The organism is Paenibacillus sp. 2TAB26 (assembly GCF_052115145.1).
In the GTDB taxonomy this organism is placed as follows: Bacteria; Bacillota; Bacilli; order Paenibacillales; family Paenibacillaceae; genus Pristimantibacillus.
The window spans coordinates 115,344-173,014 of the sequence record NZ_JBFRGC010000016.1 but is presented as its reverse complement, the minus strand read 5'-3'; the positions used below and the strand labels follow the sequence as shown (position 1 = coordinate 173,014).

General features: G+C 43.9%; 42 protein-coding genes and 1 pseudogene (1 of these 43 only partly in view). 32 read left to right on the top strand and 11 right to left on the bottom strand.

Annotated features, from left to right (window positions below):
- The first annotated feature begins 7 nt into the window (after window positions 1-7).
- The 8 genes from AB4Z50_RS19550 to AB4Z50_RS19515 all read left to right on the top strand — a co-directional run bounded on the left by AB4Z50_RS19550 (window position 8) and on the right by AB4Z50_RS19515 (window position 8,871).
- Window positions 8-1,381: a hypothetical protein gene (locus AB4Z50_RS19550; RefSeq protein ID WP_441881192.1), complete on the top strand. Its 1,374-nt coding sequence runs from the start codon at window positions 8-10 to the stop codon at window positions 1,379-1,381.
- Between the two features lie 208 nt (window positions 1,382-1,589).
- Window positions 1,590-2,027 carry a WapI family immunity protein gene (locus tag AB4Z50_RS19545; protein ID WP_441881191.1) on the top strand — a complete coding sequence of 146 codons (438 nt, stop codon included), beginning with the start codon at window positions 1,590-1,592 and terminating at the stop codon, window positions 2,025-2,027.
- A 140-nt stretch (window positions 2,028-2,167) separates the two neighbouring features.
- Window positions 2,168-2,542, top strand: coding sequence for a DUF3221 domain-containing protein (locus AB4Z50_RS19540; RefSeq protein ID WP_441881190.1), 375 nt, complete (start codon window positions 2,168-2,170; stop codon window positions 2,540-2,542).
- Between the two features lie 489 nt (window positions 2,543-3,031).
- On the top strand, window positions 3,032-3,970 hold the full coding sequence (locus tag AB4Z50_RS19535; RefSeq protein WP_441881189.1) for a GNAT family N-acetyltransferase: 939 nt from the start codon (window positions 3,032-3,034) through the stop codon (window positions 3,968-3,970).
- Between the two features lie 109 nt (window positions 3,971-4,079).
- The gene (locus tag AB4Z50_RS19530; protein ID WP_339206093.1) at window positions 4,080-4,727 is read left to right on the top strand and encodes a 2OG-Fe(II) oxygenase; all 648 of its coding nucleotides are present in this window, start codon (window positions 4,080-4,082) and stop codon (window positions 4,725-4,727) included.
- Between the two features lie 533 nt (window positions 4,728-5,260).
- Entirely contained in the window at window positions 5,261-6,028 is a 768-nt protein-coding gene (locus AB4Z50_RS19525; RefSeq protein WP_441881188.1) for a hypothetical protein, read from the top strand.
- Entirely contained in the window at window positions 6,018-7,706 is a 1,689-nt protein-coding gene (locus tag AB4Z50_RS19520; RefSeq protein ID WP_441881187.1) for a VWA domain-containing protein, read from the top strand. The genes AB4Z50_RS19525 and AB4Z50_RS19520 overlap by 11 nt, the downstream gene beginning before the upstream one ends.
- A gap of 25 nt (window positions 7,707-7,731) precedes the next feature.
- Window positions 7,732-8,871, top strand: a complete 1,140-nt coding sequence (locus AB4Z50_RS19515) for a toxic anion resistance protein (protein WP_441881186.1) — start codon at window positions 7,732-7,734, stop codon at window positions 8,869-8,871.
- A 132-nt stretch (window positions 8,872-9,003) separates the two neighbouring features.
- Here the strand turns inward: AB4Z50_RS19515 and AB4Z50_RS19510 are convergent, their stop codons facing one another.
- The 5 genes from AB4Z50_RS19510 to AB4Z50_RS19490 all read right to left on the bottom strand — a co-directional run bounded on the left by AB4Z50_RS19510 (window position 9,004) and on the right by AB4Z50_RS19490 (window position 13,778).
- The gene (locus AB4Z50_RS19510) at window positions 9,004-9,702 is read right to left on the bottom strand and encodes an MgtC/SapB family protein (RefSeq protein ID WP_076270708.1); all 699 of its coding nucleotides are present in this window, start codon (window positions 9,700-9,702) and stop codon (window positions 9,004-9,006) included.
- Window positions 9,703-9,707: 5 nt separating this feature from the next.
- Window positions 9,708-10,505 (bottom strand): histidinol-phosphatase, encoded by a 798-nt coding sequence (locus AB4Z50_RS19505; RefSeq protein WP_441881185.1) that lies wholly within the window; start codon window positions 10,503-10,505, stop codon window positions 9,708-9,710.
- 40 nt (window positions 10,506-10,545) lie between these two features.
- Entirely contained in the window at window positions 10,546-11,403 is an 858-nt protein-coding gene (locus tag AB4Z50_RS19500) for a carbohydrate ABC transporter permease (RefSeq protein WP_441881184.1), read from the bottom strand.
- Window positions 11,404-11,419: 16 nt separating this feature from the next.
- A complete protein-coding gene (locus AB4Z50_RS19495) occupies window positions 11,420-12,319 on the bottom strand; it encodes a carbohydrate ABC transporter permease (protein ID WP_076270705.1) in 900 nt (299 codons plus the stop codon).
- A 79-nt stretch (window positions 12,320-12,398) separates the two neighbouring features.
- Window positions 12,399-13,778 (bottom strand): ABC transporter substrate-binding protein, encoded by a 1,380-nt coding sequence (locus tag AB4Z50_RS19490; RefSeq protein ID WP_441881183.1) that lies wholly within the window; start codon window positions 13,776-13,778, stop codon window positions 12,399-12,401.
- Between the two features lie 247 nt (window positions 13,779-14,025).
- Between AB4Z50_RS19490 and AB4Z50_RS19485 the strand changes: the two genes are divergently transcribed.
- The gene (locus tag AB4Z50_RS19485; protein ID WP_339206102.1) at window positions 14,026-14,874 is read left to right on the top strand and encodes a helix-turn-helix transcriptional regulator; all 849 of its coding nucleotides are present in this window, start codon (window positions 14,026-14,028) and stop codon (window positions 14,872-14,874) included.
- An 80-nt stretch (window positions 14,875-14,954) separates the two neighbouring features.
- On the opposite strand, the gene AB4Z50_RS19480 is transcribed toward AB4Z50_RS19485, so the two are convergent.
- The gene (locus tag AB4Z50_RS19480; RefSeq protein WP_441881182.1) at window positions 14,955-16,883 is read right to left on the bottom strand and encodes an ABC transporter substrate-binding protein; all 1,929 of its coding nucleotides are present in this window, start codon (window positions 16,881-16,883) and stop codon (window positions 14,955-14,957) included.
- A gap of 118 nt (window positions 16,884-17,001) precedes the next feature.
- Between AB4Z50_RS19480 and AB4Z50_RS19475 the strand changes: the two genes are divergently transcribed.
- From AB4Z50_RS19475 to AB4Z50_RS19460, 4 genes are all read left to right on the top strand, one after another.
- Window positions 17,002-18,135, top strand: a complete 1,134-nt coding sequence (locus AB4Z50_RS19475) for a helix-turn-helix domain-containing protein (protein ID WP_441881181.1) — start codon at window positions 17,002-17,004, stop codon at window positions 18,133-18,135.
- On the top strand, window positions 18,063-18,920 hold the full coding sequence (locus AB4Z50_RS19470; RefSeq protein ID WP_441881211.1) for an ABC transporter substrate-binding protein: 858 nt from the start codon (window positions 18,063-18,065) through the stop codon (window positions 18,918-18,920). Before AB4Z50_RS19475 ends, AB4Z50_RS19470 begins: the two co-directional genes overlap by 73 nt.
- 242 nt (window positions 18,921-19,162) lie before the next feature.
- A complete protein-coding gene (locus AB4Z50_RS19465; RefSeq protein WP_441881180.1) occupies window positions 19,163-19,681 on the top strand; it encodes a TetR/AcrR family transcriptional regulator in 519 nt (172 codons plus the stop codon).
- A gap of 238 nt (window positions 19,682-19,919) precedes the next feature.
- A complete protein-coding gene (locus AB4Z50_RS19460; protein WP_441881179.1) occupies window positions 19,920-20,906 on the top strand; it encodes an NAD(P)H-binding protein in 987 nt (328 codons plus the stop codon).
- Window positions 20,907-21,127: 221 nt separating this feature from the next.
- On the opposite strand, the gene AB4Z50_RS19455 is transcribed toward AB4Z50_RS19460, so the two are convergent.
- A complete protein-coding gene (locus AB4Z50_RS19455; RefSeq protein ID WP_339206107.1) occupies window positions 21,128-21,757 on the bottom strand; it encodes a YfbR-like 5'-deoxynucleotidase in 630 nt (209 codons plus the stop codon).
- 257 nt (window positions 21,758-22,014) lie between these two features.
- Between AB4Z50_RS19455 and AB4Z50_RS19450 the strand changes: the two genes are divergently transcribed.
- The 6 genes from AB4Z50_RS19450 to AB4Z50_RS19425 all read left to right on the top strand — a co-directional run bounded on the left by AB4Z50_RS19450 (window position 22,015) and on the right by AB4Z50_RS19425 (window position 30,500).
- Window positions 22,015-23,229 carry an MFS transporter gene (locus tag AB4Z50_RS19450; RefSeq protein WP_441881178.1) on the top strand — a complete coding sequence of 405 codons (1,215 nt, stop codon included), beginning with the start codon at window positions 22,015-22,017 and terminating at the stop codon, window positions 23,227-23,229.
- A gap of 261 nt (window positions 23,230-23,490) precedes the next feature.
- Complete coding sequence (locus AB4Z50_RS19445; RefSeq protein WP_441881177.1) at window positions 23,491-25,230, top strand: sensor histidine kinase; 1,740 nt, start codon at window positions 23,491-23,493, stop codon at window positions 25,228-25,230.
- A 28-nt stretch (window positions 25,231-25,258) separates the two neighbouring features.
- The gene (locus AB4Z50_RS19440; protein WP_441881176.1) at window positions 25,259-26,833 is read left to right on the top strand and encodes a response regulator; all 1,575 of its coding nucleotides are present in this window, start codon (window positions 25,259-25,261) and stop codon (window positions 26,831-26,833) included.
- A 165-nt stretch (window positions 26,834-26,998) separates the two neighbouring features.
- Window positions 26,999-27,919 (top strand): ABC transporter permease, encoded by a 921-nt coding sequence (locus AB4Z50_RS19435; protein WP_339206112.1) that lies wholly within the window; start codon window positions 26,999-27,001, stop codon window positions 27,917-27,919.
- 14 nt (window positions 27,920-27,933) lie between these two features.
- Window positions 27,934-28,866: a carbohydrate ABC transporter permease gene (locus AB4Z50_RS19430; protein ID WP_076270694.1), complete on the top strand. Its 933-nt coding sequence runs from the start codon at window positions 27,934-27,936 to the stop codon at window positions 28,864-28,866.
- A 47-nt stretch (window positions 28,867-28,913) separates the two neighbouring features.
- Window positions 28,914-30,500: an ABC transporter substrate-binding protein gene (locus tag AB4Z50_RS19425; RefSeq protein WP_441881175.1), complete on the top strand. Its 1,587-nt coding sequence runs from the start codon at window positions 28,914-28,916 to the stop codon at window positions 30,498-30,500.
- 120 nt (window positions 30,501-30,620) lie between these two features.
- On the opposite strand, the gene AB4Z50_RS19420 is transcribed toward AB4Z50_RS19425, so the two are convergent.
- Window positions 30,621-31,901 (bottom strand): MFS transporter, encoded by a 1,281-nt coding sequence (locus tag AB4Z50_RS19420; protein WP_441881174.1) that lies wholly within the window; start codon window positions 31,899-31,901, stop codon window positions 30,621-30,623.
- A 193-nt stretch (window positions 31,902-32,094) separates the two neighbouring features.
- On the opposite strand from AB4Z50_RS19420, the gene AB4Z50_RS19415 reads away from it, so the two are divergent.
- Entirely contained in the window at window positions 32,095-32,457 is a 363-nt protein-coding gene (locus AB4Z50_RS19415) for a DUF423 domain-containing protein (protein ID WP_441881173.1), read from the top strand.
- Window positions 32,458-32,529: 72 nt separating this feature from the next.
- Here the strand turns inward: AB4Z50_RS19415 and AB4Z50_RS19410 are convergent, their stop codons facing one another.
- Window positions 32,530-33,210: a GDSL-type esterase/lipase family protein gene (locus AB4Z50_RS19410; RefSeq protein ID WP_441881172.1), complete on the bottom strand. Its 681-nt coding sequence runs from the start codon at window positions 33,208-33,210 to the stop codon at window positions 32,530-32,532.
- A gap of 234 nt (window positions 33,211-33,444) precedes the next feature.
- Here AB4Z50_RS19410 and AB4Z50_RS19405 point away from each other — a divergent pair, with 234 nt between their 5' ends.
- From AB4Z50_RS19405 to AB4Z50_RS19360, 10 genes and pseudogenes are all read left to right on the top strand, one after another.
- Window positions 33,445-35,754, top strand: a complete 2,310-nt coding sequence (locus tag AB4Z50_RS19405) for a helix-turn-helix domain-containing protein (protein ID WP_441881171.1) — start codon at window positions 33,445-33,447, stop codon at window positions 35,752-35,754.
- 319 nt (window positions 35,755-36,073) lie between these two features.
- Complete coding sequence (locus AB4Z50_RS19400) at window positions 36,074-37,063, top strand: ABC transporter permease (RefSeq protein WP_441881170.1); 990 nt, start codon at window positions 36,074-36,076, stop codon at window positions 37,061-37,063.
- Window positions 37,063-37,944, top strand: a complete 882-nt coding sequence (locus AB4Z50_RS19395) for a carbohydrate ABC transporter permease (RefSeq protein WP_076270687.1) — start codon at window positions 37,063-37,065, stop codon at window positions 37,942-37,944. The genes AB4Z50_RS19400 and AB4Z50_RS19395 overlap by 1 nt, the downstream gene beginning before the upstream one ends.
- A gap of 54 nt (window positions 37,945-37,998) precedes the next feature.
- A complete protein-coding gene (locus AB4Z50_RS19390; RefSeq protein WP_441881169.1) occupies window positions 37,999-39,513 on the top strand; it encodes an extracellular solute-binding protein in 1,515 nt (504 codons plus the stop codon).
- A gap of 84 nt (window positions 39,514-39,597) precedes the next feature.
- Complete coding sequence (locus AB4Z50_RS19385; protein ID WP_441881168.1) at window positions 39,598-41,268, top strand: DUF4091 domain-containing protein; 1,671 nt, start codon at window positions 39,598-39,600, stop codon at window positions 41,266-41,268.
- Window positions 41,269-41,316: 48 nt separating this feature from the next.
- Window positions 41,317-43,080, top strand: coding sequence for a glycoside hydrolase family 35 protein (locus tag AB4Z50_RS19380; RefSeq protein ID WP_441881167.1), 1,764 nt, complete (start codon window positions 41,317-41,319; stop codon window positions 43,078-43,080).
- Window positions 43,081-43,136: 56 nt separating this feature from the next.
- A complete protein-coding gene (locus tag AB4Z50_RS19375; protein ID WP_441881166.1) occupies window positions 43,137-48,425 on the top strand; it encodes a polysaccharide lyase family 8 super-sandwich domain-containing protein in 5,289 nt (1,762 codons plus the stop codon).
- Between the two features lie 18 nt (window positions 48,426-48,443).
- The gene (locus AB4Z50_RS19370; protein WP_441881165.1) at window positions 48,444-49,562 is read left to right on the top strand and encodes a glycoside hydrolase family 88 protein; all 1,119 of its coding nucleotides are present in this window, start codon (window positions 48,444-48,446) and stop codon (window positions 49,560-49,562) included.
- A gap of 16 nt (window positions 49,563-49,578) precedes the next feature.
- Window positions 49,579-49,770, top strand: a pseudogene (locus AB4Z50_RS19365) (DMT family transporter); the annotation flags it as partial.
- A 34-nt stretch (window positions 49,771-49,804) separates the two neighbouring features.
- A complete protein-coding gene (locus AB4Z50_RS19360) occupies window positions 49,805-51,319 on the top strand; it encodes a CehA/McbA family metallohydrolase (protein WP_441881164.1) in 1,515 nt (504 codons plus the stop codon).
- A 119-nt stretch (window positions 51,320-51,438) separates the two neighbouring features.
- Here AB4Z50_RS19360 and AB4Z50_RS19355 read toward each other — a convergent pair whose 3' ends face one another.
- Entirely contained in the window at window positions 51,439-53,349 is a 1,911-nt protein-coding gene (locus tag AB4Z50_RS19355; RefSeq protein WP_441881163.1) for a beta-N-acetylhexosaminidase, read from the bottom strand.
- A 129-nt stretch (window positions 53,350-53,478) separates the two neighbouring features.
- The gene (locus tag AB4Z50_RS19350; protein WP_441881209.1) at window positions 53,479-54,078 is read right to left on the bottom strand and encodes a TetR/AcrR family transcriptional regulator; all 600 of its coding nucleotides are present in this window, start codon (window positions 54,076-54,078) and stop codon (window positions 53,479-53,481) included.
- A gap of 196 nt (window positions 54,079-54,274) precedes the next feature.
- Here AB4Z50_RS19350 and AB4Z50_RS19345 point away from each other — a divergent pair, with 196 nt between their 5' ends.
- Both AB4Z50_RS19345 and AB4Z50_RS19340 read left to right on the top strand, forming a co-directional pair.
- Window positions 54,275-55,483, top strand: coding sequence for an MFS transporter (locus AB4Z50_RS19345; RefSeq protein ID WP_441881162.1), 1,209 nt, complete (start codon window positions 54,275-54,277; stop codon window positions 55,481-55,483).
- A gap of 178 nt (window positions 55,484-55,661) precedes the next feature.
- A protein-coding gene (locus tag AB4Z50_RS19340) for an ABC transporter ATP-binding protein (protein WP_441881161.1) crosses the window boundary here: on the top strand, window positions 55,662-57,671 show its 5' portion. The gene runs 183 nt beyond the window's last position; 2,010 of the gene's 2,193 nt are visible here — the first part of the coding sequence; its start codon is at window positions 55,662-55,664; its stop codon lies off the right edge, out of view.

The window sequence follows — 57,671 nt, the reverse complement described above, 5'->3', positions numbered from 1 at the left end:
TTAGTATGTGCGAACAGAAGAAATGACGGTCAAGAAACTAGTATTAGTGGTAGTTGTCCTTAACATAATCGTGGGCATACTGAGTGGATGTGGCGATAGACCCAATCCCCCTGAGAAAATACAGAAGGCAGGAAAGCAAGTGGATATTTACGTTGATGGGAATGAAATTCTTATTACTAACAAACCTTTTATAGAGGGACGAAGATTGTATCTTCCTCTTGATTCGGTACTTACTGCCATGGGTTGGACTTATAATCACGAAAAAGATGGATCATTAGCTATCTCTTACAAAACATTAAATGGAAGTGGTACGACCTATATGCATGATGAGTGGGAAGATACGCTTCGACTAGTTGATGGGCATATTTATATTCACTCGAAACGATTAAGTGGTTTAACAGATTCAGAAATCGTTTTTAATGCTGGGATAGGTAAAGTTATGATTACAACATCTCCAAACCCTGGCGAGGTCACAGATGAAGACAGGGAGGAATTGCTCGCATGGCAAGCGAAGCAAGAAACTGTAGCAGAGAATACAATGAGTGCAGAAGAAAGTGAGCAGATCAATTACGGAAAATATTCTGATCTGGATATATTCAGCGACCTGTACTCCTTAGATAAGGAACTTGAAGAAGAAGGACTGTCGTTATGGGACGAGCTCGGCTTTTACGGCGGTTATTACCAAAGCGAGTATGGGAATACTCCTTGGGATATCATTTCGTTTGGCTGGACGGGTGGAGATGGCGAACACTACGGCTTCTTAACGGAATTCGGATCTGTCCCGGATTTAAATAATGCCCCTATCGTAAGAGTTTCCCCAATGGATGGGGATGAAGCTGGGGAAGTCATCGCAAACAATATCAGGGAGTTTTTGAGCGTAATTGCTATTGACAGTACTTTTATATATATGTCGTTTGAAAGTGATGAGGCCTACCAAAACTACTTACAAGAGGAAGAGGAAGCGCAATATGAATGGGCACCAACCGAGGAAGATCAAGCAAATCGCCGTAAGGTCATGTCCAGACTGGTAGATGCGCTAAACCTACCAAAAATCGATCATCCATATACATACCTTGATCGAGTGAAAGCAGCGAGGGAAAAACGAATCGTTGTCGCTACTCCTGATGGACTAGGGGTAACCAATGTACATCCTGGGGATGAAGGTCGGCAACACGAAACACTTCTGGTGGATGATGATTTGGAAGCTGAAGAATTGCAGGGTTATTTAAAGCGGGCTACCTATGCTGGCAAACTAGCATTGATACGTACATTTAACGCAAAGGGCTTTCATAGCGAGGAAGTCGAAAAAGTAATGGTAGAAGAAATGACCAGACTGGGACTAACCGATGAGATTGCCAGAATGAACGCATCAGCTTGGTAGATGTTAAAGATAAAATGTTAAGAGAAAGAACTTAGCCTTTAAATGATTTTTTTATTACGAGGATGGGTAAAGTTAGTTGAATAGAACATATTAATGAGCAGGCGCTGCGGAACCTGCTCTCATTTTATATGAAGCTTACTAGCAGGCTAATTGAAATAACTGAAATAAGTTACTACGAAATGGGTTGATTCTGATATACCAATTTGTAATGAGAGGTAAACAGGGTTGTTTCATACAAATCTCTTTAGATGAAGTATTCGGGTTTCCGAATATGACAAGCCCTTTTGGTGGTTATGATGTAAGGGGAATCGCAGAAATTAAGAGCGGAAACTATTACGTAAAGGGTGAGTTATGGTTTACAACTGGTGAAACATATGAGTTCTACAATCAGTTGGTTAAATGTTGGGCGGAGTTAAAGGGATTGGCAACATTTTGTTCTACTGAAGCAAACCTAGAGCTCAAAGTTAAATTTATTAATAGAAGGCAAATCTCAATAGTAGGTTATTTCAAGGAATTTGCACATCAAGATAATGAGATGAAATTTGAAATCGAAAGCGAGCAAAGTTTTTTCGGAGAGACGGTCGAAGGACTAGAAGAAATAGTGAATCATCATGGTGGTTTAAAAGGGATACAACATGAATGTTGAACCGAGTGGCAATAGTGATTAAGTATGAAATATGATGACGTATTGATAAATCAGCGGAAACAAAAGCTTGAAATTGTATTCGTTCGTAACATTTCACTTGCATTTTCGTCTAAAGGTTATACTGAATAGGGGTGAAAATGTTGAAAAAGTTAGTATTAGGAGTAGCCTTAGCAATTTTCGTATGTGTATTTGCTGGTTGCAGTTCCTCGTCAGACGACAAAAAGGGGAATTACATTATTGCAAAGGAAGAGCAAAAAATCTTAGTAGCGAAGGACATCTCTTGGAAAGATGCAGAAAGTATGGACTTTGAAACATTTAAAAAGAATGATATTGAATTAATAAATTATATTGTTGAGGATACTCTGCTCTACAACGAGCTGGCGATAGGTGAATCAGTTAATGTAACTCCCAAAACGAATGATAATGGTGAATATGTTGTAATGCAATCTTATCCCCCACAAATTATAGCTGGTAAAATAGAAAGGCAGAACACTAGGCAGATTATAGGTCATTAAGTTTTTGCTATCTGTAGGATAAAATACAGGTAGAAATCTTTTATAATTATTTAGTAAATTGAAAATAGGCATTCTCGTTGGTAATATAGGCAAATAAGCATGCGATAGGAGTGAATGGTGTCGTGATTATTGTTGTTCTTAATCAGTTGAAAAAATAACTGAATATATGAGGTTTGGCTTAATTGGAGGTGATCGCAGTTATGATCTGCATACCTGCTATTTGGCTGAACTCGTACATTAAGAACAATAGCAATATCATACGCCCTTACTCTAACGCGACTTATGTGCGCGGTAATTGTATTCTTATATCAGGTATAATGAAATTCATTCCTGTGAATAGGGATCGCTTAGGAGATTAGAGGCTGCAGATGAAGCTATGTTCATCTGTGGTCTTTTTGTCGTTCTCGGATGTCTTGTGGAGAGGTATCAAACGGCAGTAATTCGTGTTTTCATTCTATTATTTTGAGAATTTACAAGGAGGTATGGAGTATGCAATTAAACAATTGGTCTATGGATACCATTAGTTATGATTTATCGAAGGAATATTCTATTCGGAAGGCGGAGCCAGAAGAATGGGGATTGTATTGTTCTGTATATTATAATATGCAATATAATGGTTTTTTTAGAGAAGAAAGCTATGCAGCATCGCGAAGAAATTCATTTTGGATTTATAAGGGAGAGAATAAAATCGGTGGTGTAAGAATGGCGCCCAACGTAATCTACCATTTGTTTTTTATTCCTCCTTTTAATGATGCATTCAAGATATTGAAGCTGCTTAAAAAAATAGTAATGCATTGGTCTGACAGAACGCAGCCAATTAAGACTTTTGAGGTTCTTCCAGATCAAGTTCAATTATTTGCGAGGGCAGGCTTCTGGGCGGATGAATTCAGATGCCGTTGGATGCAGCGTCCTACAGATCATTTCGAAGTGATCTGGGATGATAATCTAATTATTAAAAGTCCCCAAATTGAAGAAAACGAGATGGGAGCTAAGCGATTCATCAATGAAGATGACATTGCTCATTGTGACTATGAAAGCTTTAAAGGCGGATTTGAAGCAGTAAGGAGAAAAAAGTTTTCTTTAGAAGATTTTATTCCAAATGAAGATCCTAATTATTCGAATGACATATTAGTTCAGGCTTCAACACTAATCTATGATAAGAACTCTGGTCAGCTCATTGCCAATTGTCGTCTTTGTCTACAAGATAACATGGCAGCAGTATATAGTATCGGTGTAATACCTGCTCATAGAGGAAGAGGGCTGGCTACACTTATGCTGCAAAGAGCGCTGAGTATGCTGAAAAATAAATATTCAATTCTACGATTGTATGTGATGGAAGGTAATGATGCAGAATCTGTTTATTTTAATCTCGGGTTCGTGCCCGGAGTACAGGAGATACAAAATATGTATATACCTGCGCAACCATAGCGGGGTGACCGTTTGATTGTTTCGATTTTTCTGATTTTTTAAAGTAAATACTTGAAATGTATGGTATGGTATTTTGTGGTGAATGTCATACCATAGGGGCTGTGTAAGAATGATAGGGGATACGACGGAAAAAGAGCGGACAATATTTGATCATGCTGGAAATACAATTAAGACAGAAGATCGAGAGATTCGTATTCTTGCCAAGTATGAGGAGCCATTGGTTGTCGTACTAGGAAATGTGCTTAGCGATGAGGAATGCGATGAGCTAATTAGACATTCTAGGGAACAATTGCAGCGTTCAAAAATAAGTGGAGATCGTGCAGAGAACCAAATTAGAACGAGCAGTGGAGTATTTTGTGAGGAGAATGAGACGATTACAAAAATCGAAAAAAGATTCTCTCAAATTATGAATATTCCCATTGAGCATGGCGACGGCTTGCAAGTTTTGCTATATACCCCTGGCCAAGAGTATCAGCCACATTATGATTTTTTCGCAGAAACAAATCGAGCAAGTGCTAACAATCGAATTAGTACGCTTATAATGTATTTGAATGATGTGGAGGAAGGCGGAGAAACGGCGTTCCCTCTGCTTAATATTTCAGTTTTTCCTAACAAAGGCATGGCTGTTTACTTTGAATATTTTTATAACAATAATGAAATAAATGATTTCACCTTGCATGCAGGTACACCGGTGATTAAAGGTGAAAAGTGGGTCGCGACGATGTGGATGAGAAGACAGGCGCTGCGCATTTCATAAAGAGTGATTTGGAAGCAATGAATATAAGGAATCATACTACTCACAGCAATCAAATCATTGCGCTGAGGCGAATTGTCGTTGTACTTTGGCGCAGTTCGCTTCCACAATGTGAAACCCCGACCATAAGAGGTCGGGGTTTTTGCTTTTTCACTTATTAAGCAGCCATTTTAATTTTTAATGAATAGGTTGATTACATCACTTAATACCCTCGTAAGTCACTTTAAACAGGTATTACAGCTTCAGCTTTCTAATGCCTCTAGGCAGCAGATCATTGTGGGTTCGGGCAAAAAGAATTTAACTTTTCCCTACTTATAAATCCAATAAAAAAGAGACCCTCAGGGGTCTCTTTTTTCCATTTATAAATTCAAACGGATAAATTAGTAAGATTTAGGAGCTTGTTCGGTTATTCTCTGATAAAATTAAGCATAAGGAGTGTAATATCTACATTTTAACGATATAGCTGTGTTGATAATAATGCTTCTTAAAAAGTTGAATTGGAGTAAGTTACTGTAATAGCAGGGGAAGTGTGAACGTTGGATAACGGGAGATTTTTGAAGCTGTTTGGGCTTATTGGCGGTGTTGCGATCCTGAATATTGTCGTGTTGTCACCTGGGCTTCTAGGTGTGGAAATAGGAGGTGAAAGTGTACTTGAAACGGCTTCAGGCGTAACGTTATTGGTTGTAAGCCTTCTTGTTATGTTATATGGGAGTTATAGTTTTCTTTTTAAACCGCCAGTTGCGCTGCCTGTAAAAAACATTTCAACGCGTGAGGATTATATCGCAGCGCTTCAACCGTATCGACATGCAAAAGATCTTAAAAATGATATGGCACTTGCTTTGGATCAGCTGGAACGCATAGATAAGAAGAAGAACGCCTTGACCGAGGTTCTTAGTCAGCGATTTGATCAGACGGAATTAAGCTATAAGAAGTTCGATTCAGTTATTTATGAGGTTGAGAAGCTGTTCTATCTTAATATTAGAGGTATTCTCAATAAGCTTAGTGTATTCAATGCCTCTGGATACGCCAACTTTACAGGCCAACAACAACCCGCGGGGCTATCTAACAAGCTAGTACAGGAAAAAACAAATTTATACAAGGAGTACTTATCCTACGTGACGGGTTATCTTCGTGCAAATGAGGAAATTTTGCTTAAGCTAGATAAATTATTATTGGAAATATCGCTGTTAAACAGTACCGACTATAGAGATGTTGAGGAAATGTCATGTATGAAGGAAATCGATATATTAATCAAGCAGACTAAATTATATAAGCATGGAGAGGGAGACGGATATGGCAGGTAAGGGGAAAGCTTTTGTAGTGATAGGAGCTATTGCAGTGTCTGTTTTTTTGCTTGTTTATTTGGGCATTAGCTTAACTTCAAATTTAGGTAAAACAAAGACGCAGATCACGACGGAAGATGCAGCAAAGAAGCTTGATAAATTATATAAAGATGTGTCTGTGAAAACGATAGAGCCAATCAAGGGTCAAATCGATCTAGATCCCGCATCAATTGGTGATTCCTTACCTGATATTTCGAAGTTTCCGGTTTCAGTAACGAATACTACCGACAGCTTTGTAGAGATTTTCTCTTCCACAGAGAAATCAGGAACGGGTGTTGATGGCTGGTTAAACGAGGTGGCTGAGGAATTCAATAAATCCAATACGACGCTAAATGGAAAGCCGGTTTCGGTCATGATCCGTAATATTGCTTCGGGAACTGCTACCGATTATATCAGGTCAGGCAAATATATACCGGATGCATTTACTCCTTCCAACGAGCTGTGGGGAGAAATGGTGAAAGCAGATGGCATCCAAGCTGAGCTGGTCTCTAAGCGTCTTGTTGGCAATGTTACTGGCATTGTAGCAACGAAGGCGAAATATGATGAGCTGGTCGATAAATACGGTTCTCTGAATTTAAAAACAGTAACCGACGCTATCGCGGATAATGAGCTGGCTATGGGGTATACAGATCCATTTGCCAGTTCTACAGGGCTAAACTTTCTGGTGACTGCCCTCGGAACCTTTGACAGCTCCAATCTGCTTGGGGAGAAAGCAGTTCAAGGCTTTGAGAAGTTCCAGGCAAATGTACCTTTTATTGCTTCTACCACGCTGCAAATGCGTGAGGCAGCCAAGACAGGTATGCTTGATGCTTTTGTTCTTGAGTATCAAACCTTTGTGAACGCAACAGATTTCAAAGCGGGTTATGTGTTCACCCCTTTCGGTGTCAGGCATGACAGCCCGCTTTATGCTTTAGGTGATTTGCCAAAGGATAAGCTCGACATTATTCAGAAGTTTGCCGATTTTGTGGAACAAGAAAAATATCAGAAATTAGCAGAGCAAAAGGGTTTTAATGGCCTCAATGACTATAAGTCTGAGCTTGAAGCGGTGGATGGCAGTATTCTGTCTGCTGCCCAGAAGCTGTGGAAGGAAAAGAAGAACGGGAGTAAACCGATTGCAGCTGTGTTTGTAGCAGACGTATCAGGGAGTATGGCCGGTGAGCCATTAAACCGATTGAAGGAATCGCTGCTGAAAGGACAAAAGTTTTTGGGACGGGACAACAGTATTGGATTCGTTTCTTACTCCAGTGATGTGGCCATTAATCTTCCTATAGGGAAGTATGACACGAATCAGCAGTCGATGTTCGTTGGGGCCATAGACAGCCTTCAAGCCAGTGGAGGAACAGCTACTTTTGACGGTATTGTGGTGGCAATGAAAATGCTTCAGGATGAGATGGCCTTAAATCCGGATGTGAAGCCGCTAATCTTTGTGCTCAGCGACGGGGAAACGAATGAAGGGCATTCGCTTAAAGATATTAGAGGACTGATTGAGACGTACAAAATCCCGATCTACACGATAGGTTACAATGCGAACATCAAGGCGCTTCAAAGTATTTCGAGCATCAATGAGGCGGCCAGCATTAACGCAGATACAGAGGATGTTGTTTATAAAATCAGCAATTTGCTCAACGTTCAAATGTAAGGATTATCAATGAGGAGGGGCTTCAATGTCATTTTCTATGGAAGTGATTAGTGAGGAAAAACTGAAATCAGCAATGGAGGAGCAGGTTAAGCCCGAGCCAGAGGAATTAACGCAGCTGAAGGAGCTGGCTTTAAATAATGTTTCTACGATTTTGGCATTGGATATCGAGTCATTGGAGAAACGGAGGGCGGTCTTGCAATCCATCGATAGCTTCGGGATGAGCTCCATGCGGTCATCCTCGGAGAAAAATGCTCTTTTGCAGGTTTCTGTAGGGAACTTATCAAAAACAGGGGATGAAGGCGGGCAAGTAGCCAAGGGCTTGGCGGAGCTGCATCTTCAGTTAAAAGATCTAGATCCCAGCGTCATAGATTTTGCCAAAAGCGGCGTTTTAGGCATGTTGTTTAACCCTTTGCGTCGTTATTTTGTAAAGTACCAGAAAGCAGATGCTGTCATTTCGGACATTATAATATCTTTGGATAAGGGAAAAACGGTATTGAAAAATGACAATACAACCTTGGAAATTGAGCAGCATGCTCTCAGAGAGCTCACTAAAAAGCTTCAAAAGGAAATCCAACTGGGTGTGTTAATGGACTCGGAAATTGAATCGCAGATCGAAGCAGCTAAACTGCGTCAAGAATCTGAAGACAAAATCCTGTTCATCACAGAGGAAGTTTTGTTTCCTTTGCGCCAGCGTCTCATGGATTTGCAGCAAATGATGGTCGTTAATCAACAGGGGATTATGGCAATTGAAGTTGTGATGAGAAATAATAAGGAGCTCATGAGAGGGGTAGACAGAGCGAGGAACGTTACCGTTTCTGCCCTGAAAATTTCAGTCACAGTAGCCAGCGCACTCTACAATCAAAGGATTGTACTAAAAAAGATTGAGCTTCTCAATCAAACCACGGACACTCTCATCAGCGGCACTTCAAAAATGCTGAAAGATCAAGGTGCAGCGATCCATAAGCAATCACTTGAAACAAATATTTCAGTCGACACAATGAAACAGGCTTTTGTTGATGTGCTGTCGGCGTTAGATTCAATTAGCACTTATAAGCAGGAGGCGCTTCCTCGTATGCGTGAAACCATTAGTCAGTTCAGAGAACTGGCGAATGAGGGAGAGAGCAGAATTTTGCGGCTGGAGAAGGGGCAAAAGTTAGGCTTGTAGATTGCTCGATGGGAAGGGGCGACGCCCCTCTAATTAAAAAAGTTGATATACTAGTAAATGCATCAATTAATTTGCAAATACGTACAAACACCCCCGGCGATAACCGCCGGGGGTGTTTAGCTGCTTATTATTCTATTCAAAACTGACAGCAACGACTCCGCCGATTTGTTTCATTTCGGCTACGATTTCCTTCGGCTCCATGGTTCTTGGAACGACGATATCAAGCTTTACTTCCCAGCATAGCGGCATATCAAGTGATGGACGTATCCGCTGCAGCATCATTTTTTGCGTCATAATCGAGCGGCTGGCAAGCCTCTGGGTGACGATGTCCAGCAGTTCCTCTTCTGTCTCCGCCTGAATGGTAAGCTTTCTAACCTTCTTGCTCTTCAGAAAACGGTGCTCCACTTTATTGAAAACCCATAATGTGATGAACACAAGAATCGTTCCTGCCGCTGCGCTGAAATAAAAGCCCGCACCGATCTGCAGCCCAATGGCTGCGACGACCCATAAGGAAGCGGCTGTTGTCAGTCCCGTAATAGACTTGCCTGTGAATAGAATCGTGCCGGCTCCGAGAAAGCCGACGCCGGTAATGACAGCCGTTGCTAGCCGCGCCGGGTCAATCCGTACGTTGGGCTCTCCCGCAAATTCAGCGAAGCCGTAAATGGACAGCAGCATGATCATCGAAGAGCCGAGGCAAACCAGAATATGCGTGCGGAGCCCAGCCGGATGATTTTGCTGCTCCCGTTCGAAGCCGATGAGACCGCCAAGAAATACGGCTAGAGACAACCGGATTAGGATGGTGGCATGGTCAATAACCCACGGGTTATCCAAGGCGATCACCGACTAATTGGAACCATCAACCGTTCGCGTTTGCGGAATATGGCCCATTCTCGATACCCAATTTCATATAAATGGCTGCCGATGGCCGAGAAATGCTCGCCTACACGTTCGGGCTGGTGCGCATCGGAGCCGAAGGTCACCTTAACCCCATAATGGAGCGCGCGTTCTAGGAAATAGCCATCCGGCACCCAATTGTTGTCGGAAGAATTGATTTCGATGACGACGTCGCTAGCAGCGATTGCTTTCAACGTGACGTCGGCAGCTTCTGTGCGGAGCTCTGGATAACCGTAGAAGTAGCGGTTCAATGAATCGACATGACCTAAAATATCATATAATCCACACTTGGCGGACTGAGCGATATAATCATAAAATAAATTTTTCACTTCCAATTTACGTGCTGCAGTCAAGCCTTCCCAATACTCTGAATCGTATATGCCGATACCGGCGAATTCATGCACAGAGCCAATAACATAATCAAAAGGATAAGAAGCGATAACCGAGCGGTATAAATCCAGATGTTCCGGTAAAAAATCAGCTTCGATGCCGAGCAGCACCTCTATTTTTTCTTCATAGTCTTTCTTTAGCTCCAAGACCTCTTTAATATAAGCTGGAAACTCGCTTTTTGCCATGCTGCCAGTTAAGGAAGGACGATCTTCAGCAATTGCGAAAAATGGCGTATGATCCGAGATGCCGATAATATCTAATCCCTGTGTTATTGCTGCTTCGATATATTCCTTGACCGAACCAACTGCGTGTCCGCAGCGTTCATGATGCGTATGATAGTCAAACTTCATGTAGTACCTCCGATGAATGCGTGATGAATACTAGATACATTTAGCCTTTAGAGCCGGATACAACGATTCCTTGAATGAAATACTTTTGAGCAAAAAAGAAAATGAACAGCAGCGGCAAAATCGCGACCAGCGAAGCTGCCATCAACAGATGCCACGGTGTTGCCCCGTATGCAGCTGTAAAGTTAGCGAGCCCGAGTGAAATCGGGTATTTCGTCATATCGTTCAAGTAAATGAGCGGTCCGAATAGATCATTCCATCTCGATATCAGCTCCAAAATAGCCGCAGTTGCAAACGCAGGCATGGAGAGGGGAATCAGGATGCGGAAATACATCGTGAAATGGCTTCCTCCGTCGATTTTGACGGCTTCATCCAATTCTTTGGTAATGCCCAAATAAAATTGGCGCATTAGAAAAATGGTGAAAGAGCTTGCTGTAAAAGCTGGAATCACGAGCGGCAGATACGTGCCTGTCCAGTGCAGCTTTGTAAACAGTAAATATTGCGGAATCAAGGTGACTTGGGACGGAATCATCATCGTACTGAGGACAAGCCCGAATAAAAGCATACTTCCGCGCGCCCGCAATCTCGCAAAAGCGAATGCGGCCATCGACGAGGAGAATACGACTGCACCTACCGTCACGGCTGAGTACCACACCGAGTTCCATAGGAAACGAGCCATAGGGGCATCGATGAAAATCTGCTTAAAGTTGATCCACTGCAAATGGGCTGGAAACCACGTCATCGGAACGCGATGAATTTCGCCGATGGTCTTAAGCGAAGTGGAGAGCATCCAAAACAGCGGAAATGCGAACAATAGAACGCCTCCGTATAGAAGGAGGTAGATGATTGTTTTGTCCATCAGACGCAGATCACCGTGATTGTACGATTTTTTTCGCTTCATAATAAAGGAACCTCCTTTACTTCGAGTCATATTCATAGTGGACGAATTTTTTGGAGCCCCACAGCGATACGAGAGTCAGCGCGAAAATAAGCAGGAATAATATCCATGCCTGAGCGGAGGCATACCCCATCCGGAACTGCTTGAATGCAGTATCAAATAAATAATACACATAGAAATAGGAGTTCCAGTCCGGCCCTCCCTTCGTGATAACGTAGGCTTCCGTAAAGATTTGCAGCGATCCGATCATGCTAATGATGGTATTAAATAAAATGACAGGTGAAATAAGCGGAATCGTAATTTTACGGAACTTCGCGAAACCGCTCGCCCCTTCCATAGATGCGGCTTCAAACAGATCTGCCGGCAGCGATTGCAGCGCGGCAAGAAAGATCACCATCGTGCTGCCTGATGCCGTCAATTGCATGAGTACCATGGATGGAACGACCGTACCCGGGCTCGTAAACCAACCTGGTCCTTGAATGCCGAACCAATCATAAAGGACTGAGTTCACGACACCGAACTGCGGATTAAGCAGCCATGACCACAAAAAGGAGACGGCTACACCAGATATGATGCTTGGTGCGTAATATAGCGTGCGTAGGAGCGATTGCCCCTTGATTTTTTGATTAAGCAGAACGGCAACAATCAAAGATGTCAGTATCGTAAACGGTACGGCCATAACGCTGTAATAGAGAGTCACGGACAATGACTTGTAAAACAGCCGGTCTCCGAACAGCGTGCTGTAATTGCTTGTTCCTGCGAATGTCGGGGACGAGATGACATTGTAATCAGTGAAGCTGAGCAGCAGCGAGACGAGAATCGGTCCCCCGGTGAAGCATATAAAACCGATAAACCAAGGGGCTATGAAAAACCAAAACGACCGTTCCTCGCGCTTCATGGCCAGCGAAAGCTTTCTCATGGGCTACCTCCGTTGGGCCGGCGGATGCCTTCTAATGAAGGGCATCCGCTCGGCTGAAATTTACTTAAAGCTCTGGCTGCTATTGATTCAAATTCAACGATAGGAGGTTATCATTCAACACTTTCAAACCGTCGGCTATGCTCTTCTTGCCTCCCCATACCAGATAGAGCGATTGGTTCATCGTTTCTAGAACCGTATTGAATTTGACGATCAAATGGTTTTCAGCTTCCCGGCCATACTTGATCGAGCCTTCGTGAACCTGCTTGAATGCCTCAGGGTCCATGCCGATTTCTGCACCCATTTTGTCATACCAAAGCTTGAATAGGCTCGCGTCTGCCGGCGTTCTCCCTACTTCATTCATGTAACGGTAGGCGCCGCCGCCTTCAGCTGGATTAGCTAAATGCCGGACGAATTCCCAAGCCTCGTCGGGATGCTTGCTTGTTGCTGAGATGCTCCAAGGGTCAACATAAAGGGTAACCTTGCGTCCATCATGATAGGGAACAGCCGCAACGCCCCATTTGAAATCCGCTTGCTTGTAAGAGCCGAGTCCCCAGCCGCCGGAGATGTACATTCCGACTTTGCCGGTAAGGAAAGGATCGCCCAGCTGCGCGGATGCGGCTACTGTCTCTGCGTCCGGCGCTACTTTGTATTTATTGATCAAATCCACATTGAACTGCAGCGCTTCGACGTTAATCGGTTTCATTAGATCAGGCTCACCCATTACGCCAGATGTATAAGCTTCGGGCTTGAATAGATCTCCTCCGAATAGCCATGTCATTGCATTTGCGCTTAATGCGCTGGAGAAACCAAAAACCTGCTTGCGAGCGTCACCTACGTCATGAGACAACTTTTGTGCGGTTTCGAGCATCGCATCGAAATTCCAAGACTTATCATCCCAGTCGGTCGTCGGGTAAGAAAGGCCAGCAGCATCAAATAAGTCCTTGTTGTAATAAAGATAAGTAGCGTTGCTTACGAGCGGAACGCCGTAATTTTTGCCGTTGATTTTATAAATATCGAGCAGGTTAGGGTCCATTGTATCGAGCTCGGGAGCCCCTTTCTCAATATAAGGAGTAAGGTCCTTCAATGCGCCCATCTTCATATAAGTAGCAAATCCGCTATCCGCCTGATTAGGATTCCAAACATCTGGCGCATTGCCGCTGGCAATCAAGGTAGTCAGCTTTTGATCGAATTGATCGTACGGGATATTCTCAAGCCGCACTTTAACATTCGGATGGCTTTCTTCGAAGGTCGAGACCATTGCGTCCTGCCATGCCTTTTTGTCTGGGTCTGCTGCCATTACCCAAACGATCTCAACCTTATCCTTGCCGTTGTTCTTTACCCCTCCGTTGCTGTTATTTTTTGACCCGGCTTCACCGCCGCAAGCAGACAACGTGGTAGAAAGGGAAAACAAAAGAAGTGCACTCATCACTAAACGATTTTTCGTTATTAGATTTTTCATGACAACCCCCGTATTCGTTTTTTTGAACCCACATTTACAAAATGTTAATAAAACTAACTCGAATTATTGATATTTCATTCCAAAAGCATGTTCTACTATGCATCACCCACTGTTGTTATGCCTTATTGCTAACCAATATAGCATATGATAATATGAATTATAAGCACATATCTTATCTAATTTATTATTTTTCTACGTATATTACTTTGAATATAAACTCATTACTTTACATGGTGGTGTAATGTTTGTGGAGTCAAATTTTTATGAAGCTGCGAAGTTTGATATTAGTCGTGAGAGAAAAACTGACACAAGCATGCCATCACGTCATTATCATAATGGCTATGAAATCTTCTATCTCGTCTCTGGTGATATCAGCTACTTTATCGAGGATAAAAGCTATCAGGTGGTTGGCGGCGCGTTATTGATCATCAATGTGAATGAGATTCATAAGCTGGTCAATTCAAGCAGAGAATCATTTGAGCGGATTACGCTGTTGTTTCAAGAGGAATTCCTTGAGGATATGTTTCCTTACAATGACAGCTTTCATGTGCTATCCAGCTTTTCAAGCGGCAAAAATTTCATGCCCTTAAACGGCCAAGAACAAAGCATGATCGAGAAGCTTTTCGATAAAATGATTGCGGAATTTATTAAGCAGCCTCCCGGCTATGAATATTATTTAAAAACACTGCTGTTCGAGCTGCTTATTTTCCTTTACCGCAAGACGTCAACGCTTCCTGCAGCTGAACATGATGGAAGCAATCCGATCAATAAAAAGATTTTCGAAATCGTTGACTATTTGAACCAGCATTATCATGAAAACCAAACGATTCAGGGCATATCCAGCAGGTTTTTCATCAGCTCCTCTTACTTTTGCAAAATGTTTCGGGAGAACACAGGCTTCACCTTCACAGAGTACTTGAACAATGTTCGAATCAAGGAGGCACGCCAGCTCTTAACGGGGAGCACCTTGAAAATAGCTGATATTGCTGAAAAGGTAGGCTTTGAGAGCATGACGCATTTTGGACGTATTTTCAAAGATATTACTGGCCATTCACCGCTCAAATACCGCCAAGCCTATAAGTTTGAATTGAATTAACCCAATAAAAAAAAGCCAACTCCGACGCAAATCATGCGCGGTTGTTGGCTTTTTTAGATTAAGCTAGTTATAGTTCAACCTTATTTCTGCGACTGCTCTACCTGTGCGATTAACGCATCTACCGCTTCATCCACGAGGTCAGGACCATAATTCCATTTATTACGGGTTATGTTTAAGACACGATTATTTTTTACTGCGGGAATGGCTTTATAGAGAGGCTCTTGGAATAGCTTTGTCATCTCTTCCAGCTCTTCATCCTTCATTTGTGTGAAGAAATAGTCTGCAGGCCGATCAGCCAAAGATTCCATCGACAACGCAGCGCCGCCGTCTGCAAATTTCTCAAATTGCTCTGGCATTTGGAAGCCTAGATCCTCATAGATCAGCTTGCCCAAAGTACCGCCTTTGCCTCCCAATAGAACCTCGCCCTTATAAAGAATGAACGTGATGGCGGTTGTACCTTCTTTAATATTAATATTGATCTCATCTCGGATACGCTCAAGCTTCTCCTCGAATGTAGAAATCCATGCTTCCGCCTCTGGCTTCCGGTTCATGACATCGCCCATCGCTCGGAGCGTATTGATGACATCTGGATCGCCGCCCCATGCTACGGCAACCGTTGGAGCTATTTTCTGATAAGTTTCGTAGATTTCAGCGCTATGATAGTCTGGCAGTATAATGATGTCTGGTTGCAGGGCAGATATAGCCTCTGCATTGCCAAGTCCATCACCAATACTTTCAGCCTCTGTCATGGTGTCTGGATATTGTTCAAGTGTACCTTGATCGACCCCAACTGGCTCTAGTCCTAGCGGCAGCAAATAACCACCGTATGTAATGACGACAGCCTTGCTCGGCTTAACGGGGATAGTCACTTCTCGCCCTAATGCATCCTTATAAAGCCTAGTCTCTGCCGGCAATGTATCTGTACTTTCACTTTGCTGCTTATTATCGCCCTCCGTAGACTGCTGCACATTTGAATCTGAACCACCACAAGCAGCAAGCAGCAACGATAGGCTAAACAATAGCGTTACAGCAAAAGAAGGCTTAAAACCAAAACTCATTTCATCCACTCTCCAAGTATCTTGTTGATAATGATTATCACTGTTAACAATATAACCTTCTTCTAGGGAGGGAGCAATGAACGATTCGGGCATAAAATTTGTGCGAACTGAACTTTTTAAACCGAGGTTATGCATTTTGAACTGAGCTGGTGTCTCGCCAGTTTGCTTTTTGAAAAGGCGGCTAAAATAATACATATCTGCATATCCGACACTGTAGGCGATATCACGAATGGTCACCTCTGTTTCATTTAGCAAAAACTTAGCTTGATTCATACGTGTCTGAACGAGATACTCCATAGGGCTGCATCCATATTTTCGTTTAAACACTCTGGAGAGGTAGTGTGTACTGTAATGAAATATATTCGCGATCATCTCCATGGAGATCGTTTCGTGATAATGCGCATGAATATAATTAGCGATCTGTACAGCCAGATCTGGCGAGGCAGCTTCAGTATCAGCGATACGCAGCTGGCGGAACTGCTCATGCACGAATTGGTAGAAGAGACCTGTCACCTGCAGCCGGTCCAGCTCTTCACTCAGTTTCCAATGCTGCAGCATAGACTCTAGTAGAGCAAGCAAAGATAAGGGGTGTTTCGCTTTAAATGTATATTGCTGCCCAAATGGAGCATGCTGCTCAGCTTGTCTTTGCGTGGATTGAGTAGATAAGCCGCGCATAGGTTTATATAAAATAAGATAGTAGTCAAAAGGACGGCTCAGACAGCTGATATTCAGCGTAGCGCCTTTACCGCCGTGCAGCAGCTGGGAATTTGAAGATTCGACGGCCATTCCATCAAGACTTATTTTAGCCTCACCTTGGTTAGTGAAGATAAAAGCATTTGCTGGAAGGCGGTAAGCTTGCAATTCCTCACCTGTCTTCATTGCCAAATGCCGAATATCAAGCACTTTGACCGGCGTTTGGCACCATATTGTGATGGTCTCATGCCATTCCATAACCACACCCCGTGACGGATTACATAGAATTATTTTACTAGTGAGAATACATATCATTTATAATATATAATCATATCGTACCCCATTAAGCGCGTATAGAGAAAGCAGGTTTCTGAAAATGGAATTGCATGATCATTTGGTGTCATGGAATCATGCTTTTTGCACCATTTTTGATGTCCGTCACATCAATATGAAAGCCGAAGAATCGTTATCTGCCTACTCCGTACCTGCCAGCATATTTGTGATGTCTATTCAAGGAAGTGCGCAAGTTTGTCTGGATGGTGTGGATCACCATGCCAAACGATTTAAAATATTTCATACTGGCAAAGGATCAGTTTTGCATATTTGTGCTGGTGCCGAGGGGTTTGAATATTATGTGATTTATTATAAAGCACGTATTCCATCGCCTGTTCGGCAGGAAATGATCGATCTGGTAGAGCGCGCCCAACCTTTTCATGCCCAATACGGCTTTGTGCCTGCTTTTCCGGTAGCATTATATCGCAGCATGACAGACATGCATAAGGAATGGGGAAGGGCAGAACCGCTGGGGAGATTGCGTGTGAGGGCTTTGCTCCATCAATTTGTATATGATTTATTAAATCAAATGCAGGTACAGGGTGTGCGACCAGAAAAACGCGATTTGGCAGTTCAAATCATTTCGATTATTCATGAACGTTATGCAGAGTCCATTACTTTGGAATCCTTATCTGAAACTTTGAATTACAGTGTTCCCCATTTGTCTACTTATTTCAAAAGCCGGACAGGCCTCAGTCCGATCGATTATTTGATCAAGGTACGCATCGATAAGGCAGCAGAGCTGCTGCTCAGTACCAATGCCACGCTAAGAGAAATCGCTATCGGTATTGGTTATCAGGACTCTTATTATTTAGGCAGAATGTTCAAAAAAAATAAAGGTATGTCACCGACACAATATAAATTGAAGTACTCTTCCAAGCACAAGGTAGAAGATTATCCTTCCATAAGCATGAGATCGTCCATTGTCTCCCCCAATCTACTCGGCTATACTGATTTAAATGATAATCATTATCAGCGAAGTGGAGAGGGAGAAATACCAATGATTAAACCATTCAAACCGTCCATGGTGGCGGGATTGCTATTAAGTTTTATTTTATTATTGAGTGCCTGTGGGGTAGAAAGTGCAGTGGAGACGACTAATCCATCAACGGCGACAGCGTCGCCCCTGCTGAGGAATCCCAGACCAAAACCATCTCTACAATTGCTGGAGATATAGAAGTTCCTACGCATCCGAAACGAATCGTAGCAGGTGAATATTTAGGAAGCCTCATTGCGCTTGGTGTTGTCCCTATCGGAACTTCTAACCATCACATTAAAAACCCTTATTTCGGTGATGCTTTAAAGGGCGTTGAAGATATAGGAGAGGGCAACGGCAATATCGAGAAAATTTTGGAGATGGAACCCGACCTTATTATTATGGACGATACCTATGCTGAAATGAATGAACAGCTGCCAAAAATCGCACCTACGGTTATAATACCTTATGCATCATTGAAAACCGTTCATGAGGAAATTACCTATTTCGGCAAGCTGCTCGGTAAAGAACAGGAAGCAGAGAAGTGGCTCAATGATTATGATCGAAGAATAGCCGAAGCCAAGCAAAAAGTATTGCAGGTCGTTCCGGCTGACAGTACCTTCTCCATTCTAGAAATAATGGATAAAAACATTTCCGCGGTAGGCGCAAACTTTGGCAAGGGTGGGCAAGCCGTTTACGGAGGATTTGGCTTCAAGCCGCCAGCTGCCGTTGTTGATGAAATGAAAGATCCGGGCTGGGCATCTATATCCAATGAGGTATTGCCGAAATATGTGGGGGACTATATAATACTGACTTCCGATTCGCATACCCTTGCAGATCTCAAGGCTGATCCGATTTGGAATACGCTTGATGCGGTCAAGAACGATAGGGTGTACATATGGGGAAGCGACCGGTCATGGTACTGGGACCCCATAGCGATCCTACTCCAGACTGAAGAAATAGCAGAATGGTTAGTTGGTAAGTGATTGTAGTTAATGTGAGTTGCCTGTGGAATAGGGTACAGCAATAATGGGTTATTCAAAAACGAAGATAACAGTGGATATGCAGCTGTTGTCTTCGTTATTTCGATTTCAATTGATTGAACTCATGTGTTTAAATTGCAACCGGGCTAAAAAGCTATTGCATTCCTTCAAGCGATAAGTTATGATCAATTCAGTTAGTGATTGATCAATTACTAACAAGAGAGTACTTAAAGGTGGAAGATACGATGGAAAAAAATACAGCAGCGTCCGTTAATCGCCGTACAGATATTATTGCTGCTGCGATTGAAGTTTTCGCTGAAATTGGATATTATCGCGCAACAACCGCAAAGGTTGCTGAACGTGCTCAAATATCACAGCCGTATGTTTTTCGTTTTTTTGCAACGAAGGAAATTCTATTGAAGGAAGCCTTGGAGGTTTCATGGACACGAATCGTAGATGCATTTCGCAGCGTGATCGAGACAGCGGGACCTAATCAGCTTGAGAAGGAGCTTGTTGAAGCTTATATAGAAGTCATGAAATCGTATCAGAATGAAACGCTGCTGTTAATGCAGGCTCAGACGATAAAAGACGAAGCGATTGTCGAGGTTATGCGAAATGGATACCGTGAAGTGCAGCAGTTAGTGTTACATGCATTCCAGCAAGCTGGGCTTGAGAATCCGAAGGATAAAACGGTTATATTTTTGGCTAGAGGCATGCTGTGTAATGTCTCGATGGCGCTATCCTTGCCGGAGTTAATGTATTAGAGCTGATTTTTGGCTCTTTAACCTATTGATGTAATTGATCAATCAATAAATGTTTTACATCAATAAAATTACATTTAAATTATTTGGCATATTAGGGGCTAGCATGGCTATCTAAATACAGACAGTGATAGAAGCTTGCCAAGGTAATTGATTTGTTATTTGTTTTTGGAGTCAATGCATTGTCAGTACGCCAATTTGTTAGTGATTGATCAATCACAAATTTGAGGAGTGAATAATAATGAAAAAAGCTATTGTATTAGGTGCTACCGGAGGTACTGGAGCTCCCATAGTTGAGGAGCTTCTAAAGAGAGGAATCGAGACTACGGCATTCGGGCGGTCTCATCAAAAGCTGAAGCAGCTTGCAATGGATTTGGGTAATCCTGAGCATTTATCGCTTAAAGTCGGAGATGTTCTTAATACCAAAGAGCTGATATCAGCTTGCGAAGGTCATGAGGTTATTTTTAGCTGTGCGAATGTGCCGTACAATGACATGCATACGAAGCTGATCCCTATGGGACAGGCAGTTATGGAGGCTGCTAATCAGCTTGGTACAAAAATCGTCGTTGTGGATGGCATTTATCCTTATGGGAGAAAAACGACTACTCAGGCAACTGAGGATCATCCTAAAAATCCGCACACTAAAAAAGGAAAGGTTCGACTGCAGTACGAGCAAATGGTGTTTAGCCCACGGTGGAATAAGGCGCATAAAATGATTGTTCGTTTACCTGACTATTATGGCCCATCTGCTAACCAAGTATCCTATTTGGGATCCACTTTAGAGGGAATTGCAGCTGGCAAACCTTCCGTATTTATTGGAACGATGAAGGTTGCTCGTGAATTTGTTTATTTGCCGGATGCGGCAATTATGATCGTGGAGCTGGCCATTAGGGAGGATGCTTATGAGCAGAACTGGCATATTCCAGCGTCAGGCGTCATCTCTGGCCGCGATTTTGTAAAGATAGCCCAGAGGGCAGCAGGTACGTCAAAACCAGTCATACCGCTTGGCAAAATGGGCTTATCGCTGCTCGGTTTATTTTCCCCAGTTATGAAAGAGGTCGTTGAGATGCTGTATTTAACTGAGGAACCATTCGTATTAAGCGGTGAAAAATATATGCGGCTTGTCGGACCGATCCCTGCCACACCATACGAGATAGGGATTAAGGCTACAATTAATACACTTATGAAACGGAATGAAGTAAAAGAGGCAATATCGCGTAGAGGCTAAAAAAGTACGGAATGAAATACGGCGAATTGTGGTTTTATACAACCACAGTTCGCGGCATTTAGTTAAAAAACAGAAGGGATAGTGGGTTTGATTTAAAAAAAGGAGGGAAGATTAGTGGTAAATGAGGCGTGTTGCCATTTTGCAAGCATTGACTACAGGCATATAAAAGGTGATGTATTGCTGAGGTTTATTACGGGATTTAACAGGAGTTGAAGTGAAAGCTACAGCTCTAAGGCTTCCTTTGTAATCTTTTGAATATCGACAGGACAATTGGAGCTTTCTTTCACGATGTCTGGTAAAATGTGCTCTAAAAAATAATCTACACAATGCAGCTTTATTTTTTTGATTTTGACGAGCGCTTCACGGTACATAACGACAAATTCCTTTTCGGTGTTGCCTCTTTGCAATTCCGTAAGCGCCTCGTAAACTTGATCAAGCTTATCAGCTACTTCAAGAATTAGACCTTCGACGGATTCATCTTTGCCCTCGCGCAGTTGTCTGCGGAAAATAGGCTTAAATTCCTCAGGAATATTTTCCTCGATAAAAAGAGCGATCATGCCTTCCTCAACCTTTTGCAGCATGCCACGCAGTTCTAAGGAGTAATGTTTCACTGGTGTTTTAATGTCTCCAATAAATATTTCACCATAATCATGGCTGCTCGTAATTTCGTAAAGCTTCTTCCAGTCTATTGTGACACCGTTCGTTTCTTCAATATCTGCTAATGTTTTGGCGTATTGAACAACCTTCCAAGAATGAGCGGATACGCTGTGCTCTTCAAACTTAAATTTACCTGGACAACGAATGATACGTTCGAGATCGTTAAGCGATTGAAAGTACGTATGAATTCCCATAGCATGCAATTCCTTTCTTTTTCCCAAAGATGATGTACAATGCGAGGCATTAGAGTTAGTATAAAGCTCATTTGTTAATGGACGATAAAATGAATCAGGTAATATATGTAATAACTAATAGGGCAAGCATTGATTTATTCTCTTGTCAGTACGACGTAATCCTGCTATTATCATAATGACTTATTAAAGATCTTTAATAAGTCGGCATGAACCTTCTTAAACAAATGGATGACGAACACCAAGGAGATCAGATAACGATGGCAACGTTCTTTTTAATTATTATTTATTTGGCTTTTATTAGTTTAGGTTTGCCGGATTCCTTGCTCGGATCAGCATGGCCTGTGATGAGAATGGATTTGAATGCGTCATTAGGAACGGCTGGGAGCATTTCCATGGTTATTGCAGCAAGCACGATCGTTTCGAGCTTGATAAGTGGTACCGTACTGCACCGTTTTGGCACGGGGAAGGTAACGCTTGTGAGCTGCATCCTGACAGCAGGAGCTTTACTTGGTTTTGCATGGTCTCCTTCAATTATATGGCTAATTATTTTTGCGATTCCGTTAGGTATTGGCGCGGGCAGTGTAGATGCTGGATTAAACAACTATGTGGCTACCCATTACAAAGCTCATCATATGAGCTGGCTGCACTGTTTTTGGGGAGTAGGAGCTACGTTAGGTCCAATCATTATGGCTTCGTCTATCTCAGGTCAAAATCTTTGGAGAGATGGTTATCTCACGGTTGCAGTTATTCAGTTTATTTTAGTCGTCATTTTATTTGTTTCTCTTCCTTTATGGGATAAAGTTGCAAAAAACAGCCATGTCATAAATGCTGATGCTCAAAACGAGCTGCATGATCAGAAGTTGGAGCAGGCCGCTGAAAATAAGAAGCCATGGCAAATAAAAGGGGTCAAATTAGCGATGCTAACCTTTTTATTTTACTGCGGCATTGAAGCCAGCATGGGATTATGGGGAAGCAGCTTTCTTGTAAATATTAAAGATTTGCCTGCAGCGACAGCTGCGCAATGGGTATCATGGTTCTTTGTCGGAATTACAGTTGGTCGAATGATTACTGGATTTATAACATTTAAAATGAGCAGTCGCATGCTGATTAGGTACGGCCAGCTGATCGCATTAATCGGAACAGTAGTGCTAGTGCTGCCGTTGCCATCTATCGTCTCGCTTGTCGGATTTATGATTGTAGGGCTTGGATTAGCTCCGATATTTCCGTGTATGCTGCATGAAACACCTGCGCGATTCGGGAAAAAGAACGCACAGTCTATTATGGGTTTTCAGATGGCTGCTGCCTATACGGGCAGTACGCTAGTGCCCCCTTTTCTAGGATTGCTTGCAACGAATACAACGATTAGTATTTTTCCATGGTTTATTATTATATTTGCGATTGCTATGCTCTTGTGTACGGAAAAATTAAACAACTTTTTGAAAAGATTGCATGTAGGAATAGCAGTGAAATAAGTCCCAGCATTAGCTGAGGCTTAAAGGAAGAAAAGAATGAATAAATAAGAGAATATACTTAGAAGCCACAACCGTATCTGGTTGTGGTTTTTTTTGCATTATGCGATATTAGCCAGCATTTTTCTATTATTATCATTCTACAACCGATTGTATTTAATGAAGCCATACTGTAATATCTTTATTAATTATATGGATTTTTATTACAATAATATGAAGCTATCATTTTAATTTATGGGTAGAACGGGCTAAAGGCGGGAGAAAATGAAGAGATTCATTCCGAATAAAATGTATATTCCGTTTACGTACAAGATGATGATTCCGTATCTTATTCTTGTGCTGCTGACTGACGCTGTAATCGGATACATCTCCTATACGATGCTCATTGAGTCGAGAACAGAGATGGCAGAAACGAATATTCGGACGGCTATGAAGCAGACGAGGAGCAATATTGAATATCAGCTGGATGAGATCCAGCGAATGTCCAGTACACTTTTCAGCAGCATTACTTTCCAGAACGCTCTTCAATTTGAAGGAGACCAGCTCGATATGATGCTTAAAATGAGGGATGATATTATTCCGCAAATGAAGGCGCCTCTCCTGCTGTATGGAAACAATATTAGACTGGCGCTCTATACGGTAAACGAAAATATGCTTGAAGTTTCGGGCGATGATATGGCAACCCCGATTGGCAGGCGTGACTATTATGTTCTATCTCATCACAGTATAGAGAATACGGATTGGTTTAAATCCATTTCCTCTACATTCCAAGACCATCTATGGATTCAGGTCGATTCGGACCAAAAACTAAACAACATCTCTCATTTCCGTAGATTAGTCACATCCAGCGGCATTTCGTCTACGATCGGCTATTTGCGCGTTACGGCTCGCTTCGATGAATTGTTAGGCAACTTTGATACATTCCCAATCGAAGAGGGCATCAGCCTGCGATTAATTGATATGGCTTCTGGACTTAATCTATATGAACGAGGAAGCATAGATGAGAAGGCTAGCATGAAATCATATTTGAGTGTGAGGGAAGAGATTCCAGGAACAAATTTTGTGATCGAGACGTTGGTTCCTCATTCCTATCTAAATAAAGATGCGACCAGAATGAAAAAAGCGATAAGTACCGTTTGCTTCATCAGTTTCTTGGTTATGGCGTTTATCGGAGTGATTGTTGCCCGTCTGTCAGGGAAAAAGATGAAGCGTATTGTAACGCTCGTGCAATCGTTCCAAGAAGGGAATTTTTATAAGCGGATTGGTTTTACAGGAAATGATGAATTTGTTCATATTGCAGATTCTTTTAATCAGATGGCAACCAGCATTCAGGACCTCATCAAAAATGTATATGTGCAGGGCATTCAGAAAAAACAGGCAGAGCTTGATGTGCTCCAAGCGCAAATTAGCCCTCATTTTTTATACAATACACTCTCAACGATCGGCAGTCTGGCTAACTTAGGGGAAGTAGATAAAGTAACAAAGATGGTGCAGGCGCTGTCCAAGTTTTATCGGCTTACGCTAAACGGAGGCAATGTTTATATCACGCTTGAGAAAGAGCTTGAACAGGTGGAATCCTATCTAGACATTCAAAGAGTGAAGTATGCAGATACCTTTAAGGTGTATTTCGATATTGAGCCTGAAATTGCACATATCCCGGTTATTAAGCTGATTCTTCAGCCGTTTGTCGAAAATATTTTCAAACATGCTTGGTTTGGGGAAACGATCGCTATTCGTATTACTGGGAAACGTCTCGGGAGCCATATTGAGCTGAAAATTATTGATAACGGGATCGGGATGAGACCGGAAACGCTGAAAAGAATGCTGGCAAGCACGATCCATTCAGACCGATACGGTCTGAAAAATGTGGAGGAACGTATCAAGCTAAGATACGGTAAGGACTTTGGCATTCATATCGGCAGCATATATGGAGCAGGAACGACGGTGCAAATTATTCTTCCGATCGATGAAGAAATCATTGAAGATTTGGAACCGCTGTCATAATGATGCGCCAGAGGAGGAGAGTACCGACATGGATATCAGCATCCTATTGGTAGACGATGAAGCAATAGATTTGGAGTGGTTAAGGCGCCGGGTAGCGGGCAATGAACAGCTATCCCTCCAAGATGTAGGAACGGCAATCAGTGGATTTGCAGCTTTGAAGATAATGGAACAGAAGCGCATCGATCTTATTTTGTCCGACATTCGAATGCCGATCATGTCTGGAATGGAGTTTGCTCGCAAGGCAAAGGAAATGAATCCTCAGGTTCATATTATTTTTATAAGCGGACATCAGGATTTCAGTTATGCCAAAGAGGCCATTCAACTGAATGCCAGCGGTTATTTGCTTAAGCCTGTAGATGATAGTGAGCTCAATGATATGCTCGTTCTCATTTGCTCTAAGATTGAGAACGAACGGCAGCAGAATATGGCCTTGTCTGAAACCTTATCGCTAGTAAATCAGGAGCTGCTGCTTCGGTGGTTTAATGAAGCGACGCCAGGTCAGGTTGAAGCACATATTCATACGATTTTATCGCCTCTGTTACAGCAGGGAGCTTCTGTCTCGATTATTGAGATTGATGATCTCGCATGGAAGCTTAAGGAGAAAAGTGAGGAAGAGCGGCGATTGTTTATGAATCAGATCACCCTCTTTATTCGCAATTTTGCATTGGACAACAACTTGGGCAGTATGATGACAAGCTATGATTACCATTATGTTCTGCTGGCTGCTGTTCAAGAGGAGTATATGACGGCGTTGCTGGAACAACTCGTTCGGCAATTTAATGAGACGTTCTCTTGCTCCATTACGATTGGGATGGGCATGTACACGAATGATATCGCTAAGCTTCATGACTCCTATCGGCAGGCGAAAGCAGGATTAAGCATCAAATGGATCATGGGTAAAAATCGAATCATTCAAGGCGCTTTCCAGTGGAGCCCCAAACAATCAGCCGCATCAAATTTTGAAGAGGTTGTTGATGTTATGCTTCGAGCGATGCTGGAGTATGACCTGACGACTATTGACGACTGTTTGCTTCAGCTCTTAAACGGTGAAAAACCGTTGACCCAGAAAAACGATATTTATGATCTCATTATTCGTATTACCTCCAAGCTTCATGCTGATTTGCAGCAAATGAATGAACATATGTACGAAATGCTGAAATGGGAATCTCATCATCCGATTATTTTATTTGAATTTGAAACGGTGCATGATATCCTGTCTTGGCTGAGGAGACGGTTCTTTGAACTGTCTGAACTGCTGTATTTAAAGAAGCAGCGGCAGAAGCGCAAGCTGATTGATCAAATTACAGCCTATATCGAGCAGCGATTGGATCATAAAATAACGCTCAATGAGGTTGCTGCCCACTTTGACTTCACACCAAATTATTTGGGACAGCTATTTAAAACAGAGACGAACATACTATTCAGCGATTATCTCAATCAATTGCGGATGGAGCGGGTGTGCGAGCTATTAAAGGACCCGGCAAAGAAGGTTTATGAAATTGCCGAGCAGGTCGGCTATAAAAATATTATTTATTTCAATAGACAATTCAAACAAGCGATGGGGCTGTCACCTGGAGAATATCGAAAAAAGCATAAAATCTAAAAAATGTAGTGCAAGGCTCAAGTCGAAAACAGGCGTTGGGCTATTTTTTTTGCAAAAGATATTCAAATCGTTGATTTAGTATTGGTTTTAGTTGTTTCACATAATTAATTTATTTACCGCTGCTTTTTATAATATGTGTACATAGAGAAGAGAGGGGCAGTGTTGATGATTCGACATCGATTTTGGAATGATCTGAACAAGTATAAAGTAATCCTTTTCATGCTGGCGCCTGCCGTTCTATTTTATCTCCTGTTTGCCTACATTCCGATGGTCGGCATCATTCTTGCTTTTAAGCATTATGATTATGCGGGCGGTGTGTTTGGAAGTCCGTGGAATGGCCTCGACAACATTCGCTTTTTCTTCGAATCGGGCGATGCTTGGCGGGTGACAAGAAACACGGCGTTGTACAACATAGCTTTTATAGTCGTAAACAACTTACTGCAAATGTTCGCGGCCATATTTTTGTTTGAGGTTGGCGGCAAATGGTTCCGTAAAATTACGCAAACGGTTATTTTTCTCCCATACTTTATCTCTTGGGTCGTAGTTGGAGCGATTGCCTACAATTTATTGAATAGTGACATTGGTACGGTGAACGTCCTGCTGAAGAGCTTTGGGATGGAGCCGGTCGACATTTATAATACACCTGAATATTGGCCGTTTATACTTGTATTTGTCTCCGCTTGGAAGATGCTTGGTTATGGAACGGTAATGTACTTGGCCGCTATTACGAGCATTGACACGGAAATGTATGAAGCTGCTGAAATTGATGGGGCTAATATTTTCCAAAGAATGATGCGAGTCACGATTCCGAACCTGTATCCGACCATTATTATTTTAGTCTTATTGGCAGTCGGCAACATCTTCCGCGGTGATTTCGGCATGTTCTACAACATGGTTGGCAATAACGGGGTGTTGTTCTCCTCCACAGATGTCATCGATACCTTCGTATTTAGGTCACTTATCACAACCAACGAGATCGGAATGTCAGCGGCGGCAGGCGTGTATCAGTCTATACTTGGCTTCACGACAATCATGCTAGTCAACTATGCTGTTCGTAAATATGATAAGGATCGCGCTTTATTCTGAATGGGGGTCAAGACATGAATGCATCCGGCTTGAGTTTAAATAAGAAAGCAGTCAAGGCTGCTAAAATAAAAAAAGTGGATCAACGGTTATTTTATGCGATTGGCTATACCGCGCTTGTGATGCTGGCCTTGTTATGTATCGTTCCATTTATTTTGATCTTATCGTCATCCCTAACGGATGAGAGCAAAATTGTTGTGGACGGGTTTCAGCTTTTCCCAAGCGAATTTTCATTGGAAGCTTACAAAATACTTTTCAAATACCCGGATCAAATGATTAATGCTTACATCGTAACAATAGCTGTTACCGCGATTGGCACGATAGCTGGTTTGTTTCTAACGTCGATGACTGCTTATTGTCTAAGTAGAAAGGATTTTAAATGGCGTAATCACTTTTCGTTTTATTTCTTCTTCACCACGTTGTTCAGCGGCGGACTTGTTCCTTGGTATTTGCTCATCGTCAACTATCTCCATATGAAGGATACCGCGCTAGCTTTAATTGTCCCGCTGTTGTTCAATGTTTTCTACATTATCGTGATGAAGTCATTCATGAGCGGTATACCGGAAGCGATTACGGAGTCAGCAAAAATAGATGGCGCAGGCGATTTTCTAATCTTTATGCGACTTATTCTTCCACTGTCCAAGCCAGCTTTGGCTACAATAGGTTTGTTCTTGGCACTCGGATACTGGAATGATTGGTATAATGCGCTGTTATTTATTTCGAATGAAAAATTAATGCCGCTTCAGTACTATTTGTACAAAATGTTAGGCAATATGGACGGCATGCGCAAGGCGATGATGGGATCAGGCGCGGTTGTGACGACAAGCCTTCCGACAGAGGGTTTAAAGATGGCGATGACGATCGTAGCAAGCGGACCCATTCTAATCGCTTATCCATTCGTTCAAAAATATTTTGTTAGAGGTTTAACGATTGGCGCTGTAAAAGGATAGTTCCAGGCAATCCTGGTTTATCAATATATGAATTGGGGGTCTCCAGCATGTTTAAGAAAAAATCGCTTTGGCTGGCATTTGTACTAACATTCGTTTTCATTTTAAGTGCATGCTCAGGCAACAGCAACAAAGAAGCCGCATCTCCGAAACCAGCGAACGAAGGAACCGAGACCACTACGGAACATCCTGCTACTGAGCAGCCTGCCGCTGCAGAAGAGGGGATCGATACTTCCAAGGAAGTTAAGCTTAAAATGATTTTTGTAGGTCCGAAGCCGGTAGATTATGATACGGTGTTTGCTGAAATTAATAAGAAGCTGAAGGAAAAAATTAATGCGACAATTGATGGCGAATTTCTAGATTGGTCCGATTGGGCTCAAAAGTATCCATTGAAACTAGCAGCCAATGAAGAATTTGACTTAATTTATTCCGCGAACTGGGCTGGATATAATGATCAGGCGTTGAAGGGCGGGTTTTTAGAGCTAACGGAAGAGATGCTGTCTAAATACATGCCGGAAACTTGGGAAATCATGCCGAAATCCAGCTGGGATCAAGCAAAGGTAGACGGCAAGCTATACATGGTACCACAGAACAGCGGAGAGTCCGTTGAGAAGCTCATCTTGTACCGTGAAGATTTGCGTGTGAAATATAATCTTCCTGCGATCGACAGTCCTGAAGCTTACGCGAATTACTTAAAGGCGGTTTCTGAAAATGAGAAGGGTATTGTACCCTTTACTCCAGAAACAGGGGATTGGAAGCTCCACAATTTAGATCGTATTTTGCTTAAGCAGCAAAGTGAGTGGAATATGCTTGATTTCGATCTTCCGATCGGATTTAAGCTGACAGATGAGACGGGAAAAATCTTCAATGTGTATGAAACGGAAGAATTCAAGCAGTTGCTCTATTACTATAAGGATCTTGCAGATCATAATGCTTGGTCAAAAAACGTATTAAACAACAAAAACGATCACCAGCAGGATTTTAAAGAAGGAAAAACGGCTTCGATTACTCATAATATGGGTACGCTCGGTTCCTTGAAGGCGGCGATGGAAAGAGAAAACTCTCCATATAAAGCTGCGCTTGCTGATATTACGCCTGCTAAGAAAAAGTCTCAAGCCGTTGCTACGCAAAATGGAACATCGGTTCATGCGACATCGAAAAATCCAGAACGTGCGCTCATGTTCATTAACTTGATGCAAAATGATAAAGAACTTCATAATCTCATGATGTACGGTATTGATGGCGTGAACTATGTAGCTGATGGCGACGATAAACTTAAGTCGACAGACAAGACCGCCAACTATACAGGCTTCTCCAACTGGAGCTTTAACTCGCCGCTCAATCGTACGGATGCGGCATTCCCAGAAGAGGCATCTGCCATGAGCAAAGCATGGGAAGCAACGGTATATCACTACCCGCTTGAAACCTTTGTGTTCGACAACAGCAAAGTGAAAACAGAAGTGGCTAATGTGAGCAACGTCATGCTTCGTTATGCGATTCCGCTCGAATACGGTGCGATTAAAGATGTAGATAAAGGCTTGGAAGATTTGCAGAAAAAAATCAAGGCTGCTGGAATCGATAAGATTATTGCAGAGGTACAAAGCCAAGTTGATGCATTCCTTGCAGCGCGGAAATAATTGAAAAAAAAATCAGCCCCCAGATTGTATCTGAGGGCTGATTTTCTGTTTGAAATATAAGATTGTATAAGTTTTCATCTTATAAGCCACTTATATTTAACGGTCAAAGCTGCTTTAGCGTCAAATAGACGCCGAAGGCGTTTTTGCTGCGGCAGCCGTTTTTTTCTCGCGAAATAACATAAAAAATAGCATAGATGCTGTGACATAGAGTGCTCCAGTTATGCTGAACGTGATGGCGTATCCCCAGTAGTAGCCATAGGTAGCAATGAGATGAGAATGAATGGGTCCCATCGTAGCCCATCCAAGCATAAAAGCTGTCTGCATACAGGAGTTGGCTAGGCTTTGCTTTTTTGCAGAAACCCGATCGATCAAAATAGCCGATTGCAGCGGATTGGCCGCATTCATAAGCGCTTGTCTGAATAGAAAGCTTATAGAAGCGACGAGTAACAGGTTCGTAAAACCTGTTAATAGCAGGAATGGCAGCGATAAGGTTTGAAAAATAACGATCGCTTTCACTTGTCCAACTCGATTGGCAAGCGACGGGCCAATGAGCATAGAGATAATGGTCATGACTTGACCTAATGAAAGCAATAAGCTCATCGCACTAAGCGATATCGAGAACCGATTGGTGAAATACAAATTCAAATAAGGAACTACAAGACCCGATCCGATACCAATCAAAAGCTGTATGGAGGCGAACTTAATAATAAATGACATTTCTTTATTAGGATGAGCTGATTGGTTCGAAGCAGACTGCTCGTTAGTTGCTTCAACACTTTCCTTCTGGCTGCGCGCAGATTCCCTAATGGCTTGCAAAGGTAGAAATGCTGCCATTGTCGCTATACTGCCTGCAAGTAAAACGATTTTGAAGGAGAGCAGCTTACTTAGTCCTGCCGCCTGCATAATATCTGCAATGACGCCTCCGCCAAGGCTGCCGCCGACCTGAGAGGCGAGTACAAATGCTGAAAAAATACTGAAAATGCGCAGTCGGTCCGCTTTAGCTACGTTTGTAGCAAGAAAGGGAATGGCAAGCACCTGAAAGATGGCAGCAAATAAGCCGGTCAGAACGGCCATTGTAAGTAAGCTGCTTTCTGTTTCAAATAATGAGCGTCCAGCGAGTACCACACCGCTGCAAAGAGCGCCAATGACGAGCAGGCGCTTGCGGCTGGCGCGATCGCCGAATAAGCCAATGGGAATGAAACATAACGCGGTTGCGAGTGATTGCATACTGACGATTTTTCCGCTCATGGCATCGGGGTAACCGAGCTCGTGGATGTACAAATTGTAGAGTACCGAGAACATGCCCGTACCGATTTGATATAACATGTTTGCTAGAAAAAATAAACGAATATTGCGGGACCAGCCCTGCCACTCTGTGGCGGTAGATTGAAAGAATTTCACGTAGATGCCTCCTGATGCTATACCAAACTACATTACTCCTCTGGCAACAGTAAATCAATCGGAAATTATTATGTAAGGAAAAATAAGTAGAGTGCTGTTGTCTAATAGGATGAAACCTAGGAGAGCAATTCCCTCCCTCGATCAATCATGATATGCTAAATGTACGACTTGAAAGATGAGGTGGGATATTTCTATGCAAACATTTGTAATGATCGGCAGTATTTTGATGGTGCTGGCGGTTGCTATTGGTGCGTTCGGCGCACACGCGCTGAAAAGCAAAATAACACCGGATAAGCTAAAGGTATATGAGGTAGGCGTGCAGTACCATATTGCGCATGCATTAGGCTTGATATTAATTGGACTGCTGGTAGGACAGTATCCAGATGTTCAGCTTATCGTTACCGGAGGCTGGTTTTTGGTAGCGGGCATTATTTTGTTCTCGGGAAGCTTATATGTGCTGAGTATTGCCAAAGCCCGGTTTCTTGGTCCAATTACACCGCTAGGCGGACTTTCATTTATGATTGGCTGGGTGCTTGTCGTTGTGGGTGTTCTTTAGGAGCATCTCAACGAATTTCAAAAAATGACACCAACCCATTAGAGGGAAGATGTCATTTTTTTATTTCTAAAACTAATTGCGAGAAGCAAGATAGGGAATTAATCCGTTTGCGATCACTTGATGACCACGATCATTGGGATGGATAGGCAGAGTACCGCTCAATGCATCTTCTAATCTCCCATTACGATAGCCATAGATTAGTGAGGCTTGTTTTCCTTCAAACCATCTATGAGCGGGAGCGATTTGTGCATGATAGCTTTGGGCAACCTCAAGCGTTGTGTAATTTAATTGGTCGATAGCAGCAGCTGCTAGAGAACTATTCGGGAACGGATTATATTGCGTGCAGCAAATAATACGGGCGTCGCTTACGCTTTTTATATGAGCGAGAATGGCTCGTAAATTTTGCCTGTAGGGAGTTAAGATCGGTTTTATAGCTATTTGCTGTTGGTTCTTAATCGAAGACAATGCAGCATTTGCTAAATCTACCCCTCCAATCCAAACAGAAACAACATCGGATTTGCTTATAGCAGCGGAACCCTTCCAGATGACTGCGTTTAATAGATCATGACTGGTCCAGCCCGGACGAGCTAATACATATCCAGTTGCCCTGCGGGAACGGGAGCGTGAATTTAAAGCGGCAACGGCTAGTTGGGGATATGCTTTTGCGAGTGAGGAGGCATTCTCCCCATAGGTAATAGAATCTCCAAGAGCTGTATAGAGCATAACGATATCACCCACCCTATTCTTAATCATATAGACAATGCAAATAGGCTAGTAAAGGTTTGACATTGACAATCAACAGTCGTTTATTCTTCTATTTCGCTAGTGCATCTCTATAGTTATAGTATTGCAATACTATGCTGTTTGCGTGGACATTTGTTCAGCAGCATGTAAATTGGATAAATTCATTAATAATTATTGACTTCATTTCAAATGATTTGTACGCTGTGCTGAGGAGCAAAGTCTATCAACATAGGAGTCGACAGAATGAAGCTTATAGAAGGTAACCGAATAATTAATCGTAAAAGCTTTCTGAAGTATCCATCATTTTATCGCAAAATGATTGTTTTTACGTTATTATCATCAATCATTCCTATCATTATCCTTGGGATCACCAGCTATATTTTAACTTCCAAAACGGCTAAAGATAATGCCAGCCAAGACATTACCCAGGTCTTAAGCTACGCTTCAGAGACCATTGATAATGGGCTTGAAAGAGTAGAGAATAACTTAATTCAGCTGGAGCTGAGCTCGTTCTTCACTTCAGACTTGAAGGAAATGAAACGTACCAATTATTCCGGTTTTTATTCGAGTATCTATCAGAACATGTTGGCTTTTATGAACGGAAACCCACTTGTTAAGGATATTTCGCTATATACATTGGACGAGAAATACTTGATTTCATCTACTTACGGTGGCAAAAAAATGGAGTCGGCAGTGGAACGGGAAAAGTATGAGAAGCTGCTGGAAAACAATCAGCAATTAGTTTGGCAGGCTGGTTATTCCCAAGGCGGTCAAGTGTACGATTCTGGTATTACCTTAACGAGTACAATTCCATTACATACAAAAGATCCGATCGATATTATTCAAGTCATTATTGATAATAAAGCGTTTGAATCTCTAACTAAAAAATTTGTGAAATACAAGAACCAGCATATGTTTGTCATCGATGAAGGCGGCCAGCTCGTATTCCATATGAATGGATCTGAAGTGCCTAAAGATTTGTTTGAATTGATAACGGTTGCACACGAGGGCAAGCAAGAGTTTTTATATCAATGGCAGGGCCGGGAGTACTTAGTTACTTCTATGGTATCTCCAATCAAGAAGCTGCTGTTTGTGGATATGATTCCGACAGCGGAGCTTTACAGCAGCGCAAGGAAGATTGCGGGTATAACGATTGGCATCGTGCTTGTTGTTCTTGCTGCGGGAATTGCGCTCGCGATGATCGGCACGAAAAGGGTATATAGTCCGATTCGGAAGCTGGTCTCTCATATTAGTGATAATCAACAAGCGGATATGGGGACAGACGAATTTAATTATGTGCAGCAGCGGTGGAAGGAAATTAACAGTAAGGCGAGTCAGCTGGAAGGCCAAATCAATCAGCAGTTTCCACTTATTCGGGAGTTGTTTGCATTAAGGCTATTGGAAGGGCAATTTAGTCATGAACGACGTGAACATTTGCATGAGCTTTTGCGCAGATATGCTATTCCAGAGACACAATGCGCAGCTGTTTTTATTATTTCATATGATCACCTATCGGACGCAGGCAAGTTTCAAGAGTCGGATAAGGATTTAATTTTGTTTATTATAAAAAATATGACGACAGAATTGCTGGAGCAGCAGCAGCTAGAAGGCTTGGTCATTAATGGATTAAATGATCAAGTTGTGGTTTGGTTGTGGACAGAAAATGAAGAAATGAATGCATGGTCAAACAATTTGAAGTCTGGCATTGAAAAAATACGACAGCAGATTACTCATTTTCTACAATCTCCAGCAACGATTGGGTTAAGTCGTGCAACCTCGCAGGTAGAGGAATTGCCCGATTTATATCGTGAGGCGCAGCTTGCTATTTATTCGAGGATGATTAATGGCGGCAATCAGATTATTGAGAGCAAAGGGCTTGCGGTTTCAATGATGTATCGTTATCCAGCGGAGATCGAGAACCATCTTATCGATTCATTACAGGTCGGTGATCTCGCTGAAACGAAGCGTTTGCTTGATGCTTTTTCCAATAAAGTGCAATCTGCAGTGCATAATCCCGAGCTTATTAGGATGTCGTATGATCAATTGTTGTCTACGACTTTACGAACCGTCTATTTAATGAACATGAGTCCGGAGCAGCTATTTGGAAGAACCGCTAGTGAGCTCAATTTCGATATGAGATCATGTGCAACGATTCATTCCATTAATGAGTGGCTGATAGATCGTATATTTGAACCCATTATGATGTCCGTGAGCGGCAAGCGGAATCAAGAGTATGAGCAGCTTATCGAAAAAGTTACAGACTACATTGCGGCAAATTATAATCTTGATATTTCTCTGGACCAGTGTGCGCAGATTTGTAATCTGACACCGCAATATTTAAGCAAGCTGTTTAAAAGGATCATGGATATCTCCTTTATCGAGTACCTCACACAGGTTCGTGTAGCGAAAGCGAAGGAGCTGCTCGAAGCGACGGATTTGCTCGTAAATGAAATAGCGGAGCAGGTAGGCTACAACCCTAAAAATTTCATTCGCGTATTTAAGAAGCAGGTAGGCTTGCCGCCTGGGCAATATCGAGAGATGCATCGCAAGTAAATTGCCAAACAAAATCGAATAGGCTTATTTCAAAAAGGCTTTGCTAAGAGTGAGAGAATTGTAACCTCTCCATCTTGCAAGCCTTTTTTTGATTTTAGGGGGTGTGAATTTATAATCTGGCAGGGGTTAAAGAGATTAATTAATGAGACTCGAAGCATCCACAAACCGAGTAGCAGCAAGGGATTCTCAATTATTGCTCAGTCGTTCTGAGCGAATAAGAATTGGTCATTGCCCGGCGGAAGCTTCGGCTTGTAAGATGCAGACATGAAACCATATGAGCAGCCAAGTTTAAACAAAATTGTTGGAGGTGGTGAAACCCTTGCCGCAATCTAATCCTGAATTAGCGAACGCAAGTTTATCACAAGGACATGAACCTAAGTGGCAAAAAACGAGAGATTCAAAGTGGTCTCAATTTAAAGTCATTTTAGGTCGAGAAAAATATTTGTACGTATTAGCGCTCCCGGGTATTCTCTTCTTTCTTATTTTCAAGTACTTGCCCATATGGGGGCTGGCGTTAGCCTTTAAAAACTATTCCCCATACTTAGGCTTTTGGCAAAGCGAGTGGGTCGGATTCAAATATTTTAATGAGTTTTTCACGAATCCAGACTTCCTGCTTTTATTTAGAAATACGATGGCGATTAGCTTGCTGAACATTGTTTTCTTTTTCCCGATTCCCATCGTTCTCGCTATTCTCATTAATGAGGTTCACAATCGCACATTTAAGAAAACGATTCAAACGATTATTTATTTACCGCACTTTTTGTCTTGGGTCATTATTGCAGGGATTTGCTTTATAATCCTCGGACAAAGCGATGGTATTATTAACAAGATTATTGTCGAATTAGGTGGCAAACCGATCGGTTTCTTGACGGAGCCGAATTACTTCTGGGGTTTGTTGACTGCACAGAGCATTTGGAAAGAAGCAGGCTGGGGCACAATTATTTTCCTCGCTGCCATTGCGGGTATTAATCAAGACTTGTATGAGGCAGCGCAAATTGATGGTGCAAACCGTTGGAAGCAAATTGTGAATGTTACGCTGCCTTGCATAAAGAGCACAATTATTGTATTGCTCATTTTGCGGCTTGGACAAGTGATGGAGGTTGGGTTCGAACAAATTTACTTAATGATGAGTTCTCCTGTATCACATGTGGCTGATGTATTTGATACGTATGTATACCGAACGGGCATTCAAAATGGTCGCTTCAGTTATGCGACGGTCGTGGGCATATTTAAATCGGTGGTTGGTCTTATCCTTGTCGTTACAGCCAATCGTTTAGCTAAAAAATTCGGTGAGGAGGGTCTTTACTAATGCATAAGTCCCTCGGTTATAAAGTGACAAACGGTATTATTTATACGGCGCTTGGTCTAATTGGACTCATCACGCTGCTGCCTTTTCTATATGTCATTGTTGTTTCCTTTACAGATCCCTCGGAGTATTTGAGAAAGTCGTTAATTATAATTCCAGAGAAGTGGAGCCTTTCCTCCTATAAGTACATTTTATCGACTCCAATGTTTATGCGTTCATTGGGGGTCAGCGGCTTCTTGGCTGTTGTGGGTTCGGCAATCGGTATTATCGTTACAAGCGCTTTGGCTTATGCCTTGTCGCGGAGACGATTTTTCGGTAAAAAGTTTTTCCTCGTTGCGATTCTAATGACGATGCTGTTCAACCCGGGTATGATTCCGAACTTCCTTTTGGTTGAAAGCTTGGGGCTTATCGATACCGTGTGGGCGTTGATTTTACCGGCTATTACGAGCGCTTGGTACGTATTTTTGATGAGAAATTTCTATCAGGAATTGCCGGAGGAGCTGGAGGAAGCAGCGAAGATCGATGGATGCAATGATATTGGGGTTTTCTTTCGAATTATGTTTCCAATCTCGATGCCAGCAGTCGCTGCGTTTGGGCTATTCTTTGCAGTAGGCTTCTGGAATACGTACTTCAACGGCGTATTGTACATTAACTCGGATGAACTTCGTCCGATGCAGGTTGTGCTGCAGATGATGCTGATTCAAGCTTCAACCAATATAGCGGACCCATCCGTAGCTGCAATGCTGCAGAGTGAGCAAATGCTCCCACCAGAGACGATCAAGATGGCGGCGGTAGTCGTTGCGTCTCTGCCTATCATTATGGTTTATCCGTTCCTGCAGAAGTATTTTGTAAAAGGTATGCTGGTTGGTTCCGTAAAGGGTTAACGGACAAACGACCATTATATAGGGATTTACTACAAATAAGGGAGGGTTTTAAAAATGAAAAAAAGAAGCTTTGGCATGACGCTTTTGACGCTCGTTCTTACGACAAGTTTAATTGGCTGTTCGAATGGTGGCGAAGCTAAATCGGCCGGCAATAAAGAGGGTAAACAAAAGCCAGTTGATATTAATATTGGCACGATGACTTATGGTGAATCTCCTAGCAGTGATCTCGAAAGTGTCCAGAAGCTCAATGAAAAACTAAATGTAAAGCTGAGCATCGATTTTTATCCGATTAATAGCTATAAAGAGAAGCTGAATGCTTTGCTTGCTTCCAAGAGCTTGCCTGATGTCATTCTTATCGAGGATATCAATGATCCTGCATTCTCAACCGCGATTGAGCAGGGTGCATTCTGGGATTTGACCCCGTTCTTGCAGCATTATCCGAACCTAGCAGGTTATCCGGAGAATGCGATTGAGAACATTAAGTTCAAGGGTAAATCCTACGGTATTCCGCGTGTTCGCCCATTGGATGGACATGAATCTCTCATTATTCGTCAAGATTGGCTTGATAAAGTGGGGCTGAAAGCACCAACGACGATGGATGAGCTCTACAAAGTATTAGAAGCTTTTACAAAAAATGATCCGGACGGCAACGGTAAAAACGATACCTTTGGTATGGTGCAAGCGAGTGTCAGCCCTTATATGATGACGATGTTTGGCGCAGGCACAGCGTGGAAGGAAACAGCTGAAGGCGGTCTTGAGCCATACTGGCTGACAGCTGAAGCAAGAGAAGCGCTTGAATTCTGGAGCAAGGCGTATGGCGATGGTCTTATTACGCCGGACTTGCCAGTGATGAAGCCAAGCCAAGTGAAAGAAATGATGATTCAAGGCAAAGCGGGCATCTCCTTCGGCAATATTAACGAAGCGTTTATTTTCGGACAAGAGCTGCAAAAAATTAAGCCTGAAGCAGAATTGAAGGCGTATGAAATTCCAGCTGCCAAAGACGGCAAAAAGTACAATGAACAAGCATATGGCTACTATGGATTGTTCCTAGTCAGCAAAAAGGTTAGCGAAGACAAGCTGAAGAAAATTCTTGAGGTTTATAACGAAACGGCGACTGAAGAAGGCTACAATCTCGTTACCTATGGTATTAAAGACAAGGATTATACCGTATCGGAAGATGGTTCAATCGTTCAAACCGATGAAGGCAAGAAAAAAGCATATGGTACAGCGACGACTGCACAATGGATTTCCGGTTATTTCAACAAATATCAACGTGCTGAAGGACCTGGCATGCCGGCAGAAGTTAGAGATTACAACCGCCAGCTGGTAGATACCATCTCAGCATCTTCAATTAAGAATCCTGCTGCAGGGCTGCCAACGACTGAAGTATGGATGGAAAAAGGCGGCGATTGGCAGAAGAAGTTTGTTGATATGTACACAAACGTTGTCATCCGCAAAGCAAGCATGGAGGACTGGGACAAGTTTATTGGCGGGCTTAAAGCCGACGCCAGCTTCCAGCAGCATCTGAAAGAAACAAGTGATTCTTACAAAGCGTTAGCAAGCAAGTAAGTAAATAAGCCCGGTAAGTTCGAATAGGTCAGTCGAGTTTACCGGGCTTATCTTTTTTATTAGATCATGTAGGGGGAATATGAAGTGGAAAAGTTAAATGGAGCTTTGCAGCTGGAAACGAGATGTATCAGTTCATTGATCAAAGTATTCGCCGATGAAGAACTGCTTGCAGCTGCGGTAACTAGAGGCTCGGCACTGCTTGGTGAATCCTATTCGTTCCAGGTTGCATATCGGGCAGATGTACTTATGCGGCAGCTGCAGGTTCGGGTGGAGTCCGAGCTTGAGCAAGCATTGACCGTACGAACGGTAGAGCTGGTACCCGCCAATATGGTGAGCTATCACGATGCAGATAATCATGTGCTGAGAAGCACGCCCGGCTTGTATCCAGATGCATTAATCCCATTTGATGCAGTCCGCGGTTTAACCGGTTATCCAAGCCAATGGCGTTCTTTATGGATAACTGTCGAGGTTCCGATGGATGCGAAAGCAGGTTTATTTGATATTCGTATTTATCTCATCAATGATAGCGGCGAGCAAGTAGGCGAGGAAACATTTACGCTGGAGGTAATTGCGGCAGCACTGCCCGAGCAGTCACTTATCCATACCGAATGGTTCCATGTTGACTGCTTGGCTACCTACTATAAAACGGACGTATTTAGCGAGTACCATTGGCATTTGATTGAGCAGTACATCCAAACCGCTGTGAAACATGGAATGAATATGATTTTGACCCCTTTGTTTACCCCTCCGTTAGACACGGAAATTGGAGGAGACCGCCCAACCGTACAGCTCGTTCAAGTTGAACGCGTGGGGGATGATTACCGATTTACTTTTGAAAAATTAAAGCGCTGGATTGCACTGTGTGACCGCAGCGGCGTGAAATATTTTGAGTTCTCTCATCTCTTTACACAATGGGGTGCCAAGCATGCACCGAAGGTAGTCGGCACGGTTGATGGTCAGGAGAAGCAGCTGTTTGGCTGGGATACGGATTCCAAGGATTCGGAGTACACCGAATTTCTTACGTTATTTTTGCATGAGTTAGTGTCATTTATAAAAGAAAACGGTTTAGAGAAGCGGGTTTATTTCCATCTGTCGGATGAGCCAAACCTTGCGGACATGGACACCTATCGCGCAGCGAGTGAGCTTATTGGACCGATTTTGGAAGGATTTCCGATCATTGATGCACTCTCAGAGTATGAATTTTATGAAAGTGGTCTAATTAAGCACCCCATTCCGGCTAGCAATGCGATTCAGCCATTTCTTGAACACGGGGTAGAGGGATTATGGTCGTATTATTGCTGCGCCCAATACAAGCTTGTGTCTAATCGCTTTCTCCATATGCCGTCTTCGCGCAATCGTGTATTAGGCATGCAGCTGTACAAGCTGAAGCTTGCAGGTTTCTTGCATTGGGGCTACAACTTCTGGTATGCGCAGTTCTCGAAGTATCCGATTAATCCGTTTCAAGTGACGGATGCAGGCGGCGGTTTTCCAGCGGGGGATGCATTTCTCGTATATCCAGGTGCTGAAGGGCCGATTGAGTCTATCAGGCTGGAGGTGCTTACAGAAGCGCTGCAGGATCTGCGAGCGCTTGAGCTTCTAGAGCGGAGTACCTCACGAGAAGCGGTAATTGCTTTGCTCGAAGATGGCTTAGCGCAGGAGCTATCCTTTGAAGCATATCCGCGTGAGACGGAATGGTATATCCGCAAGCGTGAGGAAATTAACCGTCTAATTGGCGAGCATGCAAATTCGAAGTAGATATGGCAAGTCAAATACATCAAGTTCATGAGCAGAGGAGTAAATGACATGGCATCATTCAGAGTGCAAGGTAATCAATTTCTTTATGAGGATAAACCGATAACGATTTTGTCGGGGGCGATTCATTATTTCCGTGTTATTCCGGGGTATTGGAAGGATCGATTGCTTAAGCTGAAAGCCTGCGGTTTTAATACAGTTGAAACGTATGTCGCATGGAATATGCACGAGCCGCAGGAGGGTAAGTTCTGTTTCACGGGTATGGCGGATATTGTAGCGTTTATCGAGATAGCAGCAGAGCTGGAATTGCATGTCATTGTACGTCCAAGTCCTTACATTTGTGCGGAGTGGGAGTTCGGCGGCATGCCGGCTTGGCTGCTTGCTGAGGATGGAATGCGCTTACGCTGCTATGACGAGTTATTTTTATCAAAAGTAGATGCTTATTATGATGTGCTGCTGCCGATGCTGAAGCCTTTGTTATGTACAAACGGCGGTCCAATTATTGCAATGCAAATTGAGAATGAGTACGGCAGCTATGGCAATGATCTAAAGTATCTTGAGCATATCAAGGAAAGCATGATTTCGCGCGGAATGGACGTTCTGCTGTTTACCTCAGATGGCCCGGAAGATTTTATGCTGCAGGGCGGGATGATTCCTGGTGTTCTTGAAACCGTAAACTTTGGTTCGAGAACAGAGGAAGCTTTTAACAGCTTAAAGCAAGTTCAGCCGGACAAGCCGCTCATGTGCATGGAGTATTGGAATGGTTGGTTCGATCACTGGAACAAGCCGCATCATACGCGGGATGCACAGGAAGCGGTGCAAGTATTTGAGGATATGCTGAATGCTGGCGGGTCAGTTAATTTCTATATGTTCCATGGAGGTACGAATTTCGGGTTCTATAATGGAGCCAACAATCATGGGAAATATGAGCCGACGGTAACGAGTTACGACTATGATAGTCCACTAACCGAGTGGGGGGATATTACGGAGAAATACGTCCTGTTAAGGGAGCTAATCGCAAAACATTTTGGCACGGCGTTAATGCCGCTTCCGGAGCCTGTTCGCAAAATGGGATATGGCGATGTTCAGATGAAGCCGGTTGCGCCGTTGTTCGATGTGCTGCCGTTGCTGTCGACACCGGTGCAGCGCGCTTGCCCTGAACCGATGGAGAAGCTCGGACAAGATTATGGATTTATTTTATATACAACAAAAGTTTCGGGCCCAAGACTAAATTGTTCACTTGTTTTGCAGGAGGTTCACGATCGCGCGCTCGTATTTTTAGATGGAGAATATAAGGGTGTTATAGAGCGCTGGGACCCACAGCCAATCGAGTTTGATGTGCCGGAGGGCGGGGCAGATCTTCGTATTCTAGTCGAGAATATGGGCAGAACCAACTATGGACCGTATTTGCGAGATTATAAAGGGATTACTGAAGGGGTGAGATTAGGCTTCCAATTTCTATTTGATTGGACAATTCATTCGCTGCCGCTTCATAATATTGCTCAACTTGAGCAAGCGCCTGCTGCTGAAGAGCGAGTACAAGACATAAATGGACCAACCTTCTACCAAGGCTCCTTCCACATCGAGCAGGAATCTAATATTGCAGATACCTTCCTGGCACTTGAAGGCTGGACCAAAGGAATTGTATTCGTAAATGGTTTCAACCTTGGACGTTACTGGGAAGCAGGACCGCAGAAGACGCTTTATGTTCCAGGTCCGCTGCTTCGTACCGGTGCAAATGAAATTGTAGTGTTCGAGCTGCATGGAGCGAAGACGCTGCAAGTGACGCTTCAAGATACACCTGATTTGGGGTAGTGCAAAGTATTGCAAAGTAATACCATCATGAACTGGAGATTGGAGAGGGTTCATTCATGAATATCAGGAAGAGGTCTATTTCAATTGTAGTGGTATGCTGTATGGCATTTCAGCTTTTGTTTGCGGGGCTGCCTATACTTGGCGAACAAGCGGTTGCGAGTCCGAATACGATGGTCAATTTGATTGCTAATGGCGGCTTTGAAGAAGGCAGCTTAATTCCGGATAAAGGTTGGCAGGATGGAGGAAGACCAACGGGCTGGGGCGTATGGCGCGCAATGGAAGGCAATCAGAATGTATCCGTTACAGAGGCTGTTTATCACACGGGAGCACGATCAGTGCAAGTAAAGCACGACAAGCTTGCTAGAACAGACATCGTTCCTGATCCGCTTGTTCCGATTACACCAGGGCAGACCTATAAGCTGCAGGCTTGGATGAAGACGGATCAAGTGCTGCCGGAAAATGTGAGTAAAGGCGTATATATTCGTACGCAGTATTGCGGTGCTGATGGGAAAAAGATTGAAGACGGTCCTTATCTTCCTTATGTAAGAGGGACAACGGATTGGACCTCTTATGAACTGCTGCTGCAGGTTCCAGATAAGCCGCAAATTGCTAGCTTTAAAGTTGAAATATTTTTTGAGACGGGTACAGGAACTCTATGGATTGACGATGTAACGCTCACTCCATTCAAAGATATTACGTCCATCGCGCTTAGCCCACAAAACGTGAACATGGATAAGGAGCAAAAGGTCCAGCTGATTCCTACTGTGGCACCTGCGAATGCACCGATGGATGACCTGATTTGGAGCTCCTCCAATTCGCTAGTAGCAACGGTTCAAAACGGTGAGGTAACGGCTCATGATTACGGTACGGCGGTGATTACTGCTGCGACGAGCGATCGTAGAGTATCCGCACAAAGCTTCGTTACGGTAGAATCGGAAGCACAGAAAAAAGCGTATGAAACGCTTCGCAAAAAATGGGCGGCAAAGCTGGTTGGCGGAGAAGGGATTGATATGAATGATCCTGAGCTTGCTGCAAATGTTGAAGCCTTAGTAAACCGAATGACGAATAAAGAAGGTACCGGAAGATGGGACAAGCTGAATAAAGCTGCTGATGCGGATGTATTATGGGAAGACGTCATCAGCAAAACACAGAATGATTCGTGGCGAATTTCCTGGGCGTACGGCATTATTCGAGATCTCTCGCTGGCTTATTCAATGAAAGGCTCCTCTCTTTTTGAAAATGAAGACTTGAAAAACGATATTATTCAGGCGATGGAATGGATGCTGAAATATCAATACAATTCCAGCAAGAAGATTACAGGCAACTGGTGGGATTGGGAGATCGGAACACCGCAGGAAATTATGAATATCCTGTCGCTCATGTATGATGCAATTCCGCCAGATTTAATTGCAAAATATATTGAAGCAATTGATAAGTTCGTGCCCGACCCCAAAAAACGTGTAGCGAATTCAGCAACAATTGAGACAGGAGCAAACCTGCTTGATAAAGCACTCGTTGTGACGCTGCGTGGGATTGTAGGTCAACATGCCGCTAAAGTCATGCAGGGTCGTGATTCGATTGCGGATGAGTTCTTGTATGTGAAGAAGGGGGATGGGCTTTATGAGGATGGTTCCCTCGTTCAACATACAAGCATAGCGTATACTGGCGGTTATGGTGCGGTATTGCTCGGACGTATGGCTGATTTATTTTATATTTTTGCAGATTCAGAGTGGGCGGTTTCAGACCCGAGTGCAAGCAATGTTTATAACTGGGTAAAAGATTCTTTTGAACCGCTTTTATATAAAGGTGCGATTCTGGACTCGGTCAAAGGTCGCAGCATTTCTCGTGCTGCCGATTCTGATCATATTACAGGGCGCTCCATTATAATGACGCTTCTGCGACTGGCTCAGTCTGCCCCGCCAGCTATAGCAGAGGAAACCAAAAGTATGGTGAAGGAATGGGTACGTTCTGACACGACATTTGAAAACTATTACGAAGGATTGCCATTATATGAACTTCATTTATTAAAGCAATTAATGCAGGATGACAGCGTTGCTCCTCGCGGCGAGCTGGTGCATACGCAAATGTTCGCAGGTATGGATCGTGCGGTTCAGCTTCGTCCTGACTTCGGGCTTTCTATCAGTATGTTCTCGGATCGCATTGCAGCGTTTGAATATGGTAATGGCGAGAATAAGAAGGGCTGGTACACCGGAATCGGAATGACAAATGTGTACAATAGCGACTTGAAGCAGTTTAGTGATCATTATTGGCCAACGATTGATAGCTATAGGCTGCCAGGAACAACAACGGATCGTTCTTACAGAGAGCCCGCAGAATGGGGCAATTATATAAATGGCAAGGACTGGGTTGGCGGCTCAGTAATCGATGATTACTATGGGGCTGTGGGTATGGAATTCTCGCTTGCAGGCAGTACAGGGAGCTCCTTGCAAGGGAAAAAATCATGGTTTTTGTTTGATGATGAAATGGTTGCAATAGGCTCTGATATTGTTAACAACACGGCGAGCATGACTGAAACAATCGTTGAGAACCGTCAGCTGACCGAAGCGGGTACCAATAAGCTTATTGTGAACGGTCATGAGATGCCAACAAGCTTAGGCTGGCAGGAGCAAATGACGGATGTGAAATGGGCTCATATGGAGGGCAATGCGGTCGGTTCTGATATTGGATACGTATTCCCTTCGGGAGAAAAAGTGACAGGCAAACGTGAAGCGCGCGAGGGAGCATGGAGCGAAATTAATAAGGGTGGCCCAGCAGATGTAGTGAAGCGCAATTATTTAAGCCTTGCCATTGAGCATGGCATATTGCCGACAGCTGGCACTTATGAATATGTGCTGCTTCCAGGCAAGACGCCGGAGCAAACGGCTGCATATGAAGCGAATCCCGACATTCAAGTACTGGCTAAAACGGAGAAGGTTCATGCTGTAAAAGAAACAAAGCAGCAGGTTACAGGTTTGAATTTCTGGCAGGCGTCTGCTTTCCAGTATGTGAAGACCGATAAACCTATTTCCATGATAATGAAGGAAAAAGGCAGTGAGCTTACCCTTGCGATTGCTGAACCTACACAGAAGCAAGGCATGGTAACGGTTGACCTCGGTAAAATAGGATTGCAGATCATTGCACAAGATCCGAGCATTCAGGTCGTGCAAACTTTCCCGTATACTCGCTTGGCAATCCATACGCAAGGATCAGCAGGAAAAGTCCATACGATTACGTTGAAGGTTGATCCGAGCCAGACGATCAATATGGAAGCCATGCAGCCGGAAGAAGGTAAAATTTTTAAAATTCCGGTGATGGAGGATACCTTCGTTCGTAGTGGAGCAAATCATGCCAATGTGAATAATGGCTCCAAAGATTATGTTGAAGTGCGTGAATATGGCGAGGGATATACACAACGATCCTTCATGAAGTTTGACCTCAGCTGCATCTCTGGTGATATGGAGTCTGTAAAGCTGAAGGTCTACGGAAAAATAAATGATGGCGATGCCAAATACGATTCTAATTTGATCGGTGTTCACCGCGTTGAGGACGATTCTTGGAAAGAGACCGAGATGGTGTGGGGCAATCAACCGGCTTATGGTGATGCCATCTCCACAATTGCTTTCCAAAAGGTTGATAAATGGCGTGAATATGAGCTGGCAGACACCGTAAAAGCGGAGCTGCTGCGTGATCAGCGTTTAAGTTTAGCATTGATTGAGCAGCCAGGCGTGAAAGGCTTGAATACACAGATCAAGAGTAAAGAAAACGCTGCGTTTGCGCCATATTTGGAAGTGAAGATGAAGGCATCTGAGGGTGCAAAGGTGACGGAGATTACTGTTACACCACCAGAAGCAACGCTAAAGCAGGGTAAGCAAGTGAAGCTTGAAGCGGCTGTGAAACCAGATCATGCAAAAAACAAACAAATCGTTTGGACTATGAGCGATGAGCATCGTGCCTTAGCAACGCTGCAAGTTAATAATGGACAAGCCGTTGTTACAGGCGTGCTGCCCGGCAAGGTGGAGATTATTGCAGCTTCTGTCGATGGGGGGTATCAAGCGACGGCGACTATTGTAATTGAGGCGGCGGAAGTAAAACCAGATCCGGAGCCAACGCCAAAGCCTGATCCGACACCAACACCAACACCGACTCCTGATCCAACGCCGAGCCCGGCACCTGGAGGTTCAGGTTCAAATGAGATAACGATAAAAGAACGGGTTCAAGGCATGCTTGGCGGCGAATTAAAAATGGTCAGTACAGACGAGCAATTGGCGGCTGGGCAGATTTTAATTTCAATACCGGATGGAGCCCAAAGCGTTCAGCTCTCATCCGCTGCCATTTTGAAGCTGCTGGAGTGGAACCGTGAAGCTATGCTAATTTTGAGCGGGCCCAATATGTTTATTACTCTTCCACTAAAGCAGATGGATAATGTTGAAGTGACCAATGGCTTGCGAATCGGAATGGAGCCTATTGCTGAAGACACAGTAACAACGATTACAGACCATGCCAAAAAGTTAGGTGCTTCACTCGTTCATATCGCTGACCAAGTTGTAGTGGAGGCGGACTCCTTGCAGCGAATGTACGGCAGCTTGATTAATGCTGGAAAGCTAGAAATGAAATGGACGATAGAAACGAAAGCAATTCCGGCTCATTTGGCGGGGCTGCGTTATGACGAGGAGCGCAAAGCGCTTGTTCCAGTTCCAATGAAGCTAAAAGCGGTTGGGAGCAGTGTAGAAGCAACCTTTGACGGCCTGCCAGGTCAAACCTACCTGTTGGTTGAAGCAAACAAGACATTTGCGGATCTTGGGAAGCACTGGGTCAAGGATGATGCACAATACTTGGCATCTAAGTTTATTATGCAAGGAAGAAATGCAGATACCTTCGCACCTCAGGCGGAAATTACTCGCGCAGAGATGGCTGCTATAATCTCTCGAATGTTGGATCTTGGTGTGAAAGGTTCAAATCTAACGTACACCGATGCAAGCGACATGCAGGGCAGTTGGTACGAGAATGATATTATTCGAGTGCATGAGGCTGGACTGATGAACGGTTATGCAGACGGCTCGTTTAAGCCAGAGCAAACCATTACGCGCCAAGAATTGGCGGTGCTGATTGCTCGCGTCATGAGTAAGATTCAACCAGACTGGATGACCGGGGCAGATACTGCTCAACTTCATATTTTTACGGATTCCCAAAAAATTGCGCCATGGAGCGTAAAGGAAATAGCAACAGCGGTAAATAATAGACTGCTGCAAGGGGACAATCAGCAAAGATTTAACCCTGCGGCTTTAGCGACTCGTGCGGAAGCAGCCGCTATCGTGAAGAGAATGCTGGATCAGATAAATCGGTAGCTGAGAGGATGGAAGGACATGTGGAAATCGGCAATTGAAGATGCAATGGAGAAGACGAAAAAGAACATCCAGCGTTTTGGGGTTCGCTTCCCGCATGTCAGTGTCAATAACAAGTATGAACTCAATGACAATGAAGATTGGACAAACGGATTTTGGAGTGGAATGCTGTGGTTATGCTACGAATATTCCGGAGATGAAGCTTACCGAGATGCTGCTCGGCTCACGGTAAAGAGCTTCAAGCATCGTATGGAAGAGCATATTGTGCTAGATCATCATGATATCGGTTTCTTATACACCTTATCCTCGCAAGCACAGTGGATTTTGGAGCGGGATGAGGAGGCAAGAGAGCTGACATTACAGGCGGCAGACGTACTTTTGCGCCGCTTTAGAGAAAAAGGGCAATACATTCAAGCTTGGGGACTGGCTGGAGACGAGAAGCATGGCGGGCGCATGATTATTGATTGCCTCTTGAATCTTCCATTGTTATTTTGGGCTTATCAACAAACGGGTGATGAGCGTTATTATAAGGTTGCCGTTAAGCAGGCAGATCAAAGCCGCCGCTACCTTGTACGAGGTGACGACAGCTCCTATCATACCTTCGTTTTTAATGAAGAAACCGGTGAGGCGCTAGGCGGCGCAACCCATCAAGGGTACACGAATGGATCGACATGGGCCCGCGGCCAAGCATGGGGTATTTATGGCTTTGCACTTGCCTATCGCTACACCGGAAATAAGGCGTATTTGGATACAGCGAAACGGATGGCAGCCTATTTCCTCTCAAAGCTGCCAGAGGATGATGTAGCTTACTGGGACTTTGATGTTCAGGTCGAGGAAGGGACGTACCGAGACAGCTCTGCTTCTGCGATTACAGCCGCGGGCTTGCTGGAATTAATGAGTCATCTGGACGATAACGATCCAGATCGCGCTGAATTTGAACGGAAGCTGAATTTGTCGATGACCTCACTTGTTCGTCATTACTCCACGATGGGAGAAGAGGCAGAAGGGTTATTAAAGCATGGCTCTTATTATGTAAGAGGCAATACAGCGCCGGATGATTTTATGATCTGGGGAGACTACTTTTACCTTGAGGCACTTATGCGGATGGAAAAAGGAATAAAAGGTTACTGGTACGAGTAAATGGAGTAAGAGAGCAGGCTCTTACTTGTTATTTTTATTTGCTATGAATTTAGACCCGCTGTCTCATTTATCTCCAATACGCGAGATCGGCACCGTCTTTGGTACGCTGCTCGGGATTTTAGTCCTGAAAGAGCAGCAGGGGAAAATGCGGATTGTGATGTCGATCGCAATTACCACAGGAATTATAATAATAGGCACGCTTGGATAGTTACAGAATTATAGGATATGGAAGGTGAATAACCATGAATAAAGGACAAATTGCCGTTAAGCTGGAGCAGAATAACAGCTATTTTCCGATTGCGGTTGAAGAAGAGTACGACTGGCTTGCGATTCGCTTTACGTATGAGAAGGAAAACTCGTGGGGAAGATTGCATTTATTCGATGCAGAGAACAATATCCGTTTCTGCTTCCTAGATGGTGGAAACGAGCGGCTGATCGTCGTTCATAAGCAGGTAGAATTTACGAGTCCCATAGCGATGCCGGGTCCCATCGTTCAAGGCATGTGGACGCTTGAGGTTTCAAATGAAGAGGGCAGAATGTTCGAAGCAGAATGGGAGTTTGGACATGGCGCTCTGCCGGCGGAATATGAATCGACTCAGCTGCAGGGCGGGCGTGAATATTGGAGCACTGGCAATTTGGATGCTGGCGTCACGATGGACAACTACGACTGGGCGAAGGTGTGGAAGACGGGGAGCCGCTATTACAAAGGTGATTTCCACACACATACAATATTGTCCGATGGTAAAATGACACAGCTTATGAATCGTGAGCAAGCGGTGAGGCAGGGTCTGGATTTCTTTGTAGCGACGGATCACAATGTACTGTCTACATCATGGGCGAAAGGAGAGGCACTTGTTATTCCCGGCGTAGAAGTCACAGCTGGTGACGGGCACTGGAATGCACTTGGTCTAAGGAAATGGATCGATTGGAGAGCGACTGCACAAGACGGTGGCTTGACGACGCAGCAGGGAATGGACCGATTAATGAAGGAAGCGGCGGAGCTCGGAGCGGTCTGCTCCATCAATCATCCGATGCTGGCACCTTGGGCATGGCTATATGGGGAGACGCAGCTAAAGGGATTACACTCCATGGAAATATGGAATGATCCGACCTTTTCTCCAAACACTGTCGCTACCGAGAAGGCATTGCAGCTTTGGACGGCAAGCTGGAATGAAGGTTATCGTATTACGGGAATTGGCGGTTCTGACTCACATATGCTGCCTACAGATAAATATGAAGATAGCCCTATTCCTTCTTTAATTGGCGACCCATCCACCTATGTATGGTGTGATGATTTGAGTGCAGACAACATATTAGAAGGCGTGAAAAATGGGCATGTTTATGTGTCGCGCGGACCCGTGCTTGAAGCGTCGATTCAAGTCAGCGGCCACGATTACCGATTCGGCTGTGATTTGTCTGATGCGTTTAGTTTGGGGAAAAGCATTGCTGCATCCCATGAAGTGAACTGCACATTAAGTGTAGCGAGTGATGTGTTCGCTCGAGTAACCTTAATTCACAACGGTATTGCTAAATCAGTGAAGGAAGTTTCTGCGGCGGCTGCGGGAGAAGCGCCAGCGGCGCTGGAATGGATTATACCTTGGGAAGAAGGCGCGTATAACTGGTATCGCTTTGATATTCGCGATGAAGCGGGAATGCTGCTCGCCTTTACGAACCCGTTCTATTACGGTTCTAAGACGCCGCAGATAACCTCTTTTAAAGAGCTCTTGGCAAGCGCGAATTTGACGCAAGAGGGTTAGGGCAGGCTTTCGTATACGCTGGAGCTTATACATTTCATATTAAACAAGCCCGTGACGGCGATGATTGTGTAGTCATCATCCGTTCACGGGCTTTTAGTCTAATTATTCATTCAGTTCACTTAAAAAGGGTTCAAAACATGGAAGAAGACGTTTGGCGATGCCATCCGATAATAATAGCTGCACCAGCCTACTCCTTTGTGGTTGAAGCGGTTTACTGTGCTGTACACCAACCGTTCCTGTTCCAGCTCTTCGATCCTCGCAATTCGTCCCTCCACATAGTCCATAATCCTAACGGACGCAGTATCCAAGCGACTAATAACTCCGCCATAACGAATGTCGATGACTTCCCAACCAAATGGTTTGAACATGCGCAGCCACTGCGAGCGATGTGCTATTCGAAGCTCACGTACTGCCTCTGCAATAGCGGTCAACTTATTCATGGCTAGGTGTCTCAGTTTATCATTATCCTTTGAATCATAGGCTTGCTTAAGCGTAATGCCGATTTCGCTCTTTAGCTTCAATACGGCGCACAACTTCTCAGGCACCTCGAACAAATAATCAAGCGCAGCATCCTTATCGCGTTTATTATGAATTTGCAGCTCTAAGTTGGCATAGTGACTGTTCAGATCCAGCCCTTCAATTTGCTTGTCGAACATCCCGAGCAGCACATCTTGGTATAGTAGAAACTTTGAAGGGTTGCTTTGCTTGCTGTTGTTTGGCTCCGATCCTGGAATTTCGTCGAGATCCTTCAACTGCATGAAAGCTTCTGCTTCTATTCCAGTACAAAACTTAACCCGTTCCGCCAGCTGTTCTTGCGTTGGCTTTTGTTCGGAGTAAGCGTGCTCCGCATAAAGCTGCAGACCAAGCAACGCTGCGAAAGGATTTCCCTCATTGCCGTCGTCGCCCCACATGGTTGCATATACTTCGCGGATGCCTTGCTGTTTGCATACTTGCAGCGCAACATCTGAAGCGTTCAGCGATAAGCCGTAATTCACGCCGAATGTGTTGAAAATCCAAACGGCTCCTGCGAATACTAAATTACAGCCGAGCGGCCGATGATTAGCGATAACCCTCTCGTAATCCTCAGCTTCCAAATGTACATAATCCCAATACACCATGTCGACGTCTTTGGGGATGCGGCTGGCCATTTCCTCGGGAATGGAGGTATCTTTATCGTAATATTCATCGCCGTTCCCGGAAGCGAGCTTGAGGAACATATCACTCCACATCATCGGTTTCAAGCCGCGGCTGCGAGCGACCTCAAGTACCTTCTCCAAATGTGAAGTCATAATAGTAAAGCGACTTTCGTAGCCATTCAAGTCCAAATATTTGCCGCGGCCAAGCTCCTCTGCTTCGTCCATTCCGATATGAAGCTTGCGACTGCGGAACGGCGAGCTGGCAGCATCAATCATTTTTTCGATTAGCTTATCTGTCCGTTCGTCACCGACGAGCAAGGCGCCTTTCGTATCACGGTAATGCTTAATCGGCTCCCATTTTAGAAATTCCTCCAGATGCGCGAGTGTTTGTATGCTTGGGAAAGCTTCGATACCGAATTGGTCGGCATAGTCGTCAATCTCCTTCAGCTCCGTATGCGTATAACGGCCCCGCATGTAACCAAAATACGGTTCGCCTTCAATTTCGTATGTATCCTCCATGTACAGCATGACCGTGCTCATTCCCATTAAAGCCATCTTATTCAGCATGGATTTAAAGCCGTCTAAAGTAAGCACCGCGTTGCGGGAAAGATCAAACATAGGTCCAATTTGATCGAACTGCTGCTTCTCACGAATATGGAATGTGCTGCTCTTGCGGCTATGTTGAATGAGCAAGCCAAGTCCGCGGAAAAATTGATGTTTTTGTCCATAACGAATATAAGCCTTGTCCTGTTCAAGGCCAACTTCCAGTTCACCTTCGGATGCTTCAATATGAACGGGCAGCCCGTCCTCTTGCAAGTCAATTCCCAGCTCTTTTATGAGCAGCTGTGTACCAGGCATTAGCTCCGCAATCTGRCCCTCGAAACGTAACTTCATATGATTTCCCTCCAGCATTTCGGATGTTGTGAAGATGATAACCACAAATAATTTAATGCTATTCCAACCATTTGATGAAAGCAATAAGGACTTCATTCGCGCATTTGAGGTGCATCACGCTTTTATATGTTATGAACGATCCTTCAGAAGCAAGCCGTTTAACACGAGGGAAAGACTCTGCAAAGCCTTACTCAAGTCATCCTCGGCGTTTTCGGCGTTGGCCAGCCAAAACGCAGTATTAATTAGCGCTCCATTTAATAACCGCGCTAAAGCTTCGTGATCTGTCGTCTTTATCACTTGATCTATCATTAAACGATGAAGCATATCAGCCATCGTTGCGAGACATTGGGACTGAGATGATTGCGAATAAGCATTTCCGAGAGCCGAGGGTGCATCTCTAAGTACGATTCGTTGAATTTCCGGCTCAAGCGCCATGGCAAGATATGCGTGGCAGCGACCGACGAACCCTTCCCAATTTCCTTCGGCTGTATCTGAAATTTCGGCTAATCTGCTATCCATTTCAGCATCTATTTCGTTGACAACTGCTTCTAATAACCCTTTTTTGTCGCCAAAATGATGATATAACGCACCGCGCGTTAACCCCGCGGAAGCTGTAAGCTCATCCATCGATGTGTTTGCATACCCAATCGTGCCAAATGCTTCTCTAGCGGCATTCACTAGTTTGATTCGAGTTTCTGCAATCATTTCTGATCTCGTTTTGCGAACCATGTTTCCTCCTGCTTGCATTCTTTTTTTAATCATTGACATACGCGCCGTATGTATTTATATTATTCACATACACGGCGTATGTCAATTCATATTTCGACTCCCAAATCAAACAGAGTCTAAATAAAAAGTTTTTCATATGAGGGGAGAAAAGGAATGAACAATGTTGTACGAGTCGCTTACTGCTTGGAGGTGCATCATGGCTAATTCGTACCACGAGATATTTAAAGCTGCCGGAGCAAAAGGGTTTTCAGCTGCAGGTTTTGTTGCTCGTATGCCTATATCGATGATGGGCATTGGCATCGTGACCATGTTGTCGCAGCTGCGCGGCGAATACTGGCTAGCAGGTGCTGTAGCAGCTACCTTTGCTTTATCAACGGCCTTAATGGCTCCACAAATTTCCCGTATGGTAGATCGGTTGGGGCAATCCCGTATCCTGCTCCCATTTACAGGGATTAGTGTAGTATCTATCGTTTTTTTGCTGCTATGCACAAGATATGAAGCGCCGGATTGGACGCTATTCCTGTTTGCCTTAATTGCAGGCTGCATGCCTAGTATGCCGGCAATGGTTCGTGCGCGCTGGGCTGAGCTGTACCGGGGCTCCCCGAAGCTGCAAACGGCGTTTGCTTTTGAATCTGTGATGGATGAGCTTTGCTTTATCATTGGCCCAATCATTTCGGTCGGTTTAAGCGTTATGCTGTTTCCCGAAGCGGGTCCGCTTCTAGCCATCGTTTTTTTAGCCATAGGGGTCATCCTGTTTACGATGCAAAAGAGTACAGAACCTGCTGTGCGTCCCCTTCATTCAGATCATAAAGGTTCGGTTATTAAGATTGGCTCATTGCGGGTGTTGGTGTTTGCGCTCATTGCGTTAGGCACTATTTTTGGCACCGTGGATATTGTTAGTGTAGCTTTTGCAGAAAATCAAGGAAATACTGCAGCTGCTAGCATTGTGCTTTCCGTTTATGCTTTAGGTTCGTGCTTAGCTGGCTTGGTTTATGGTGCACTTAGGCTCAGAACTCCGCTTTATCGCCAGTTTTTGTGGGCTGCCGCGGTTACCATGGCAACGATGCTTCCGCTATTATTTGTAGATAATATAACGAAGCTAGCAGTAGCTGTATTTTTCGCTGGGATATCGGTAGCTCCTACTATTATTGTTACGATGGGCTTGGTGGAGAAAATTGTGCCCGAATCCAAAGTGACGGAAGGAATGACTTGGGCTATTACAGGCATGGGAATCGGGGTTGCTTTAGGATCATCCGCAGCTGGCTGGGTCGTGGATCACTTTGGTGCGCGAACGGGATTCGCGGTAGCAATAGCAGCAGGAATTCTCGCTCTGATTATTGTGGCTCTTGGTTATAAATCGCTGATGAGAGCATATAATTACGCAATAAGGAGCTCTGAGCAGTAAGTGTTTATATGCTTAGAGCTATAGTATGAATACTAACCCACGACCGAATAAGGTTGTGGGTTTTTGTTTGTACTGTAATAAAGACAGCCCGGCAGTAATAAACAGTTATAGTTATTTTCCATCTTTACCCATATGAAAATATGTGAGTAAATAGGTTGGTAACGAAAGGGGGAAGAATATGACCTTTATGAATAAGCTTCCTAAAGCGATAGAAGCACAACTTAGAGAGAAAACGCTGTTTCATGCCGTATCAGATTTAATGAATGATGGTCAGTTTGGGGAAGAATGGCTGGTCCTGACTGAAAAGGAAGTATCGGTGTGGAGTTCGGATGGGTTGTTGGTGACTAAACTCGCATTTTCGGATATTACAGATGCCCGGGCTGTTGGCGGAGTAGGCGGCGGCTCATTGCTAGCGGATACCAAGAACGGTCCGATTATCCTTATACGCTACACAGCATCGCTTACTTCTATATTTGGATACGCCTCTAAATTAATGGGTGCAGTGGCAAAAGGCGAAGAGCGACCAACGGTTTCTGAGAAAGAATTCCCGAGAAACTGTCCAAAATGCCGCAATCCGCTGCCGGACGATTCTCAAGCTTGTCCCGTTTGTAAAAACAACGGCAAGGTTCTGTTTCGAATGCTGAGCTATGCGAAACCTTACAAGCTGCAAATGGTTGCAGCAGCGATTATGTTGATTTTCACAACATTGGTTGAGCTTATCCCGCCATTTTTGACCAAAATGATTGTGGATGATGTGCTGACTCCGAAGGATATGGGCTCCACGCTTTTGTGGATTGTTATCGGCCTTGCAGCGACATCGCTGGTAGTCACCCTCATGCAGACCGTGCGCGGTATTATTGGCGTGTGGATCGGCTCTAAATTAATGGGCGATCTTCGGCACGATGTCTATAATGCCTTGATGAGATTGTCGTTATCCTTCTTTGACCGAAGGCAATCCTCGCAGTTCATTGGACGGGTAAACAATGATTCAGAGGCGATGCGGCAATTCATGACCGATGGTGTCATATGGGTTTCGGGTGAGTCGCTGCGTGTCATTGCGATTTTCATCATTATGTTTAGCTTTGATTGGAAATTAACGCTGCTCGCCATGCTGCCTATGCCGCTTATGATTATTTTGTCCAGTGTATTATGGCCGATGATCGGTCGGCGGTGGTATCAGCAGTGGAGGTCTATTTTCAGATTAAATGCTTTAGTTGGCGATTCTTTGCAAGGTATTCGTGTGGTTAAGGCGTTTGGTCAGGAAAAGACGGAAATGTCACGTTATACGACAGCGAATAAGGAGCTCGTTCGGCATAATATTCGAATTGAAGGTCTGTGGCAGGGCATGTTCCCCGTCTTCGCTTTAGTCGCTGGAGCAGGTACCTTATTGATTTGGTATTTTGGCGGCAAAACCGTGCTTCAGGGCAATCTATCTATCGGTACCTTGATCGCTCTAGTTACCTATTTGGGCATGCTTCTTGGACCATTGCAGTGGGTAAGCCAAATGATCAACTGGGCAACGCATGCGATTTCGGCAGCCGATCGCGTATTTGAAATTATGGATACCCCGTCTGATGTGCCCGATACTGTAAACCCAGCACAAATTGGCCGCGTAAAAGGCGAGGTTGAATTCAAAAAGGTGACTTATGGATACGAAAAGCATCACCCTGTGCTCAAAAGCGTAGACTTAAAGGTAGCCGCAGGCGAGATGATCGGATTAGTCGGACATTCCGGTGCGGGAAAATCGACGTTTATTAACATGATTTGCCGATTTTATGATTCGGATGAGGGTACGATTACGATCGACGGCACGAACATCCGCAATATTAGCCAGAACGACCTGCGTAAGCAGATTGGCGTCGTGCTGCAGGAGACGTTTCTGTTTGACGGGACGATAGCAGAAAATATTGCTTACTCTAAACCGGACGCTACAGAGCTGGAAATTATGCGCGCAGCCAAAATCGCTAATGCACATGATTTCATCGTTCAGCTGCCGGATGGCTACGACACGAGAGTTGGTGAACGCGGCCATAAGCTGTCTGGTGGAGAAAAGCAGCGGGTATCTATTGCTCGCGCCATTATTCATGATCCGCGAATTCTAATTCTGGACGAAGCAACGGCCTCCGTAGATACGGTGACGGAGCGTCAAATTCAAGAAGCGATATCGCGTCTGGTTAAAGGAAGAACA

Excerpts from the sequence above, each read along its gene's own strand:
- AB4Z50_RS19360 (WP_441881164.1), top strand. The coding sequence starts at position 49,805 with ATGAATAAAGGACAAATTGCCGTTAAGCTGGAGCAGAATAACAGCTAT.
- AB4Z50_RS19345 (WP_441881162.1), top strand. The coding sequence starts at position 54,275 with ATGGCTAATTCGTACCACGAGATATTTAAAGCTGCCGGAGCAAAAGGG.
- AB4Z50_RS19395 (WP_076270687.1), top strand. The coding sequence starts at position 37,063 with ATGCATAAGTCCCTCGGTTATAAAGTGACAAACGGTATTATTTATACG.
- AB4Z50_RS19445 (WP_441881177.1), top strand. The coding sequence starts at position 23,491 with ATGAAGAGATTCATTCCGAATAAAATGTATATTCCGTTTACGTACAAG.
- AB4Z50_RS19520 (WP_441881187.1), top strand. The coding sequence starts at position 6,018 with ATGGCAGGTAAGGGGAAAGCTTTTGTAGTGATAGGAGCTATTGCAGTG.
- AB4Z50_RS19425 (WP_441881175.1), top strand. The coding sequence starts at position 28,914 with ATGTTTAAGAAAAAATCGCTTTGGCTGGCATTTGTACTAACATTCGTT.
- AB4Z50_RS19405 (WP_441881171.1), top strand. The coding sequence starts at position 33,445 with ATGAAGCTTATAGAAGGTAACCGAATAATTAATCGTAAAAGCTTTCTG.
- AB4Z50_RS19480 (WP_441881182.1), bottom strand. The coding sequence starts at position 16,883 with ATGGAATGGCATGAGACCATCACAATATGGTGCCAAACGCCGGTCAAA.
- AB4Z50_RS19460 (WP_441881179.1), top strand. The coding sequence starts at position 19,920 with ATGAAAAAAGCTATTGTATTAGGTGCTACCGGAGGTACTGGAGCTCCC.
- AB4Z50_RS19415 (WP_441881173.1), top strand. The coding sequence starts at position 32,095 with ATGCAAACATTTGTAATGATCGGCAGTATTTTGATGGTGCTGGCGGTT.
- AB4Z50_RS19370 (WP_441881165.1), top strand. The coding sequence starts at position 48,444 with ATGTGGAAATCGGCAATTGAAGATGCAATGGAGAAGACGAAAAAGAAC.
- AB4Z50_RS19500 (WP_441881184.1), bottom strand. The coding sequence starts at position 11,403 with ATGAAGCGAAAAAAATCGTACAATCACGGTGATCTGCGTCTGATGGAC.
- AB4Z50_RS19440 (WP_441881176.1), top strand. The coding sequence starts at position 25,259 with ATGGATATCAGCATCCTATTGGTAGACGATGAAGCAATAGATTTGGAG.
- AB4Z50_RS19455 (WP_339206107.1), bottom strand. The coding sequence starts at position 21,757 with ATGGGAATTCATACGTACTTTCAATCGCTTAACGATCTCGAACGTATC.
- AB4Z50_RS19380 (WP_441881167.1), top strand. The coding sequence starts at position 41,317 with ATGGCATCATTCAGAGTGCAAGGTAATCAATTTCTTTATGAGGATAAA.
- AB4Z50_RS19475 (WP_441881181.1), top strand. The coding sequence starts at position 17,002 with ATGGAATTGCATGATCATTTGGTGTCATGGAATCATGCTTTTTGCACC.
- AB4Z50_RS19490 (WP_441881183.1), bottom strand. The coding sequence starts at position 13,778 with ATGAAAAATCTAATAACGAAAAATCGTTTAGTGATGAGTGCACTTCTT.
- AB4Z50_RS19505 (WP_441881185.1), bottom strand. The coding sequence starts at position 10,505 with ATGAAGTTTGACTATCATACGCATCATGAACGCTGCGGACACGCAGTT.
- AB4Z50_RS19515 (WP_441881186.1), top strand. The coding sequence starts at position 7,732 with ATGTCATTTTCTATGGAAGTGATTAGTGAGGAAAAACTGAAATCAGCA.
- AB4Z50_RS19435 (WP_339206112.1), top strand. The coding sequence starts at position 26,999 with ATGATTCGACATCGATTTTGGAATGATCTGAACAAGTATAAAGTAATC.
- AB4Z50_RS19545 (WP_441881191.1), top strand. The coding sequence starts at position 1,590 with ATGAGAGGTAAACAGGGTTGTTTCATACAAATCTCTTTAGATGAAGTA.
- AB4Z50_RS19535 (WP_441881189.1), top strand. The coding sequence starts at position 3,032 with ATGCAATTAAACAATTGGTCTATGGATACCATTAGTTATGATTTATCG.
- AB4Z50_RS19375 (WP_441881166.1), top strand. The coding sequence starts at position 43,137 with ATGAATATCAGGAAGAGGTCTATTTCAATTGTAGTGGTATGCTGTATG.
- AB4Z50_RS19495 (WP_076270705.1), bottom strand. The coding sequence starts at position 12,319 with ATGAGAAAGCTTTCGCTGGCCATGAAGCGCGAGGAACGGTCGTTTTGG.
- AB4Z50_RS19350 (WP_441881209.1), bottom strand. The coding sequence starts at position 54,078 with ATGGTTCGCAAAACGAGATCAGAAATGATTGCAGAAACTCGAATCAAA.
- AB4Z50_RS19390 (WP_441881169.1), top strand. The coding sequence starts at position 37,999 with ATGAAAAAAAGAAGCTTTGGCATGACGCTTTTGACGCTCGTTCTTACG.
- AB4Z50_RS19465 (WP_441881180.1), top strand. The coding sequence starts at position 19,163 with ATGGAAAAAAATACAGCAGCGTCCGTTAATCGCCGTACAGATATTATT.
- AB4Z50_RS19450 (WP_441881178.1), top strand. The coding sequence starts at position 22,015 with ATGGCAACGTTCTTTTTAATTATTATTTATTTGGCTTTTATTAGTTTA.
- AB4Z50_RS19430 (WP_076270694.1), top strand. The coding sequence starts at position 27,934 with ATGAATGCATCCGGCTTGAGTTTAAATAAGAAAGCAGTCAAGGCTGCT.
- AB4Z50_RS19410 (WP_441881172.1), bottom strand. The coding sequence starts at position 33,210 with ATGATTAAGAATAGGGTGGGTGATATCGTTATGCTCTATACAGCTCTT.
- AB4Z50_RS19530 (WP_339206093.1), top strand. The coding sequence starts at position 4,080 with ATGATAGGGGATACGACGGAAAAAGAGCGGACAATATTTGATCATGCT.